Source organism: Congregibacter sp. (assembly GCF_045107095.1).
Classification (GTDB): Bacteria; Pseudomonadota; Gammaproteobacteria; order Pseudomonadales; family Halieaceae; genus Congregibacter.
Genome location: NZ_JBGCFU010000016.1, coordinates 1 through 53,512 on the forward strand (window position 1 = coordinate 1; position 53,512 = coordinate 53,512).

41 protein-coding genes, 3 tRNA genes and 1 pseudogene are annotated in these 53,512 nt (G+C 55.5%); 35 read left to right on the top strand and 10 right to left on the bottom strand.

Annotated elements, in window-relative coordinates; translation table 11 throughout:
- Positions 1 to 3,038 (top strand): translocation/assembly module TamB domain-containing protein (locus AB8B76_RS03535; RefSeq protein ID WP_405270338.1); only part of this gene is annotated, 3,038 nt, incomplete at its 5' end.
- 53 nt (positions 3,039 to 3,091) lie between these two features.
- A complete protein-coding gene (locus AB8B76_RS03540) occupies positions 3,092 to 4,099 on the top strand; it encodes a metal-dependent hydrolase (protein ID WP_405270339.1) in 1,008 nt (335 codons plus the stop codon).
- Between the two features lie 25 nt (positions 4,100 to 4,124).
- Here the strand turns inward: AB8B76_RS03540 and AB8B76_RS03545 are convergent, their stop codons facing one another.
- Positions 4,125 to 5,270: a pyridoxal-phosphate-dependent aminotransferase family protein gene (locus tag AB8B76_RS03545; protein ID WP_405270409.1), complete on the bottom strand. Its 1,146-nt coding sequence runs from the start codon at positions 5,268 to 5,270 to the stop codon at positions 4,125 to 4,127.
- A gap of 110 nt (positions 5,271 to 5,380) precedes the next feature.
- Here AB8B76_RS03545 and AB8B76_RS03550 point away from each other — a divergent pair, with 110 nt between their 5' ends.
- The 6 genes from AB8B76_RS03550 (at position 5,381) to AB8B76_RS03575 (ending at position 11,663) form a co-directional block, all read left to right on the top strand.
- Positions 5,381 to 6,190, top strand: a complete 810-nt coding sequence (locus AB8B76_RS03550; protein WP_405270340.1) for a hypothetical protein — start codon at positions 5,381 to 5,383, stop codon at positions 6,188 to 6,190.
- Positions 6,190 to 7,314 carry a hypothetical protein gene (locus AB8B76_RS03555; protein WP_405270342.1) on the top strand — a complete coding sequence of 375 codons (1,125 nt, stop codon included), beginning with the start codon at positions 6,190 to 6,192 and terminating at the stop codon, positions 7,312 to 7,314. The genes AB8B76_RS03550 and AB8B76_RS03555 overlap by 1 nt, the downstream gene beginning before the upstream one ends.
- Positions 7,315 to 7,346: 32 nt before the next feature.
- Positions 7,347 to 8,231, top strand: coding sequence for a helix-turn-helix domain-containing protein (locus tag AB8B76_RS03560; RefSeq protein WP_405270344.1), 885 nt, complete (start codon positions 7,347 to 7,349; stop codon positions 8,229 to 8,231).
- Positions 8,221 to 10,419: a bifunctional 23S rRNA (guanine(2069)-N(7))-methyltransferase RlmK/23S rRNA (guanine(2445)-N(2))-methyltransferase RlmL gene (rlmKL, locus tag AB8B76_RS03565; RefSeq protein WP_405270346.1), complete on the top strand. Its 2,199-nt coding sequence runs from the start codon at positions 8,221 to 8,223 to the stop codon at positions 10,417 to 10,419. Before AB8B76_RS03560 ends, rlmKL begins: the two co-directional genes overlap by 11 nt.
- A gap of 318 nt (positions 10,420 to 10,737) precedes the next feature.
- Positions 10,738 to 11,124 (top strand): flavodoxin, encoded by a 387-nt coding sequence (locus AB8B76_RS03570; protein WP_405270348.1) that lies wholly within the window; start codon positions 10,738 to 10,740, stop codon positions 11,122 to 11,124.
- Positions 11,125 to 11,162: 38 nt separating this feature from the next.
- The gene (locus AB8B76_RS03575) at positions 11,163 to 11,663 is read left to right on the top strand and encodes a PaaI family thioesterase (RefSeq protein ID WP_405270350.1); all 501 of its coding nucleotides are present in this window, start codon (positions 11,163 to 11,165) and stop codon (positions 11,661 to 11,663) included.
- Between the two features lie 32 nt (positions 11,664 to 11,695).
- On the opposite strand, the gene AB8B76_RS03580 is transcribed toward AB8B76_RS03575, so the two are convergent.
- On the bottom strand, positions 11,696 to 12,580 hold the full coding sequence (locus AB8B76_RS03580; RefSeq protein WP_405270352.1) for a LysR family transcriptional regulator: 885 nt from the start codon (positions 12,578 to 12,580) through the stop codon (positions 11,696 to 11,698).
- A gap of 100 nt (positions 12,581 to 12,680) precedes the next feature.
- On the opposite strand from AB8B76_RS03580, the gene leuC reads away from it, so the two are divergent.
- The 19 genes and pseudogenes from leuC (at position 12,681) to AB8B76_RS03675 (ending at position 34,509) form a co-directional block, all read left to right on the top strand.
- The gene (gene leuC / locus AB8B76_RS03585; RefSeq protein ID WP_405270353.1) at positions 12,681 to 14,126 is read left to right on the top strand and encodes a 3-isopropylmalate dehydratase large subunit; all 1,446 of its coding nucleotides are present in this window, start codon (positions 12,681 to 12,683) and stop codon (positions 14,124 to 14,126) included.
- Positions 14,123 to 14,776, top strand: coding sequence for a 3-isopropylmalate dehydratase small subunit (gene leuD, locus AB8B76_RS03590; protein WP_405270355.1), 654 nt, complete (start codon positions 14,123 to 14,125; stop codon positions 14,774 to 14,776). The genes leuC and leuD overlap by 4 nt, the downstream gene beginning before the upstream one ends.
- Positions 14,773 to 15,870 (top strand): 3-isopropylmalate dehydrogenase, encoded by a 1,098-nt coding sequence (gene leuB, locus AB8B76_RS03595; protein ID WP_405270357.1) that lies wholly within the window; start codon positions 14,773 to 14,775, stop codon positions 15,868 to 15,870. Before leuD ends, leuB begins: the two co-directional genes overlap by 4 nt.
- A 7-nt stretch (positions 15,871 to 15,877) precedes the next feature.
- Positions 15,878 to 16,906 carry an aspartate-semialdehyde dehydrogenase gene (locus AB8B76_RS03600; protein WP_405270359.1) on the top strand — a complete coding sequence of 343 codons (1,029 nt, stop codon included), beginning with the start codon at positions 15,878 to 15,880 and terminating at the stop codon, positions 16,904 to 16,906.
- A 223-nt stretch (positions 16,907 to 17,129) separates the two neighbouring features.
- Positions 17,130 to 19,598, top strand: a complete 2,469-nt coding sequence (locus tag AB8B76_RS03605; protein ID WP_405270361.1) for a FimV/HubP family polar landmark protein — start codon at positions 17,130 to 17,132, stop codon at positions 19,596 to 19,598.
- Positions 19,591 to 20,445, top strand: coding sequence for a tRNA pseudouridine(38-40) synthase TruA (gene truA, locus AB8B76_RS03610; protein WP_405270363.1), 855 nt, complete (start codon positions 19,591 to 19,593; stop codon positions 20,443 to 20,445). Before AB8B76_RS03605 ends, truA begins: the two co-directional genes overlap by 8 nt.
- Positions 20,446 to 20,506: 61 nt before the next feature.
- The gene (locus AB8B76_RS03615; protein ID WP_405270365.1) at positions 20,507 to 21,148 is read left to right on the top strand and encodes a phosphoribosylanthranilate isomerase; all 642 of its coding nucleotides are present in this window, start codon (positions 20,507 to 20,509) and stop codon (positions 21,146 to 21,148) included.
- Positions 21,145 to 22,365, top strand: coding sequence for a tryptophan synthase subunit beta (gene trpB, locus AB8B76_RS03620; RefSeq protein WP_405270367.1), 1,221 nt, complete (start codon positions 21,145 to 21,147; stop codon positions 22,363 to 22,365). Before AB8B76_RS03615 ends, trpB begins: the two co-directional genes overlap by 4 nt.
- A gap of 7 nt (positions 22,366 to 22,372) precedes the next feature.
- Entirely contained in the window at positions 22,373 to 23,191 is an 819-nt protein-coding gene (gene trpA, locus AB8B76_RS03625) for a tryptophan synthase subunit alpha (protein ID WP_405270369.1), read from the top strand.
- Between the two features lie 63 nt (positions 23,192 to 23,254).
- Positions 23,255 to 24,115 (top strand): annotated as a pseudogene (gene accD, locus AB8B76_RS03630) (acetyl-CoA carboxylase, carboxyltransferase subunit beta); the annotation flags it as partial.
- A gap of 361 nt (positions 24,116 to 24,476) precedes the next feature.
- A complete protein-coding gene (locus AB8B76_RS03635) occupies positions 24,477 to 25,754 on the top strand; it encodes a bifunctional folylpolyglutamate synthase/dihydrofolate synthase (RefSeq protein ID WP_405270371.1) in 1,278 nt (425 codons plus the stop codon).
- A gap of 13 nt (positions 25,755 to 25,767) precedes the next feature.
- Complete coding sequence (locus AB8B76_RS03640) at positions 25,768 to 26,367, top strand: SPOR domain-containing protein (protein WP_405270373.1); 600 nt, start codon at positions 25,768 to 25,770, stop codon at positions 26,365 to 26,367.
- The gene (locus AB8B76_RS03645) at positions 26,364 to 26,891 is read left to right on the top strand and encodes a CvpA family protein (protein WP_405270375.1); all 528 of its coding nucleotides are present in this window, start codon (positions 26,364 to 26,366) and stop codon (positions 26,889 to 26,891) included. The genes AB8B76_RS03640 and AB8B76_RS03645 overlap by 4 nt, the downstream gene beginning before the upstream one ends.
- 73 nt (positions 26,892 to 26,964) lie before the next feature.
- Positions 26,965 to 28,485: an amidophosphoribosyltransferase gene (purF, locus tag AB8B76_RS03650; protein WP_405270377.1), complete on the top strand. Its 1,521-nt coding sequence runs from the start codon at positions 26,965 to 26,967 to the stop codon at positions 28,483 to 28,485.
- Positions 28,486 to 28,505: 20 nt separating this feature from the next.
- Positions 28,506 to 29,681, top strand: a complete 1,176-nt coding sequence (locus AB8B76_RS03655) for an O-succinylhomoserine sulfhydrylase (RefSeq protein WP_405270410.1) — start codon at positions 28,506 to 28,508, stop codon at positions 29,679 to 29,681.
- A 72-nt stretch (positions 29,682 to 29,753) separates the two neighbouring features.
- Positions 29,754 to 30,680, top strand: a complete 927-nt coding sequence (locus tag AB8B76_RS03660; RefSeq protein ID WP_405270379.1) for an AAA family ATPase — start codon at positions 29,754 to 29,756, stop codon at positions 30,678 to 30,680.
- A complete protein-coding gene (locus AB8B76_RS03665; RefSeq protein ID WP_405270381.1) occupies positions 30,661 to 31,701 on the top strand; it encodes a DUF58 domain-containing protein in 1,041 nt (346 codons plus the stop codon). Before AB8B76_RS03660 ends, AB8B76_RS03665 begins: the two co-directional genes overlap by 20 nt.
- On the top strand, positions 31,698 to 33,701 hold the full coding sequence (locus AB8B76_RS03670; protein ID WP_405270383.1) for a DUF3488 and DUF4129 domain-containing transglutaminase family protein: 2,004 nt from the start codon (positions 31,698 to 31,700) through the stop codon (positions 33,699 to 33,701). The genes AB8B76_RS03665 and AB8B76_RS03670 overlap by 4 nt, the downstream gene beginning before the upstream one ends.
- Entirely contained in the window at positions 33,679 to 34,509 is an 831-nt protein-coding gene (locus AB8B76_RS03675; protein ID WP_405270384.1) for a hypothetical protein, read from the top strand. The genes AB8B76_RS03670 and AB8B76_RS03675 overlap by 23 nt, the downstream gene beginning before the upstream one ends.
- 84 nt (positions 34,510 to 34,593) lie before the next feature.
- On the opposite strand, the gene acnB is transcribed toward AB8B76_RS03675, so the two are convergent.
- Positions 34,594 to 37,206, bottom strand: a complete 2,613-nt coding sequence (gene acnB / locus AB8B76_RS03680; RefSeq protein WP_405270386.1) for a bifunctional aconitate hydratase 2/2-methylisocitrate dehydratase — start codon at positions 37,204 to 37,206, stop codon at positions 34,594 to 34,596.
- A gap of 403 nt (positions 37,207 to 37,609) precedes the next feature.
- On the opposite strand from acnB, the gene AB8B76_RS03685 reads away from it, so the two are divergent.
- Entirely contained in the window at positions 37,610 to 38,086 is a 477-nt protein-coding gene (locus AB8B76_RS03685) for a DUF1289 domain-containing protein (RefSeq protein ID WP_405270388.1), read from the top strand.
- Between the two features lie 5 nt (positions 38,087 to 38,091).
- Entirely contained in the window at positions 38,092 to 38,718 is a 627-nt protein-coding gene (locus AB8B76_RS03690; RefSeq protein ID WP_405270412.1) for a tRNA-(ms[2]io[6]A)-hydroxylase, read from the top strand.
- Between the two features lie 45 nt (positions 38,719 to 38,763).
- Here the strand turns inward: AB8B76_RS03690 and AB8B76_RS03695 are convergent, their stop codons facing one another.
- Both AB8B76_RS03695 and AB8B76_RS03700 read right to left on the bottom strand, forming a co-directional pair.
- On the bottom strand, positions 38,764 to 39,483 hold the full coding sequence (locus tag AB8B76_RS03695) for a UDP-2,3-diacylglucosamine diphosphatase (RefSeq protein WP_405270390.1): 720 nt from the start codon (positions 39,481 to 39,483) through the stop codon (positions 38,764 to 38,766).
- A 21-nt stretch (positions 39,484 to 39,504) separates the two neighbouring features.
- Positions 39,505 to 40,014, bottom strand: coding sequence for a peptidylprolyl isomerase (locus AB8B76_RS03700; RefSeq protein ID WP_405270392.1), 510 nt, complete (start codon positions 40,012 to 40,014; stop codon positions 39,505 to 39,507).
- Between the two features lie 343 nt (positions 40,015 to 40,357).
- On the opposite strand from AB8B76_RS03700, the gene AB8B76_RS03705 reads away from it, so the two are divergent.
- The 5 genes from AB8B76_RS03705 to AB8B76_RS03725 all read left to right on the top strand — a co-directional run bounded on the left by AB8B76_RS03705 (position 40,358) and on the right by AB8B76_RS03725 (position 44,055).
- Entirely contained in the window at positions 40,358 to 42,022 is a 1,665-nt protein-coding gene (locus AB8B76_RS03705; protein ID WP_405270393.1) for a glutamine--tRNA ligase/YqeY domain fusion protein, read from the top strand.
- Positions 42,023 to 42,047: 25 nt separating this feature from the next.
- On the top strand, positions 42,048 to 43,436 hold the full coding sequence (cysS, locus tag AB8B76_RS03710; RefSeq protein ID WP_405270395.1) for a cysteine--tRNA ligase: 1,389 nt from the start codon (positions 42,048 to 42,050) through the stop codon (positions 43,434 to 43,436).
- Positions 43,437 to 43,565: 129 nt separating this feature from the next.
- Positions 43,566 to 43,642, top strand: a tRNA-Pro gene (locus AB8B76_RS03715).
- Between the two features lie 111 nt (positions 43,643 to 43,753).
- A tRNA-His gene (locus tag AB8B76_RS03720) sits at positions 43,754 to 43,829 on the top strand.
- A 149-nt stretch (positions 43,830 to 43,978) separates the two neighbouring features.
- Positions 43,979 to 44,055: transfer RNA gene (locus tag AB8B76_RS03725), tRNA-Arg, on the top strand.
- Between the two features lie 157 nt (positions 44,056 to 44,212).
- On the opposite strand, the gene AB8B76_RS03730 is transcribed toward AB8B76_RS03725, so the two are convergent.
- Together AB8B76_RS03730 and AB8B76_RS03735 are read right to left on the bottom strand one after the other, a co-directional pair.
- Entirely contained in the window at positions 44,213 to 44,866 is a 654-nt protein-coding gene (locus tag AB8B76_RS03730; RefSeq protein ID WP_405270397.1) for a fumarylacetoacetate hydrolase family protein, read from the bottom strand.
- An 86-nt stretch (positions 44,867 to 44,952) separates the two neighbouring features.
- Entirely contained in the window at positions 44,953 to 46,194 is a 1,242-nt protein-coding gene (locus AB8B76_RS03735) for a response regulator (protein ID WP_405270399.1), read from the bottom strand.
- Between the two features lie 194 nt (positions 46,195 to 46,388).
- On the opposite strand from AB8B76_RS03735, the gene AB8B76_RS03740 reads away from it, so the two are divergent.
- A complete protein-coding gene (locus tag AB8B76_RS03740) occupies positions 46,389 to 47,534 on the top strand; it encodes a zinc-ribbon domain-containing protein (RefSeq protein WP_405270401.1) in 1,146 nt (381 codons plus the stop codon).
- 38 nt (positions 47,535 to 47,572) lie between these two features.
- Here the strand turns inward: AB8B76_RS03740 and AB8B76_RS03745 are convergent, their stop codons facing one another.
- The 3 genes from AB8B76_RS03745 to AB8B76_RS03755 all read right to left on the bottom strand — a co-directional run.
- Positions 47,573 to 50,851 carry a two-component regulator propeller domain-containing protein gene (locus AB8B76_RS03745; protein WP_405270403.1) on the bottom strand — a complete coding sequence of 1,093 codons (3,279 nt, stop codon included), beginning with the start codon at positions 50,849 to 50,851 and terminating at the stop codon, positions 47,573 to 47,575.
- 45 nt (positions 50,852 to 50,896) lie between these two features.
- A complete protein-coding gene (locus AB8B76_RS03750) occupies positions 50,897 to 51,526 on the bottom strand; it encodes a TetR/AcrR family transcriptional regulator (RefSeq protein ID WP_405270405.1) in 630 nt (209 codons plus the stop codon).
- Positions 51,523 to 53,512 (bottom strand): efflux RND transporter permease subunit (locus AB8B76_RS03755; protein WP_405270407.1); only part of this gene is annotated, 1,990 nt, incomplete at its 5' end. The genes AB8B76_RS03750 and AB8B76_RS03755, both read right to left, overlap by 4 nt.

Below are 53,512 nucleotides of genomic sequence, written 5' to 3' on the forward strand. Positions count from 1 at the left end.
TGGAAAACGCCGATCTCCGCGTTAACTGGGCGTGCGTGCTTCGCAGTACCTTGTGCATCCGGGAGGCAGAAGTGGAGACGTTGTCTGTTGATCTTGCTAGCCCAGCCGATGACGACTCGCCTCCTTTGGCGGCCCCTTTGCCCTGGCTTCCGGTGTCCTTGGACATTGAGGTTCTTAGTGTCGATGAGTTGCTCCTAAGTGGCGCTGGCGGGCGTAGCGAGAATGGTGGCACTGAAGAGCCAGGCTTTGCTGAGCGTTTCACCGCCCTTGAGCTGTCTGGGGAACTCGATAGTCAGAGGGCTTTGCTCACACAGCTGTCTGGCGTTCACCGCCTGCTGGGGTGGAACGGCGGCGGCTCCCTGAGCATCGACGGTGCCTGGGAGTTAGTGCTGGACCTTGTTGTCGACACTGCGGAGCTGACGTCATGGCCAGCGGATCTCAGCGATAGCTATGCCCTAAACCTAAGCGGCGACCTGAACTCTCTCGACGGTACCGTTCGCGCCTCCGATGACTCCATGGCACTGGCGGTCGATATTGATCGCGTCTCCTCTCAGTCGGTGGCAGTGCTTGGCTCTCTGGATGGCTTGCTGAACCTCGCACCGCAGTTAGCTGCGTATCCTGCGATCACCATGAGCGGGCCTCTCGCTTTCGAATTGCAGGTCACGGATTCGCACAATCTGAATGTACTTCTCAGGCAGCAGGTATCTGGAATTGCTGACGCGCCCCAATGGCTGAGTGTGGATCTTCAGCAAGTCGCAGAAGTATGGGAGCTGCGAGAGGGCGTTTTTGGAAATCCAGTGGAGCCTATGCTTCAAGTTTCTGGGCTCCTTGGGTCTTTGGCGTCCTTGACGCCGGAACTTCAGATCGAGGTGGATCATCTGCCTGTGCCCCTTGAGCCAGGCCAACCTAAAACGGTTGTTACCGGGGCCGTAAATTTCACTTTTGCCGTTGCGGATATTCTCGGTAGCTACACACTCGCCACCGAGGGGCTTGAGCTGGAGCAGGGCGATGTCCAGTGGTCTTTGGGCGGAAATGTTCGGGCGAGCGAAGTCCCTATGCTACCCACGGGGAAGGTAGCGGGTTCTCGGGATGCTTTAGCTTTTTCTTATCGGCGTTCGGATACTGTGGGAGCACCCGCGATCGTCGATTTACCGGAGGGCCTGCCTGCCGGAGAATTCACGGTATCGGCTCTACAGGCCAGAATAACCCCCGGAGACTCCACGGAGCTTGGGCTGACAGCGGAAGGGGATTTGAGGGGAGACCTGAACCTGGTCGTGGAAAAAACCGCAACCGGAGCCGATTTTAGTCTAGCGCCGTTTGTGGCTTATCTTCGCGACGAAGCCATTCTCTCTAATGAGCTTGTGCAAGGCAGTTGGAACGCTGAAGCTGCTGCGATTGGCGTAGAAAGATTTTGTCTGCAGTGGAGAGTAAATACGGCCTGTGCTGATAGCGTCTCTCTGGGACAAAGCGGCATGCTCGGGCTGGCAGTGCAAATCAATGAAGAACTCCAGGGCGCGGTGTCTCAAAAGCCGTTTTCCCTGCAGGCCAAAGGAGCCGGAACGGTAAACGTTGCTTGGCTGGATGGTGAGCTTGAAGACGCTGCCTTTGATGTGGACTTCGATGTTCTGTCTATCGACCCTTTTCTTTACGATGGAACCGCTACGGCTATTCAGTGGGAGCAAGCTAGAGCCTCTGGTCAAATCAAAGGTGACAACAAGAGTCTGACGCTGGATCTGCGCTCCCAACGCGTTGGCGGGCTCCATCTTGATGTGAACGAATCGGGTAGGGGCCTTGCGGGTACGCTCAAGGCCGATGGATTGGACCTTGCCTCCCTGGACGACCTTCTTCCGGAGTGGACCCTGCGCAGCGGCAATATCGAGGCTGACTTGACCGTCGAAGGCTCGCGGGAAAGTCCCCAGCTGTTTGGCCAAGTTGTTCTTGATGGCGCTGCTGCACGGCACCCAGATATCGATACTGTTCTTTCGGAAGTCCGGCTAGTACTTAATGCTATCGGCGAAGGCTTCACCGTAGACGCTCAAGGTAAGCTCGGCGGAGCGCCGCTGTCGCTAAGCGGTGTTTGCTGCGATGAAGACACTTTAGTCGCGGACCTTGAAGGCGCAAGGAACGAGTTTCGGCTCCCGTCTATGGGGGTTGAGGCAACGGTATCTCCGGATCTCAGTCTTCTACTCACACGAGATAGCGTCACAATCGGCGGGCAGGTCACGGTACACAAAGGGGTCTTTGCACATTCAGGCCCGGCTGATGAAGCTGTTGAGGTGTCCAGCGATTTTCATCGTCTTGATTTGCCTCAGTCACCACCCCGTCGCTTTGAAGTAGCCCTTGATCTTAGAGCGCTCATTGAGCCGGGTTTTACTCTGCGCTCTAAAGAGATCGAAGCGACCTTATCCGGCGATATGAGCGTTAATCTGCAGTCGGACACGCCGCCATCGCTGTACGGTGACTTGCAAGTGCTCGGTGGCGAGCTACGCGCCTACGGACAGGTGCTGCGGTTGACTGAGGGCAGTGTGGGTTTTGTGGGAGACCCGGTAAACCCCGCGTTAAACCTTAGCGCCGAGAGACGCATACGCGCAGAGGACTTGCGGGTGGGGTTTCACGTCCGTGGTAGTTTGGAGGAGCCGGTTTTTGAGATCTTCTCTGACCCCGTTCGTTCAGAACGAGATACCCTGTCGTATCTTTTGAGAGGTCGGGGACCCGATGCGGGAGCGCCTGTGGACGGCACGGCAATGGCGCTATCTTTGGGCGCCTCAGCCATTAACCAATCGGGTGCATTGGAATCGCTAAACTCTATCCCGGGCTTGTCGGGCGTAGCGCTGGGCGCTGAGGGGAGTGATGATGATATGGCAGCGACTATCAGCGCCTATGTGGGCGAGCGTCTTTATCTGAGCTACGGTGTGGGTATTTACGAGCCGGTGAACGCGCTGACCGCCCGTTTATACCTCCGCTCAAGATTGTGGTTGGAAGTGGTGAGCCGGTTGGAAAGCTCTTTCGATCTTTATTATCGATTTGATGTTGAATAAGGAATACCAGTGATCATCGAGTCCCTGTTTAGAGCAGCGTTCGCGAGTGTTTCGTGGATCCCGTAACGCAGGGCACTTTGGGGGCGGCTTTGCCGCAATCGCTGGCCCGCAGTGAGCGTATGGGGCTGGCGATGCTCTGCGGTATTGCCGGAGGTATGGCGCCGGATCTCGATGTGCTGATTCGCTCGGCGGACGACCCATTACTCTTCCTGGAGTACCACCGTCAGTTTACCCACTCTCTAATTTTTATCCCCGTGGGAGCCGCCATCGTTGCCTTGGCTCTGTGGGGCGCTCTGGGACGGCGCCTTGGATGGTCCCTGCGCGACATCTACGTGTTCTCTGGTCTGGGCTATGCCACTCATGCGCTTCTTGATGCCTGTACCAGCTACGGCACCTTGCTGTTTTGGCCTTTTTCCGATCAGCGCTTCGCCTGGAACAACGTGTCTATTATTGATCCCTTGTTGACTCTACCGCTGATCATTCTTGTTGTAGCTTCCCGTGTACGACGTCGGCGCTGGCCAGCGGTGCTGGGTATGTTTTGGGTTGTTGCTTACCTCTCAATGGGTGTGATCGCCAGAGATGCCGCAGAGGACCAGGGGCGACGTCTTGCTGATAGTCGAGGACATGCTCCTGCAGTAGTGGAGGCGAAACCGAGTTTTGCGAATCTATTATTGTGGAAAACGATTTATCAGGAGGCGGGCAGTTACTATGTCGATGCCGTTCGACTGGGCGCTGAGCCGGTGGTGTATACCGGTTCCACTGTTCCTGTTCTTGATCTTACTCGAGACTTTCCCTGGCTTGAGCAGGGCTCGCTACAGGCGCGTGATGTAGACCGTTTCCGCTGGTTTAGCATGGGCTATCTTGCCGCGGACCCGCGTTTTCCCGATCGCATTATGGATGTTCGCTACTCATTACTCCCCAATGAAATTCGATCCCTATGGAGTATTCAGCTGAACCCGGAAGCACAGGACAGTAAGCATGTCGACTACGTGGTGAGTCGTGAGCGCGGCCCCGGTACCTTCCCACGGCTGTGGACGATGATCCGGGGACGCCCGCTTTAGGACGCGCTCTCGAAATTCGGTTGGTTTACATCGACTGGTAAAAGTCTGTCGCTGCCTGCACTGCGGCGCCGCTCTCAAGAGTAAATTTCTCAGCTTTGAGCGCGGTTTCCAAAGCATTGAGACAAAGGATAACGTTTCGCTCACGGCTCGCATGGCCCATAAGACCGATTCTCCAGGTCTTGCCTGCCAGAGCGCCGAGCCCCGCGCCAATCTCCAGGTCGAAGTCGCGCAGCAGCCGACTGCGGACCTGTGCATCGTTAACACCCTCGGGAATGCAAACAGAGTTTAGCTGCGGCAGGCGCCAGGCTTCATCCACAGCCATTTTGAGCCCCATGGCCTCCAACCCGGCCACAAGTGCCCGGTGGTTTTTGCTATGACGGCTGATGGCGTTCGCGAGGCCTTCTTCTTTCAGAATAACCAGGGTCTCGTGGAGGGCATATAAGGCGTTGACCGGCGCAGTGTGGTGGTAAGCGCGTTTGCTGTCTCCACCCCAATAGCCCATGACAAGTTGCATATCCAGGAACCAGCTTTGCACTTTATGGCTCCGAGCTTGAATGCGTTCCACAGCTCGAGGGCTGAATGTCACGGGTGAAATGCCCGGCACGCAGGAAAGACACTTTTGCGAACCGGAGTAGACAGCGTCTGCGCCCCAGTCATCCACTTTGAGCTCGATGCCTCCAAGCGAGGTAACGGTGTCCATTATGACGAGGGTGTCATGCGCGTGACCGAGCTTACACAGAGTGGCGCCATCACTGCGGGTTCCCGTGGAGGTTTCCGCGTGCACAAAAGCCAGCACGGAGGCTTCAGGATGCTTCTTGAGGGCCGCTTCGACTTTTTGAGGGTCTACCGGCTTCCCCCAATCGTCCTCAACCATGATCGCTGTAGCACCGCAGCGCTCAACGTTTTCACGCATGCGACCGCCAAAAACGCCGTTCTGACAAACGATAGCGGTGTCGCCGGGGGATAGAAGGTTCACGAAGCATGCTTCCATGCCAGCCGAACCCGGCGCAGATATGGGGAGTGTGAGTTCGTTACTTGTCTGAAAGGCATACTGAAGCAGCTCTTTGATTTCATCCATCAGCGCAACGAACAGAGGATCCAGATGTCCAATGGTTGGGCGGGCAAGGGACGCGAGCACGCGAGGGGCTACATCTGAGGGGCCAGGGCCCATAAGTGTGCGTTGTGGTGGAAAAAAACTTTGTGTCACTCTGTAACTCCCGATGCTCAAAATGGCGTGCTATTGCTGCGTCTGGGTATTTCCAGCGCGGCGGGAGTATACCTTTGTCAAAGACAGCTGGCACCGTTGCCCTTGTTGATAACGAGTCCCTGTGTCAGCATCCGTTATCTCGCATTGAGCGCGAGTCACTAGCCTTAATACTCCGGATATTCATGTTTCGTCTTACGATGTTTCGCGCCTGCCGCATTATTCTTCTGCAATTTCTGGCGCTGCTCCTTGGCGCAGCTGTCGTCGGCTGTGCGGATCAGCCCGTTGTGCAGGAGGTTGCGTCAGATCCCGTAGATATGTCCGGGAACTGGGAGCTTGACTACGCGCGGAGCGATAATCTTCAGGCACAGTTTAATTCGACCATGCGCGGTCTCCGTGCTCAGGCGGCTCGAAACACCAATGAGCGCGGCCGTAACACTGTGGGCACGCCACCAACATCCTCTCAGGAGAGAGTAGTGGGAATGGCGCGAATGGCCGAAATGATCACCGAATCTCAGTTGCTGGATATCGAACAGAGTCGTGTGGCAATCCGAGTTGAGCGGGAAGGCAATTTTTCCCTGAGTTGCGACTATGGACCAGATGCGCCAGTGCAAGTCGACTACGGTTTGGGTAGCGAACGCTGCTTCTGGGATGGGCAACAACTCGTGTTTCAGATACGTCTTCCTGATGGCCTTGATATCGTGCATCGCTTGTCCGTAGCCGAGTCCGGGCAAACGCTAGCCATTGTCACTAGCCTGTTTTCTCGCGGGGTCTCCGAACCTTTCTCTATCCGTCGGGTCTACCGGCGATTCGTTCCCGGTAGCAACGGTTATCGCTGTACCGAGACCTTAACCCGAGGCCGTGTATGCACCACGGAATCCCAGTAATGATTCGCTCGTGGGTCATTGCGCTTTTGATGCTGCTTTTTTTGCAGGGCTGCAGCAACAATCGAGGTGTGCCAGAAGCGCCGCCGGAGCCTGAGCCCCTGGCGCCGCCAGTGGGAACTGTGCGTTTACAGACGGCGAGTTCGGCCGCCCTACCTCTGGACGTGGGTATCGCGGTGTTCGATCAGGGGCTCGACAATCGCCAGCAAAGTGGACGTGTGTTTCCCACCGTACGCAAAGCGGAATCGCTTTTGATACCGGTAACACTGTCGACCTTTTTGGAGGATAGCGGTGCCTGGGGCGCAGTGCGCGTAGTTCACTCCAGCGACGTGTTCATGCCCATGCTAATCGAAGGTGAAATCCTGAGGGCCGATGGCGAGGTGCTCGAGTTACAGCTTCGGGCGCGTGGGGCCGATGGCAGTTTGCTCCTGGATAAAATTTATCGTGACGAGGCCGTTGACGGCGACTACCCCGTGGCAGCGGGAAGAGAGCCTTTCGGTGACATCTATCGGGCGATAAGCAACGATCTATTGGCAATAGCTGGCACCCTCAACGAAGAGCGAAGGCTGACCCTGCAGCGATTGGCACTTATGCGTTTCGCCGCGGGTTTGTCACCAGCGACTTTCGATCGCTTTGTGGGACGTACAGATGAGGGTAACTACTCCCTGATCAGTTTTCCTGCAGACGGCGATCCCATGCTCCTGAGGCTATCTCGAGTGCGGCGTCAGGATGATTTGTTTATCGACGCTGTGGATGAACAGTACACCGATTTACGGGGCGACGTAGAAGATAGTTATGCCCTATGGAGAGAATACAACTATCAGCTGCAGCGTTTTGGTGACGACTATCGAAGCACCGCGTCGGAGCGGAAATCCAGCGCCCGTCGGGGGTCTTACGCGGCCATGCAGCAGGTATACGCGAGCTATCGAAAAGTGAAGATTCAGGAAGAGGATTTGCGTGAGATCGTGAAGGGTTTTTCTGGCGAGTCACTGGAAACGGTACTCGAGGTCGACGATGGCGTGTTCCGTTTAAGCGGCAGCGTTCAGGATCGATATTCGCAGTGGCGGCAAATACTCACACGCATTAATGCTCTTGAGACTGGAGGCCAGCTTCCACCCGGTCGCTAGGGCCTGCCCGGCACCTGCGTTATGCTCTCACCGTGAAAAACAATCCTAGAGACAAATATTTTCGTGCCGGTGGCGATGATCCTGCCGCGGGAACTGATAGCAGTCGCTCATCCCTTGTCGATACGCTTCTTAAACGAGCTGGAAAGGTAGCCGGCGGCACGCTGGACCTCGCTGTCGACGTAGCGACCATGAGCGCCATGTTTGGAGACTCATGGGTGCGTGACCTGCTTCTCAATGGCGCGTCCCCAGAGCGTTTGGAGGCGATGGCGGAAGCAGGGCGCTTCCTGCGTGATGCTCGTGAAATGGCCGGCCTGACCATTTCCGAACTCTCGGATCGTCTGGATCTGGGTGATGAAGCCGTGCTCGAAGGCGTCGAGCGAGGCGAGTCCATACTGCCTTTGGAGCTGATGCTGCGGACCGCTTCGCTCCTCGCGCGTCATGACCCCGTTCCTTTTCTGATCAAATTTTTGCGCAGTTACAACCCGCAGTTGGAGGCGACCCTTGAGCAGTGGGGAGTCATGGCATTGCCGCGAAACTTCGAGCGGGAGCGTCGCTTTGTTAACCTCTATCGCCAACACGATTTTCTTAGAGATCTAAGCGACGAGGGCTATCAGCGCTTCATCGAGTACATGGATTCTTCTACGCAGTTGGTAGTGGACGTCATGGAGCGGGAAGCAACAGCGAACGCCAGCGAAAGTATGGGGAGTGCAAAAGCTAATAAGACCAAGGCTGCGGCCCCCAAGCAAAAAGCAAAACCTCGCCCTCGAGCTAAAGCTCAAAAAAAGGCGCCCGTCGCGGCTTCGAGCGCCACCCCAGCCAACAAGCCCGTTGGAACGAGATCCAGGGCAAAAACAAAAACTCCGTCCGCAGCAAAACCCGTGGTGCGCAAAGTGAAGCCTCGTAACAGTGATCGCTGATACCCCCCAAGCATGGCTGGCTACTTGCCCCCGTGCGTTGCCGCCGATTTTGGCAAAAGAGCTTGAATCGCTAGGGGCTACGGATCTTCGAGAACAGCAGGCCGGCGTTAGTTTTGTCGGTACGCGGGCCGTTATGTACCGGGCTTGTTTGTGGTCTCGCACGGCTACACGCGTACTGATGCCTGTTGGTGATGGAGCTGCCGGCAATGCGGATGCTCTGTATGAAACGTTGTGTGGTTTGCCTTGGCCTGAGTTATTGAAAGAGGAGCGAAGCGTAGCGGTTACTTTTCATGGCACCAACAGCGAAATTCGAAACACACGTTTTGGCGCGCAGCGAAGCAAGGATGCCATCGTAGATGTGTATCGTGCCGCTAGCCTAACGCCTCCGAAGATCAGCCTGGAAGCCCCTGATCTACAGATCGTCGTTCGCTTACATCGTGACCGGATAGATGTGGCTCTGGATATGGTGGGCGAGAGCCTCCATCGTCGTGGTTACCGCCGTGCGGCCGGGGATGCGCCGCTAAAAGAAAATCTGGCGGCAGCTCTGTTGTTGAGAGCTGACTGGCCGCGTCTTGCGAAAGAAGGTGCGGCTCTTGTGGACCCTATGTGTGGCTCGGCCACACTGCTTCTGGAGGGCGCACAGATAGCCGCGGATCAGGCGCCGGCTCTAGGCAGGTCAAGCTTTGGGTTCATGGCGTGGTCGGGACACGACGATGAGCAATGGCTGGCGATTCAGAGTGAGGCAAGGGGTAGGGCAGAGCGTGGTCTCGCTCAGGGATTGCCGGAGATTCGCGGTTACGATGCCGATCCCAAGGTGATCAGGCGTGCCGAAGAAAACATAAGCGCCGCGGGTCTTGCAAAGTGGGTCCGGGTGAGTGTCAAAGCCCTTGGAGAAGTGCGCAAACCAACGCATATAGCACTCCCTAAGGGTTTGCTTATCACCAATCCACCGTATGGTGAACGGATTGGGCGCAAAGATAGCCTGCCCCAGCTCTATCGGCATCTCGGCGAGCTGCTTAATCGCGAGTTTAAGGGTTGGCAGGCCGCTATCCTCGCAGGTGACCGGGAACATGGGCGCTCATTGGGGCTGCGCAGCCATCGTCAGTACCAGCTGTTCAATGGCCGCCTGCCGGTGACGCTACTGCTTATCGACCTCGAGGGAAACAGACTCACTGATGGGCATGCTGGCACCGCGGATCAGGAAGCTCCAGTGGTAACAGAAGAGAACGCAGATCTGGTCCTTAGTCCTGGCGCAGAAATGTTTGCCAATCGTGTGCGCAAGAATCAGCGCAAATTAGCATCCTGGCTTAAGCGCAGTGGCAACGAATGCTATCGCCTCTATGACGCGGATATTCCGGAATATGCCGTCGCCATTGATCGCTACGGGGAGCATCTGCATGTCGCCGAGTACAAGGCGCCGGTACAAATTAGTGAAGAAGCCGCGGCGCAGCGTCTCGCAGATATCCGCCAGAGCTTGCCGGAGGCTACCGGTACAGCGGCGAACAAGATCGTCTATAAGCAGCGCGAGCGCCAGCGAGGTAAGTCCCAGTATCAGGTACGCGGTGACGCGGGTGAGATGCTCTCGGTGCGTGAGGGGAATGCAAAACTCCTCGTCAATCTCCATGACTATTTGGATACGGGTTTGTTTCTCGATCATCGCCCGCTGCGTTTGCGTATCGCGGCAGAGGCAAAAGGGCTGCGGTTTCTTAACCTTTACTGCTACACGGGCTCGGCGACGATTCATGCCGCGCTTGCGGGCGCGCGCGAAACCGTGAGCGTCGATTTATCAAATAGTTATCTGAGCTGGCTGGGGCAAAATCTGGCGCATAACGGGCTCGCTGAGACCCGAAATCACCTAGAACGCGCTGATGTCATGCAATGGTTGCGCGAGGGTGATGATCTTTTTGACTTAATTTTGCTAGATCCTCCGTCGTTTTCGAACTCTCGAAAGGTGCCCGGTAGTTTTGACGTGCAGCGGGATCACGGTGGCCTTTTGGGTCTTGCGATGAAGCGCCTGGCTCCCACTGGAGTTCTGTATTTTTCCAATAACCGCCGCAAGTTTCGCCTGGATGCAGATGTGAGTGAGCGCTTCGCTGTGAAGGACATAACCAAGCGTACTTTGGATCCCGATTTCCAGCGACATCCGGTGCCACATCAGTGCTGGGAATTCCGTCATGAGACGCCTTGAGAGGCGTTACCCGGCGAGAAAAAATAAAGTTATCCACAGCGCTTGCAAAAAAATCTGACAATGTGATAGCGCCGCATAAATCAATAATTGATGTTATTAGTGTTTTATAAACCATTGAAAAATATAGAAATATAAGAATGCTTTGTTTTAGAAGAAGAAAATCAATATTTGCTTGTGAATAACTCGGATGCTCTTGCATTTTTTTTGCGCACTGCTTTATCCACATCTCGGTGGGGTTTTGAGGAATAAAAATTAGTTGACATGTTGGTGGTTTATCACAGTCAAAGTGGCGCCTCTGCGAAATTGGCTGCGGCGAGTATGGAAGGGGCGTTAGAACACTGCCCCGAGGCACGTTTTTCTCGCTCCGTAGACGTAGGCGCACCGGAAATAGTCGCGAGCACTGGCGTTTTGCTGGTGTGTGCAGAAAATTCGGGTCGCCTTGCTGGTGGCATGAAGGACTTACTCGACAGAACGTTTTATCCCCTGATTGAGCACCGTTGTAGTTTGCCTTACGCGTTGTTGGTTTCCGCGGGTAACGATGGGCGAGGGGCAGTTGCCGAAGCTCAGCGAATCCTCCGTGGCGTTCCTTTTACAGAGGCCCTGGAGCCGCTGATAATCCGTGGCCTGCCGGACCGGGTGGCGCTTCACAAAGCGAGAGAGTTTGGCGCCGGATTTGCAGCGGGCCTGGATATGGGGATTTTTTAATCCGCAGATATTTTTTATGAATACGGGATGGTAGTTGCATGACGATGGATGATCAGGAGAGTACTTCTGCATTAGTACCTGAAGGCTTTGTTCTGGTGCCGGATGGTATGGGCTTTGCCGACAGCCTTCGGCCTTTTTACCGGAGAATTGTCGATAAGGAAGTGAGCTTTGGCATGCTGGTCGAAGAAAAACACCTTAATCCGATGGGCATCGTCCACGGGGGCGCGCTTATGACCCTCGCGGACATAGCAGCAGCGAACAGCATCCGTGTACTGCGAGAGAAGCCGGCGGCGTCACCTACTATCAATCTAAGCTTTGACTTCATGGCACCGGGGCGTTTGGGGCACTGGCTTGAAACTCGCTCAGATCACGTTCAGGCCAAACGTCGATTTGGCTTCTGCAGCGGTGCTATTTTCGATGGTGACAAAGCCATTCTCAGGTACAGCGGAACCTTTTACTGCCCTGATCACGGCGGGCTGGTCGTGACAAACGATAATACTGAGCAAGCTAAGTTTCTCCTGGGAGACGACGCGCCTTAAACGTCGCTAATTTTCCGGCGCTAGACCTGCAGCTACTGCGGGCTTTTCTCTCCGGACTCACGGAGGAGCGTTAGGAATGCGGAGGCGCTACGGGACAGGCTTCTTTCCTGATGACGAACGAGACCCAGAGTTCGGTGAAGCCGCGTGTCGTCTACGCGGAGTGTCCGCAGATCTGGCCCGGCCATGCTCTTGGGAAGTACCGTCCAGCCCAAACCGACTACGGCCATCATCCGCAGTGTTTCCAGGTAGTTGGTGGCCATCCGCAGTTGAAGAGGGGCGCCTGCAGCATCAAAGTGCCCGTGTACGATTTGTCCGGTAAACGTATCTAAACCGGGAAGGACCGCTGGGTATTCCACCAATTCCGCTATGACAACCCGCCGACGGTTAGCGAGCTCGTGCTCTCTCGCAACCATGACCGATAGCTCGTCAGTCCATACCACTTCGCTTTGCAGCTGTGACACGTCGCCGGGCGCGAGGGTGACTACAGCGAGTTCGATGTCTCCCACCCTGAGGCGCTCATAGGCCTGCTCTGAGTCCAGAAACTCTATTGCCAACTGGACAGAGGGGTAAAGGCGCTGAAAAGCGGATAGCACTGGTGGTAAGCGGTGTAAGCCGATGTGATGACTGGTGGCAATGCGCAGAGGACCGGAAACTTCTCCATTGATATCCCGCACAGCCTGCTCCGCCTGGCGCAGGCTTTGCTCCACCTCGGGAATATGGCGCAGCAGCGCTCGACCCGCTTCCGTGAGCTCGATGCGTCGCCCCAGCCGATCGAACAGAGGCGCGTTCAGCTCCGCTTCTAACACCGCAATGCGCTTGCTGACGGCTGGCTGTGTGAGGTGCAACTGTTCTGCAGCGGCAGAGAATGATTCGCCGTGAGCAACGGCGGCGAAGGCGCGGAGATTTGCGATATCCATAAATAACCAAAAGTTATTGACTGTATAAAAATAATAGATTTGAGTTATTTCTAATGCAAGCCTAGGATGGCGGCGTTTTTTCGCAATCGAGCACGCTGCTATGCCGGGTAAAACCTTGTACGACAAACTGTGGGATCTTCATTTGGTGGAAGAGCGCGAGGACGGCTCTGCGCTAATCTACATTGATCGGCATCTCATTCATGAAGTGACTTCGCCTCAGGCTTTTGAGGGTCTACGTCTTGCCGGGCGGCAGCCTTGGCGTCTCGATGCCAACCTGGCGGTGCCTGACCACAACGTGCCGACAGATTCGGCAGAGCGGGCAGGGGGCGTGGCCGGTATTCTCGATTCTACGTCTCGCCTACAGGTGCAAACCCTTGACGACAACTGCGAACATTTCGGCATTGAAGAAATCCCTATTAATGATCGTCGGCAGGGCATCGTTCATGTCGTGGGGCCTGAGATGGGCGCAACCCTCCCGGGTATGACCGTGGTGTGTGGCGACTCCCACACCAGTACGCATGGCGCGCTAGGAGCGCTAGCGCATGGTATCGGCACATCCGAAGTCGAGCACGTTTTAGCTACGCAGTGCCTGATTCAGCAAAAAATGAAGAACCTGCGTATCCGCGTAGACGGAAAGCTTGCCCTGGGTGTGACGGCAAAAGATCTGGCGCTGGCTATCATTGGCGAGATTGGCACGGCGGGAGGTACCGGTTTCGCGATTGAGTTTGCCGGCGAAGCTGTAGAGGCGCTCAGCATGGAAGGGCGCATGACATTGTGCAACATGTCCATCGAGGCCGGTGCGCGAATGGGAATGATCGCGGTGGATGCGGTGACTTTGGATTATGTTCGTGGTCGCCCCATGGCTCCCAATGGCGATGCCTGGGACCTCGCTGTACAAGCCTGGAGCGATCTCCACAGCGATGGGGATGCGATCTTCGATCGGGAGATTCACTTAGATGCGGCGACAGTGGCTCCTCAGGTTACCTGGGGCACGTCTCCGGAGATGGTTGCACCGGTGACTGCCGAAGTACCCGATCCCGCGAACATGGATAGCCCTTCCCAACGAGAGGCAACGGTTCGCGCCTTGAGCTACATGGGTTTGGATGGGGGAGTGCCTATCACCTCAATACCGGCGGACCGTGTGTTCATAGGATCTTGCACCAATTCGCGTATTGAAGATTTGCGTGAAGCAGCTGCTGTTGTTCGAGGAAGACAAAAGGCTGCCTCGGTGAAGCAAGCGATGGTTGTTCCGGGTTCAGGAGAGGTAAAGGCGCAAGCCGAGGCAGAAGGGCTGGATCAGATTTTTCTCGATGCAGGGCTGGAGTGGCGGGAGCCGGGTTGTTCCATGTGCTTGGCAATGAACGCGGACAAGTTAGGTAAAGGCGAGCACTGTGCTTCTACATCCAACAGAAACTTTGAAGGTCGTCAGGGATTTGGGGGCCGCACGCATCTCGTGAGTCCGGGAATGGCTGCCGCGGCGGCAATCGCGGGTCACTTTGTGGATGTTCGTGACTTCACCCAGGGTGAGCAGGGAGCGCAGTTATGAAGGCTTTTACCGTACATGAAGGGCTGGTGGCGCCCATGGATCGGGCCAATGTGGATACCGATCTGATCATCCCTAAGCAGTTTTTGAAGTCGATCAAACGCAGTGGCTTTGGGCCCAACCTGTTCGATGAGTTGCGTTATCTCGACGAAGGAGAGCCCGGGCAGGATTGTAGTCAGCGTCCCTTGAATCCAGACTTTCCGTTGAACTTTCCCCGTTACGCGGGGGCATCGGTACTTTTGGGGCGGGAAAATTTTGGTTGCGGATCCAGTCGCGAACACGCGCCCTGGGCTTTGGAAGACTACGGCTTCCGCTGCGTGATAGCCCCCAGTTTCGCGGATATTTTCTACAACAACTGTTTCAAGAACGGCGTATTACCGGTGGTGCTGCCAGCGGAGCAAGTGGACGAACTGTTTACCGACTTGTACGCCAACGAAGGCTTTAGCGTCACGGTGGATCTTGAAAAGCAGGAGGTACGCCTTAACGGTGATCGTCGGTGGCCTTTCCCGGTCGAGGGTTATCGTCGTCAGTGTTTGCTCGAAGGCCTGGATGACATTGGGGTCACTTTAAAAAGTGAGGATGCTATTCGCAGCTATGAGACGGCTTTACGAGCGCGGTCCCCATGGTTGTTTCGCTCGGGAGTTGGAGCATGAGTCAGAACGTACTACTCCTACCGGGAGATTACATTGGTCAGGAGATCGTACCCGAGGCCGAGAAAGTCCTTGCGAGAATCTGCGAGCTCTACGATCTCGATATCAAGACCGATTCCGCTCTGATCGGTGGCTCTGCTTATGATGCAGAGGGCTATCCTTTGCCAGCGAGCACTCTGGAAAAGGCCAGGGCGGCCGACGCCATTTTGTTGGGCGCCGTTGGTGGCCCAGCTTATGACAACGTAGAGCGGGATCTACGTCCCGAAAAAGGGTTGCTGCGGATTCGCTCCGAACTTGGCTTGTTCGGCAATCTGCGTCCCGCGATCATGTATCCCCAGCTCGTCGATGCATCAAGCCTGAAGCCCGAGTTGGTTGCTGGCCTGGACATTCTCATCGTTCGCGAGCTCACCGGTGGTATTTACTTTGGTCAGCCTCGAGGTATTCGCGAACTTGAAAACGGCGAGCGTGAAGGCTTTAACACCTACGTGTATAGCGAAAGCGAGATTAGACGTATCGCTAAGCTGGCCTTCGAGCTGGCTGGAAAGCGCGGCGGCCGTGTCTGCTCTGTAGATAAGGCTAACGTACTGGAAGCGACGGTATTGTGGCGTGAGGTTGTTACGGAGCTCGCGCAGTCTTACCCGGACATCGAACTGGAACATATGTATGTCGATAACGCTGCTATGCAGTTAGTGCGTGCGCCCAAGCAGTTTGATGTCATTGTGACCGGAAACATGTTTGGCGACATTCTTTCTGACGCCGCAGCAATGCTCACAGGCTCCATCGGTATGCTGCCCTCGGCGTCTCTCAATGAAAGCGGTCAGGGTATCTACGAACCCTGTCATGGTTCCGCGCCGGATATTGCGGGGCAAGGGAAGGCAAATCCGTTAGCGACTATCCTGTCCGTGGCCATGATGCTTCGCTACTCCCTGGGGTGCCCCGCAGCGGCGGACAGTATCGAGGCAGCAGTAGGTCTGGTGCTGGATGAGGGGCTGCGAACGCCGGATATTGCCGGTGCAGGTGAGGAAGTAGTCACAACGAATCAGATGGGAGACGCCGTGGTGGCTGCCCTGTCTAAAGTAACGAAGACGGACGGATAAGAAAGTAATGAGTGAAACCTACGATGTAGCCGTAGTTGGCGCCACCGGTGCGGTGGGAGAAGCCATGATCGAGATACTGGAGCAGCGTGATTTCCCGGTAGGGGAACTGTATCTACTCGCCTCTGAGCGTTCTGCTGGCAAGAGAGTTAACTTTCGCGGGAAGCAGTGCGCTGTAGAGGACCTTGCGAACTTTGATTTCTCGAAAGTCCAAATCGGCTTGTTCTCTGCCGGAGGTAGCATCTCAGAAGAGTATGCCCCCATCGCTGCCGAGGCCGGCTGCGTGGTGATTGATAACACTTCGCACTTCCGTCGAGATGCGGATGTTCCTTTGGTTGTGCCGGAGGTTAACCCGCATGCAGCCGTGGATTTTCATGCCCGCGGTATCATTGCCAATCCTAACTGCTCGACTATTCAAATGTTGGTTGCCCTTAAACCGTTGCACGATGCGGCAGGCATCACGCGTATTAATGTGGCTACCTATCAGGCGGTTTCGGGAACCGGTAAGTCGGCGATTGAGGAGCTTGCAGGCCAGACCGCACGTTTGCTGAACGGTCAGCCCGCAGAAAGTAAGGTGTATCCCCGTCAGATCGCGTTCAACGCATTGCCGCATATTGATACTTTTCAGGAGAACGGCTACACCCGGGAAGAGATGAAGATGGTCTGGGAGACTCAGAAAATCTTTGAAGATGACAGCATTGCGGTAAACCCAACCTGTGTTCGCGTGCCGGTCTTTCACGGGCATTCTGAAGCGGTTCACATCGAAACTCGAGAAAAACTGACTGCCGCGGAAGCGCGAGCACTGCTCGAGTCCGCGCCTGGCGTCACGGTGCTAGATGAGCGAGAGGACGGTGGTTATGCAACGCCTGTCACTGAGGGGGCGGGAAGTGACCCGGTTTTCGTGAGTCGAATTCGCGAGGATATCTCCCACGATCGGGGTTTGAACCTTTGGGTGGTGTCGGACAACCTCCGCAAGGGCGCGGCACTGAACAGCGTTCAAATCGCTGAATTGCTAGTGAGAGAACAACTGCTCAATTGAAGTCCTGGGCCCCTTCGTAGCACTTCTGTGGTGCCTCTTGCACTTGACGCGCCTGCGCGCGCAAGGCTACATTTCTCCAACTTGCAGCATTTTGTAGGTAATTTGACGCAAGCTGTTGTGTAAAAAGCCTTTTCTGTTGTTAAGTAAGTTAAGGTCGAAGAAAGAGCCTGTGACTCGAGCACTTCGGGCATAATGGCAATTCAGGGTGAAAAAAGGCGGGGCGATGGTGACTAAGTCGGTGGTCAGGGCTGCTGTTCGTGCAGCGGTAATCGCGTATGGGGCGGCAGCATCATTGCCGTCTTTGGCGTTGGGTCTTGGTGAAATCGAGATGCAATCCTTCCTCAATGAGCCTCTGCGTGCAGAGGTAGAGCTTCTTGATACACGACAACTCACCATCGATGACATACGTATTCGTCTCGCGGGTGGTGATGATTTTGATCGCCTGGGCGTCGAGCGAAGCTACTTTCTCACCAGTATTAAGTTCGATATTCAGGTTGATGAGCGCAGCGGTCGAGGCGTCATCAAGCTCAGCACAGAAGAAGCGGTTCTAGAGCCATTTATTGACCTCATCATTGAGGCGCGCTGGCCAAACGGGCGACTTCTGCGCGAATACACTGTTCTTGTGGATCCGCCTGCTTTTCGCCAGGACGTGATCACTGTTTCTGCCTCCGAGCGCATCCAGGAAGACACCAATCTGGAAAAGCCCGCGCTGGCACCGGAGTCGCGACCGCGAGCCAGCACGACGGGGTCCAGCACTAGGGGAGACAGCGTGGCCGTTCGGGAGAGCAGCCTCCCAGCGGGAGAAATGCCCCAGCGTGCTTTTTCAGCCGAAACAGCCGATGTGCCGCGCTCGGGCAATCGTTACATGGTTAAGCGTGATGAGACTTTGTGGCAGATCGCGTCTGAGGGTAAGCCGGGTGGAATATCGGTACAGCAGGCCATGTTGGAGATTCAGCGCCTGAATCCTGAAGCATTCATAAATGGCAATATTAATCGCATCAAGGCTGGATACATTATTTATCTGCCCGCTGCGGGTGAAGTAAGCTCTGATGATTTGGCACGTGCATTGGATGAAGTGCGCGACCAAAACCAGGCGTGGAGAGAAGGTCAGGGCGCCCCAGGGGTAACGGCCGCGGCTACACTGCGCGTGTCCGCCGACAGCGCCATTGAGACTAGTCCGCAAAGCGGCGACATGCTTGCTACTGCGGATCCTGGTGGCAGGTCAGCAGGGCAGTCCGCCAGTCAGGAATCTTCGAGTATCGATGCAGTCGCCGACGAAGCCGCAGACATAGCGCCCGCAGGTGAGCCTTCCGGCTCCGCAGAACTGGCTGCACAGTTAGATGCAATGGCATCTCGCCTGGATACCCTCGAGCAGATTGTATCCCTGAAAGACGAACAAATTGCGACCCTTGAGCAGGCGCTTCGCGAAGCCAGGGAGGCTGCAGCCGCAGCTGCCGCAGCACCCACGGCAGCACCAGCGCCTGCTCCTACCGTGACTACTCCGACGCCTGCGCCAGCGACCGCTGCGCCGCAAAATCAGTCGGGCGGTATTCCATGGCTGCCTATTACGGGTGGTCTGTTGGTGCTGGCGGGAGCAGTTGTGTTGTTCCTCCGTCGCCGCGCCAGTGGTGAAAAAGATGAGTCCTCCGGCCTTCGTGCTCAGCCTGAGCAAGTAGAAGAAGGTGATGTCTTTGAAGGTGTTAGTCTCAAGACAGAAACATTCGTTGCTGCCGACTCAGTGGACTCTACTGAAAATGCTGTTGCGACTCCTGAGCTCGACGCGGCGCTGGCTGCCGAGCCAGAGGTCGAGGATGACGACGCTGAAGGTGCGAACTCTCGCGGCGGTAGTCGAGGCTATGGCGAGCGAAAGCATGATGATTACATCGATGAAGGCGCAGCTGGAGACGCGCTTGCGGAAGCTGATATCTACATCGCGTATGGTCGATATCTTCAGGCCATCGAGCTTCTAGAGACAGCGATCAGCAGCGATCCGGGCAACGGTGCCTATCGCGTTAAATTGATCGAGCTCTACGTTGATATGGGCGAAGAAGCGAGTGCTGCTGATCAGTTGGAAGAGCTTCGCAAACATGGAAGCCCTGAAGCGATAGAGAGAGGTGAGGCTCTGGTGGGTGGCGCACCTAGTGCACCGGCTCCCGCTCCAAGTCTTGATCTTGATGCGATGGATGAAGCACCAGCCCTGGATCTTACCGATGGTCTTGAGCTAGAGCCTGAGCTGGAGGCTGACACCACAACAGAGCCCGATCCCCTGGAACTGAGTCTTGAAGACGCGGACTCTGAGAACGCTTTGGCAGCGCCAGCGCCCGAGGAAGAAGCTGATCTGGATTCGATTGAATTTGAACATCTCGAGATTGAAGAAGACGGTCCCGGTGGCGCAGTGGATGATGAGCTCGATCTGGTTGCAGCTGACGAAGAGCTGGATCTTTCCGACGCTCTTGTCTCTATGGATGACGCCAGCGCTGACAGTGCCTCACCGGTCGCCGAAGAGGCCGACACTGAAGAGCTGCTCATTGCTGACGATGCCGACCAGATGGCGACTAAGCTTGATCTTGCGCGAGCCTATCTTGATATGGGCGATAGTGAAGGAGCGCGGGGTATCCTCGAGGAAGTGATCGAGAAGGGCACTGAGGAGCAACAACAGGAATCGCGTGATCTCCTGACGCGCATTGGCTGACCATCAGAGCAGGCCGTTTCCCACCAATACGCTGCCCATAGGGCAGCGTATTGCTTTAAGGGTTGAGTACGACGGCAGTGTGTATAGCGGCTGGCAGTCTCAGCCTCATCTTTCCAACGTCCGAACGGTCCAGGCCGAAGTAGAATCAGCACTCTCGAAGATAGCTGCCGATAATGTGCGAGTATTTTGCGCTGGTCGCACAGATACGGGCGTGCATGCTACGGCGCAATGGTTTCATTTCGATGCGCCTGCTGCTCGGAGCCTCAAGGCCTGGGTTTTTGGTGGAAATGCGCAACTACCGCTGGATATTCGTCTTGCTGGCGCGAAAGCGGTGAGCGAGGATTTTCACGCCCGTCACAGCGCTGTTGCACGCCAATATGATTATCTGATCTCGAATAGCCCCACGCCCTCCGCTTTGTTGGCGAATCGCATTCTCTGGGTGCGCCAGGCTCTCGACGAAGTTTCTATGCAGCGGAGTTTGCAAGCTCTCTTGGGGGAGCAGGATTTCTCAGCTTTCCGTGCGGCATCCTGCCAGTCAACGACGGCCATGCGGTTTATGGAATCGGCTGAAACCTGGCGCCGGGGTGACCTGGTGCAAATACGCGTGGTGGCGAATGCGTTTCTCCATCACATGGTGCGCAACATTGTGGGCTCTACTCTTCTGGTCGGCTTAGGTGAACGAAATGTCGACTGGCTGGGGGACTTGCTAGCGACGAAGGACCGCACCCTGGCGGCAGCCACTGCACCCTCGCATGGCTTGTACCTGACGGGGGTTCGCTATCCCGATACCCTCGAGATACCGGCGACACCTGACCTGCCTTTCTTCCCTTCAGCAACGCAGGAATAAGCCCGCGCTTCTGCTATCATTGCGCGCTTTTCCAAATGCGGTATCAAGGCACAGCAAGGCAATGACTCGGGTCAAGATATGTGGCGTTCGCAGCGCAGTAATGGCGGAGCAGGCCTGTGAGGCGGGGGCGGACGCTATTGGCCTCGTTTTTTACGAAAAGAGCTCGCGCGCGGTTAACGCGTCAGAAGCCCTTGAGGTTGTTAGAGGCGTACAGCCTCTGGTAACTACCGTTGGCCTGTTCGTTGATGCTAGTGCAGATGAAGTCGCTCAGGTGCTGGATCATTGCCCGCTGGATTGCCTGCAGTTTCACGGGAGCGAGTCGGCGGAGTTTTGTCAGCAGTTCGGGCGTCCCTACATCAAGGCAATCAGTATGCATCCCCAGGTCGATATTGAGGCCTTGCTTACTGAACACTCGGAAGCTCGATCAGTTTTGTTTGATGCCTGGCGCCCCGATGCACCGGGTGGCACTGGTGATACCTTCGCCTGGGACCGGCTTCCGAAGCTTCGTAAGCCATGGATACTGGCCGGCGGGCTTACCGCAGACAATGTGAACAAAGCGATCGAGCAGGTGGGACCCCCTGCTGTCGATGTAAGCGGGGGTGTAGAAATTGCCCCAGGTGTTAAAGACCCGGAGCGTATGCGCGCATTTGTAAATGCGGTGCGCGAAGCTGATAAACGCAAGCATGAGGATGCAGCGGTATGACTATTGACCTGAACCCATTGAGTTTTTCGAATCAGCCCGATGCTGATGGGAGATTCGGATCTTACGGCGGAAAGTACGTAGCGGAGACTCTGATGTCTGCGCTTTCTGAGCTGGAGAGCGTATACCGCCAGCTGTCTGAAGATGCTGCCTTTCAAGCGGAGTTTGATCACGATCTTGCCCACTATGTCGGACGTCCATCGCCACTCTATGAAGCTCGCCGCTGGTCCGATGAAATTGGCGGCGCGAGGATCTTTTTTAAGCGCGAAGACCTGAATCACACAGGTGCACACAAGGTGAACAACACCGTGGGCCAGGCATTGCTAGCCAAGCATATGGGTAAGCCCCGCGTGATCGCTGAGACCGGTGCTGGGCAGCACGGCGTGGCGACTGCCACGATAGCGGCGCGCCTTGGTCTTGAGTGCCACGTGTTTATGGGTGCGGAAGACGTTCAGCGGCAGTCACTCAATGTGTACCGCATGAAGCTTCTCGGCGCGACCGTCGTTCCCGTAACCTCTGGTTCAGCCACTCTCAAGGACGCTATGAACGAGGCGATGCGCGATTGGGTGACGAATGTAGACGACACTTTTTACATCATTGGCACGGTAGCCGGTCCCCATCCATATCCCATGCTCGTGCGCGATTTTCAGTGCGTAATCGGTCGAGAGGCACGCGCTCAGTGCCTTGCTCAAAATGGCAAATTGCCTGATGCACTTGTCGCCTGTGTTGGCGGTGGTTCCAATGCTATTGGGTTGTTTCATCCATTCCTGAACGATGAGTCAGTAGCTATGTATGGCGTAGAAGCGGGAGGATTGGGTATCGATAGTGGTCAGCACGCTGCGCCTCTGTCTGCAGGTTCTCCCGGTGTTCTCCATGGTAATCGCACCTATCTGATGCAGGATGAGGACGGACAAATCACTCATACCCACTCGGTATCCGCGGGCCTTGATTACCCGGGTGTGGGACCAGAGCATTCCTGGTTGAAAGATATTGGCCGCGTGAACTACGTGTCTGCTAACGATGAGGAAGCGCTAGCGGCGTTCCACAAGACAACCAAAATCGAAGGCATTATGCCGGCGCTGGAAACCGCGCACGCTCTCGCCTACGCCGAGAGGTTAGCGGCAAGCATGACGCCTGATCAGCATATTGTGGTGAATCTGTCTGGTCGCGGTGACAAAGATATTCTCACCGTGGCTCGTCTTGAAGGCATTGAGGTTTAAGTCAGCTATGAGTCGAATTGCGGCCTGTTTTGCCGATCTAAAGTCCCGTCAACGGAAAGCAGTGATTCCCTACATCGTGGCAGGAGATCCAAGTGTTGAGCTCACCGTCGACTTGATGCTCGCTCTGGTTGAATCTGGAGCGGACATCATCGAGCTTGGGGTGCCGTTTTCGGATCCCATGGCCGAAGGTCCCGTGATTCAGCGGGGTCATGAGAGGGCCCTGGATCGAGGCGTTCGCCTGCGAGGCGTACTTACGATCATGTCTGAGTTTCGCGAGCACAACCAATCCACCCCGGTATTACTCATGGGCTACGCGAATCCTGTGGAGTATATGGGGCATGGGGTATTTGCCGATCGAGCACTTGCCTGTGGCGTCGATGCACTGTTGACGGTGGATATTCCGCCTGAGGAAGTTTCGGGTCTCAACAAGGAGCTCCGTCGCGTGGGTATGGATAATATTTTTCTTATCGCGCCGACAACCCCGAGCGAGCGTATGAACCTAATAGCGGAAGAGGCCAGTGGCTTTATTTATTACGTGTCTCTGAAGGGTGTCACTGGCGCGGGTCATCTAGATCGAGACGCCGTGGCGCAGTCTGTGGCAGAGATACGCACCCATACTGATCTGCCCATTTGTGTCGGATTCGGCATCAAGGATGGCCCGTCAGCGGCCGCGGTCGCGGCGGTATCCGACGGTGTTGTCGTGGGTTCCGCTCTGGTTCAGCGCTTGGCTGACGTGGCGGCAGAGGGGGGCAGCGATGCCGAGGTGCTGGATGCGGCGAGACAAATGGTCGGTGATATCCGCAAACACGTCGATAACGGCTTCTAGAACATAACGTAAGCCCCCGCGGATGCGTATAATGTCTAGGTATCACCTGCTGGAGAGAGCTCCATGAGCTGGATCGACAAAATTCTGCCCTCGGGCATCAGTAAGTCCGATGATACGAAACGGGCGACAGTGCCTGAAGGGGTCTGGACCAAGTGCATCAAGTGTGAGGCGGTGCTCTATCGCCCGGATCTTGAACGCAATGCCAACGTCTGCCCCAAGTGTGAGCATCACATGCGTTTGGGCGCGCGCCAGCGGCTCGATATCTTTCTGGATAAGGAAGGCCGCGAAGAGGTGTTCACGGACATCGAACCCGTCGACCGCCTTCGTTTTCGGGACAAGAAAAAGTATTCCGCGAGATTGTCTGCCGCACAAAAATCTACGGGTGAGCGCGATGCACTAGTGGCGATGCGCGGTACGCTGCACAGCATGCCTGTGGTTGCAGTCGCCTTTGAATTTGGTTTCCACGGTGGATCGATGGGCCAGGCGGTCGGAGAGAAATTCTCTCAAGCTGCTCAGCTCGCATTGAAAGAGCGTATACCTCTCGTTTGTTTTGCCGCCTCCGGTGGCGCGCGAATGCAGGAAGCGTTGATCTCGTTGATGCAGATGGCGAAAACCAGTGCTGTGATTGAGCGTATGCATACGGAGTCTGTTCCTTATGTCTCGGTGCTCACGGATCCAATTTACGGCGGTGTATCGGCTTCTCTGGCCTTATTGGGTGATTTGAATATCGCTGAGCCGGATGCGCGCGCGGGCTTTGCTGGCCCCAATATTATCGAGCAAACGATTCGCCAAAAGTTGCCTAAGGGTTTTCAGCGCAGCGAGTTTTTGCTGGAACACGGTGCCATCGACATGATCGTGCCACGCCTGGAGTTGCGCGACACTGTCGCGCGAATTCTGGCCAAGCTCATGAATGTACCGGCTCTTGAGTCGTTGAAAGTAGCACCGGAGACAGAGGTGGTAGCGGATGCTGCAGAAGCAGACGATGCCGCCAATGAAGATGCAGACAGTGACGTTGCGCAGGACGCTTTAGATTCGCAAGAGCCGGCTGAGGAGTCTCAAGACGATGAGTCTGAGCAGTCTTTAAGTGAAGATATCGCCGAAGATTCAGCTGAACAGCTTGATGTTGCCGATGAATCTGTAGATGAGGCAGCTGATGACGCTGCGCCGGTGATCGACGCTGAAGTTGCCGATGAATCAGAGCGGGCGGCTGATGCCGACGTGGAAACTGACACTGAGGGCGATCCAGAGTCTGGCGCGGATGAGGAGCCTTCCGACAAAAAGTCGGATGCCTGAACGCAGCCTCGGAGAATGGCTGCGCTACCTTGAGCAGCTCCATCCCGTAGATATCGACTTAGGGCTGGCGCGGGTACGCATCGTTGCCCAGCGCCTGCAGTTACTACCCTATGTCCCACAGGTCATCACTGTTGCCGGTACCAATGGTAAGGGCAGCGTGGTCTACAGTACTGAGTGTATTTTGCGCGGCCATAGAAAGCGCACGGGACGATACACCTCTCCACATCTCCTGAGTTTCAATGAACGTATCGCCGTCGATGGCGTGCCCGTCAGTGATGACTACATCGTTCGTGCTTTTAGCGCTATTGATGCGGCTCGGGAGGAAGTAACCCTTACCTATTTTGAGTTTGCTACGCTGGCAGCTTTCTGGATTTTTCGCGAAGAGCTAGTCGATGTTGCAGTCATGGAAGTGGGGTTGGGGGGGCGCCTGGACGCCGTAAACGTCGTCGATTCAAATCTGGCGGTGATTACGGCCATTGATCTTGATCATCAGCACTGGTTAGGAGACAGCGTAGATAAGATTGCACCGGAGAAGGCTGCGGTAGCACGGGCAGGCTGTCCTGTGATTCTTGCAGAGACCAGCTATCCCGAAACACTTTTTCAAACCCTTGCAGAGATAGGCGCAACCCCGCTGCGTTCGGGTAAGGATTGGGAGTGGTTTCAGGCAGATGGTTTGCGGGTCCGTTTGAAAAACGAAGTCGAGCCAAAGATTGTTCCTGTTCCTGACGGATTAAGGCCATCGAATGTTGCGGCCGCATTTCAGGTGAGTGCGGAGTTGCTCGGTGCTGACTTTGACGGTTCCACGGGGGCAGAGACGCTTGCGACTCTTCAGGTGCCCGCTCGACGGCAGACCCTGCTTGTTGCAGATCGTGAAGTGATTCTAGACGTGGCCCACAATCCCGCGGCTATGAATGCGCTTGTGGAGTACCTCCAAGATCACAAGGTGAGTGGCAAGACCTTCGCTGCACTAGGTCTGATGAAAGACAAAGATCTTACGTCTATGGCCAATGCTCTGGCGATCGCAGTGGATGGAGTTTGCGCACTGGCTATTCCAGCAATAGATCGAGCCGCGGACCCTGAAGAGGTTTGGCAAGCCCTCGATGGAGCGGGTATAGCGATACCTCAGGCAGAGTTCACCGCCGAGTCTGTATGGGAGCAATTGTTGTCCGGGAGCGAGGTTGGTGATCGCTTGGTGATCTGCGGCTCTTTTCATAGCGTTGCGGGTATAATGAGCGTTTTAGACATCGAACTTTCAAGCCCCTCGTCATGAGCACCTAAAACCGGTGGATAATCTAGTAAAACAGCGTCTTGTGGGCGCGCTCATTCTGGTCGCCCTGGCGGTGGTTTTCTGGCCGATTATTTTTGTGCCGGGTGCCCAGCAGAGTTCAGACTTGCGTGTGGTGGTTCCCAGCGCCCCACCGGTTGATCTCACGCCGCTACCAGAGCCTGATAGCCTCGGCATGCGTTCGGGGAAGAGGGCGGCTGCGCAGGACATCGATACGCCAGACGTTGTGCTTCCCGCCAGCGACGAGTTAGACGCGGAGCCGGCCGGTCTGCCCTCGCGAGAGGAAACTATGCCTGTCGCTAATTTGGACGACGCGCGTAGCGCATTGGAATCGCCGGCAATGGATGAGGACGGGTTGCCCGTCGCCTACTCTCTGCAAGTGGCAACCATGGGGGATAAGGCTCGCGCCGAGTCTCTTCGCGATGAATTGGTGGCTGCGGGTTATAAAGGCTACGTGAAGCGCATGCGCCGTGATGATCGTGTGCTCTACCGTGTACTCGTAGGACCCCGTTACAGCAAAGATGAGCTCCTGCCGGTAAAAGATGCTGTAGACAAAAGCTGGCGTGTTGAGTCTCTGATTATTCGGTACTTACCATGACTGATTGGCCGCAATTGGGTCTGTTTAATGGCTTTGACTGGGTGGTCGTCGTGATTATCGCGTTGTCCGCCTTGTTAAGTCTGTGGAGAGGTTTTGTCCGCGAGGCCATTTCTTTGGCGGGATGGGTTGTTGCCTTTATCGTCGCCAACCTCCTTGCGGTTACCGTGGCGGATCAGATCGGCGACCTAATCGCCAATCGCACTGGCCGGTACATCGTGGCGTGGTCTTTGTTGTTTGTACTTACCCTTGTAGCAAGTTCGCTGTCTGCAAAACTGTTCGCAAGCCTTGTTAAAGCCACAGGCTTAGGGGTACTAGACCGCATTCTGGGTTCAGTTTTTGGGGTCTTACGCGGCGCTCTTATTGTGATGGCACTGGTCTTTGTGGTGCGGGAGATCGTCCCCAAAAGCGAGCAAAGCCTGCTGGCAGAGTCTCAGTTGATGCCGCATATCGATGTGATGTTGGCCTGGAGTATGCGATTGTTCGATGAGTTTCGCGACGTAGAGATAAAGGGGCTGAACGCGTGATGTTAGTGCTTGTTCAGAACGTGGTTAAGAGCGTGATTCAAAGCGCAGCAACTGACCTTGGGGATGCTTCGCCGTGTGTGGCTTAACGGGTATTGTCGGTAAGGGCAGGGTAGCTCCCGAGATCTATGATGCGCTGACCGTGTTACAGCATCGTGGTCAGGACGCCGCGGGGATTATGACCTGCAGCGATGACCGTTTTCATCAGCGAAAGAGCGTCGGACTCGTAAGAGATGTGTTTCGTCAGAACCACATGCAGCGCCTGGACGGCAGCATTGGCATTGGTCACGTTCGCTATCCCACTGCAGGGAGCGCGGGTGCAGCCAATGCCCAGCCGTTTTATGTGAACTCTCCCTACGGTATTGCGCTCGCCCACAACGGCAATCTCACTAATTCCCGGGAGTTGCGTCAGGAACTCTTCGAAAGTGAAATGCGGCACCTGAACACGGATTCGGACTCGGAGGTATTGCTGAACGTATTCGCCTATGAGCTTCAAGCTAGGGGCAAGTTGCATCCTGAACCGGATGACATTTTTGCCGCTGTGTCTGAGGTTCACCGGCGCTGCAGAGGCGGCTACGCTGCCGTGGCCATGATAGTGAACTACGGCGTTATCGCGTTTCGCGACCCCTTCGGTATTCGTCCTCTGGTAGTCGGTTATCGAGGTGAAGGGAGCGAGCGAGAGTACATGGTGGCTTCGGAGAGTGTTGCCCTTGACGTATTGGGCTTTCGTTTGCTGAGTGATGTAGCGCCGGGTGAGGCGGTTTATATCGACGCTAACCGTCAGCTGCATATGCGTCAGTGTGCCGAAGCACCGCTGCTTCGTCCCTGCATCTTTGAGCACGTGTATTTTGCCCGGCCCGATAGCCTCATCGATGAAATCTCGGTGTACAAGACGCGCGCACGTCAGGGCGAAGCGCTTGCTCGCAAGATTCTTCGAGAGCGGCCCGATCACGACATCGATGTGGTGATACCCATACCCGATAGTAGTCGTACGGCGGGGCTATCCTTGGCGGGGTCTCTGGGCATCAAGTATCGCGAAGCCTTTATAAAGAATCGCTATATTGGTCGCACATTTATCATGCCCGGCCAGCAGCAGCGGCGTAAGTCTGTGCGCCAAAAGTTGAATCCCATTCGCCTGGAGTTCGAAGGCAAAAACGTTATGCTGGTAGACGACTCCATCGTGCGGGGGACAACCTCCCGAGAAATCATTCAGATGGCGCGGGACGCCGGCGCAGCACGCGTATATCTAGCATCGGCGGCGCCGCCGGTGCGCTTCCCTAACGTATACGGCATTGATATGCCTTCTCCCAGTGAGCTCATCGCCCACGATCGCACTGTCGAGGAGATCAGCGCGCTCATTAATGCCGATTGGCTGGTGTATCAGGATCTTGATGAACTGATTGGCTGCTCTCGCGATGGTAATTCCACGATAGAGGCCTTTGACTGCTCAGTGTTTGATGGCAAGTACGTGACGGGCGATGTGGATGCGGCCTACCTCGCAGCATTAGATGCGGAACGTAACGATGAGGCGCAGAGCCAGAGTCGCCAAACAAGTGACGGTGACGGTGTGGGGATTTATAACGAGAGTGCATTGTGAGTAAGCGAGACGACCCGGTAATGGACGAGCTGCACTGGCAGAGCCTGGCAGTACGAAGTGGTATTTCGCGCTCTCCCGAAGGCGAGCACAGCGAAGCCTTGTTCATGACCTCCAGCTATGTTTTTGATAGCGCAGAGCACGCCGCGGCGCGCTTCGCCGGCGATGATCCCGGTAACGTGTATTCCCGCTACACTAATCCCACAGTGCGTGGTTTTGAGGATCGACTTGCTGCTCTAGAGGGCGCGGAAGCTTGCGTGGCGACTGCATCAGGTATGTCCGCGATCTTGAGTACCTGCATGGCTTTGTTGAAAGCGGGCGATCACGTGGTGTGTTCACGCGATGTCTTTGGAACCACACGCACACTGTTTGCAAAATACATGGCTAACTTTGGCGTGGAAGTCAGCTTCGTACCGCTTCTCCCGGTGGATGGTTGGCGGGCGGCAATGCAGGACAACACCAAACTTCTGTATCTCGAAACCCCATCGAACCCTCTTTGCGAAGTCGCTGACATGCAGAGCATGGCGACACTGGCGCAGTCAGCGGGGGCCTTACTAGTGGTTGATAACTGCTTTTGTTCTCCGGCGCTGCAGCAGCCCCTGGCTTTTGGCGCAGACATCGTTATTCATTCTGCCACCAAGTATCTTGATGGCCAGGGCCGCTGTGTCGGTGGAGCGGTTCTGGGTAGCCAGCACCTGATGGAACAGGTTCTGGGGTTTTTACGCAGCTGTGGACCCACCATGAGCGCCTTTAACGCCTGGGTGTTTCTCAAGGGACTGGAGACACTGTCGCTGCGTATGGAAGCGCACAGCGCCTCGGCTATGCAGTTGGCAACGTGGTTGCAAGCACATCCCCAGGTAGAGGCTGTTTTCTATGCTGGCCTGGAAAGCCATCCCGGGCATGCGCTTGCGAAAAAACAGCAGTCAGCCTTCGGCGGCGTACTGTCCTTCAGAGTGCGGGGTGCGCAAGCCGAAGCTTGGCAGGTTATAGACGCCACGCGTTTGATGTCACTGACCGCGAATCTCGGGGATGCTAAAACAACCATTGTCCACCCGGCGACAACGACGCACAGCCGCATTTCTGCAGAAGAGCGCCTGGAGGCGGGTATCACCGACAACTTGATCCGCGTTGCAGTGGGACTAGAAAACATCGAAGACTTAAAGGCTGATCTCGCCCGTGGCCTGGATAGTCTTGGATAAGTCGATAATGCGGATAAACACTGGTTCATACTTGCCCCACCGGGATACGGCGCTCACGCAAAGGCGGACGTTATGACAACCGGTAATAAGGCACTTGTCGACGCCGCCGTTGCGGAGATCGCCAAGGTCCTTCTGGGAAAGGAGCCTCAGCTTCGTCAAGCCATATGTTGCCTGCTGGCCAGTGGTCACCTGCTTATAGAGGACCTGCCGGGAATGGGGAAGACGACTTTGTCCCATGCCCTGGCGCAGGTACTGGGTCTTTCCTATAAACGCGTGCAATTCACCTCGGATTTACTCCCTGCCGATATCCTGGGTCTGTCGATTTATCACAGTGCCGACCAGAGCTTTGAGTTTCACCCGGGACCAATTTTCACCCAGGTGCTCCTGGCTGATGAGATAAATCGCAGCACCCCGCGTACTCAGAGTGCTTTGCTTGAGGCCATGGCCGAGGGGCAGGTGACGCTGGAAGGGGATACCCGTGCGCTTCCGACACCCTTTTTTGTGATTGCCACACAAAATCCGCTGGAGCAGTCCGGTACCTATCCTCTGCCCGAGTCGCAACTTGATCGATTTCTGATGCGTATAGAGCTTGGCTATCCCGACGCAAAGGCAGAGAGACTCATGCTTCGGGCCACGCATGAGGCCACTCAGAAACCCACACTTAAGCAGTGCATTGACGAATCGGCCCTTGCCGGTATTCGTGCTGCGGTAGACGATGTTCACGCGTCGGACTCCCTGCTGGATTATGTTCAACGCATCGCTTCCCGTAGCCGCCAAGGCGGTGAGTTCGCGGTAGGTTTATCGCCTAGAGGCGTATTGGCTCTGCTACGGTCGGCCAAGACCTGGGCGCTCATGGATGATCGGGACCATGTTCTTCCCGATGATGTGCAGGCGGTGTTGCCGGGAGTAGTAGCGCACCGCTTGCAACCCGGCGGTGGGTTTTCTGGTGATGGGATGGCGCTAGTGGCGCTACTGCGGCGTGACGTCGACGTGGTCTGAGTTTCTAAGCCAGCGCTGGTCGCGCTGGCTCGATAGACGGATACCCCGTTCGCGATCCGTCACACTCAGTCAGCGGCAGATATTTATTTTTCCTTCTCGCACCGGCTTCTTTTTTGCCCTGTGCTTGCTCGTGATGCTCATTGCAGCCATCAACTACCAAAACAATATGAGCTATGCGCTCACTTTTTTGCTCGCTAACTTGTTTGTCGTTGCAGTGTTGCACACCTACGCAAATCTATCGGGACTGACGATTACCGCCGTATCTGCGGATGACGCCTTCGCGGGACAGCGAAGCGGCTTCCATTTACGCTTTTCCTCGACGAACAAGCGTGGACACAATGCGTTGGTCGTAGGATGGCCTGAAGCCAAAGAGGCTCGCAGACGCCGACGATTGTTTTCCGGACTGTTGTCCAGTCCGGCGATGGTTGCCGCAGAAGAGATCGATATAGCGCCAACGCAGACGCAGGATCTCGTTTTACATATCCCTGTGGGGACCCGGGGCTGGTACCGGCCGGACCGTCTGCGTATTGAGAGTACTTATCCCCTGGGTTTGCTCCGCTGCTGGACCTGGATAGATCTGGATTTTCGCGCTTTGGTGTATCCCGCACCTTCGGTTTCTGCAGAGCCTGAGGGCGCGGCCGGCGACGCCCTCGATGGTCGATGGCTATCTGGAGCGGGGGACGATGAGTTTTACGGTATCAGGGACTACCGAGCAGGGGATAATCTTCGAAGGGTTTACTGGAAGGGTCTGGCCCGAGGGCAGAGTCTGCAGACCAAGGATTACGCCAGTGCGATCGCTGATGCCCGGTGGCTTGAATGGGAGCAATTCTCGGGTCTCGATAATGAGCGGCGTTTGTCGGCGCTTTGCCATTGGGTACTTGATTACCACCGGCGGGAGTTTGAGTTCGGTTTGCGAATACCGGGAATTGAACTTGCGCCCGCGTCGGGTGATCGGCAGCGTGATGCGGCTTTACGAGCACTCGCGCTGTTTGGGGTCACTGAAGGCTCGGTGACCTCGTGAAGCAATCTGAGCAGCTTCCCCGTCCGGCTTTGCTTTGGATCATCGTCGCGCAGGCTTTACTGCTACTTCCCCATCTTCCGAGGCTGCCGATTTGGGTGGCGGTAGTCTACCTGCTGGCTTTTGCCTGGAGAGTACAGGCGTTTCGGGGACGGGTAGAGTTGCCGGGACGATGGCTTAAGGTCGTTCTTTCCGTTGCGGCCGCGGGCGGTATTGTTCTGAGCTTTGGCTCTTTGTTGGGTATGGAGCCCATGGTGGCGTTTCTGCTTACCGCCTTCGCTTTAAAGCTCACCGAAATGCGCTCACGAAAAGATGCTTATGTGGTTATCTTTCTTGGGTATTTCGTCTGTCTTACGGAGTTTCTGTTTACCCAGGACCTGCTTATCGTCGCCTACTCAATGGTCCTCGTTTGGATTTTGACCACGGCGTTAGTCAGTGTTCATCGTCCAGCGGGGCTTCTTCGTGACTTACAGCCTTTGCAGTCTTCGGGGCTGATGCTGGTACAGGCGGTGCCGCTGATGCTGGTGTTGTTCTTTTTGTTTCCGCGTATCGGGCCGCTGTGGTCTGTTCCCCTGAAGAGCCACACGGCGCAGACAGGGATGAGTGATCGACTACGACCGGGGGATGTGTCTAACCTGAGCCAATCCGCAGACGTGGCATTCCGTGCCGAGTTCGAAGGGGACATACCACCGGCGTCGGAGCTCTACTGGCGTGGTGTGGTAATGAGCGCCCTGGACGAGGGCACCTGGCGCAGCCTCCGGTATTTTGAGATTCCCGCCAAGGACCGGCGGGCGCCCAGCGTGGTTACCGAGGGCGATCCCCTGCGTTACAGCATCATTATGGAGCCGACGCAGCAGAACTGGCTGTTTGCCCTGCGTTATGCCCGCACGGCTAAGCCCGGGGTAATGGAGCTAAATGATTACCGCTTGTACTCGCCAGTAATTATTGAAAACGAATATCAGTATGCCGTACAGAGCTGGCCGGATGCCTCCATGGATCAGGGTATTAGCGATTGGCGTAGAGGTGTCGAGACAGCGCTTTCTCCTACGGAGAACCCCCAGACCCGTTCACTGGCTCAGACTCTATACGAGCAGGCTGAGTCTTCCGAAGCGTTCGTCGATTCGGTGCTGGACTATTTTGGAAACGAGGCATTTTTTTACACGCTGCAGCCGCCTTTATTGGGCGATGACGATGCGATGGATGAGTTTTTGTTCACTAGCCGTCGAGGCTTTTGTGAGCATTACGCTTATGCTTTTGCGGTGATGATGCGCTCAGTGGGAATTCCAACGCGCATTGTTGGGGGCTACCTCGGAGGGGAGGTAAACCCGGTTAATCGTACGGTCATTGTCCATCAGTTTGATGCTCATGCCTGGAATGAAGTGTGGCTGGAAGGGCGCGGTTGGGTTCGTGTTGATCCTACCGCAGCGGTGTCGCCGGAACGTATTCTCTACGGCCTCGAGAGGGCGGTGGCTGCGGAAGGCAGCTTCTTATTGGATTCCCCGCTGTCTCCCTTGCGCTATCGCGGCGTTAACTGGGTGAACTCCTTGCGGTTGCGCTACGACGCTTTGACCTACCGCTGGCAAAGCTGGGTGACGGGCTTTGACGGACAGGCGCAGTTTGACTTACTGCGCGGCGTGCTCGGAGAGATTTCGGTCAGCCGTTCTCTGGGTATGCTTCTTGGCTGTGGCGTCCTGACTATGGCGGTTGTTTCTCTGTTTCTGTTCAGTGGTAACCGACCCGCACCGCGACCCATGTTCGAAGCTGAGTTACTGCGTTTTCAGCGTGCGCTCTGGCGCCGTGGGCTCAAGCAAGTGCCGGGAGAAACCCCGGCGCAGCTGACCGAGCGTGCCGTAGAGCGATGGCCTCGTCAGGCTGAGGCTTTGCGATCCCTGTATCGAGCGCTCGCTTTGTCGGTTTACTCGCGGGGCGTTGATTCACAGGACAGTAATCGACTGCGCCGGGAATTGCGTAAACGTATACGTGGAATCCAGTTTTCTCTCTAAGTTCAAAATCACCTGCGCGCGGCTTTTTGCGCTAGTTACGCTAGCGTCGCTGTCACTCAGTGTGCCCGTACAGGGCGCGATCGTTTGGCACTGGGTGGGAGACTTCACAGAGCTCGAACAGAAGGCGCTCGTACCTTGGCTGACCGATACGCATAGGGCCTTGGAGAGCTTTGTGGCGCCCTTACCCTTTGACGTGCACGTGTACATGCATCGCCGCGACGGGGCGGATCAGCCCGTGCCCTGGGCAAACACCCGGCGGAACAACGAACAGGCGCTGTATTTTTATGTTAATCCCGAGTTTGATCGGGCATCGTTCATGGATGACTGGACAGCTGCCCATGAGTTCTCGCATTTGCTGCTGCCCTATCTTGGCTCTGCAAACGCCTGGTTTGCTGAGGGCTTTGCCAGCTATATGCAGTACTCAGTGATGGTCGAGTCGGGTGCAATCACCGAGGCGGAGGCATTTCGGCGACGGGACCTTAAGATGAAAAAGGCGGTGGCCGCGCTGGCGGGCACAGCCGTAAGCCTCCCGGAGAACATGCCCGACCTGAAAAAAAAGCGGTCGTATCCGACCTTTTACTGGGGTGGTGCAGTGTACTTTGAGCGAATCGACGCTGCGCTAAAAAAGCAGGGCAGCAGCCTGTCTCGGGTTTTAAGCGCGTACCTCCAATGTTGCCGTATGCGCCGGCCAGATCTGGATACCTTGGTGAGCACTCTAGACAGAGTTAGTGATACGAGCCTGTTCAGTCGAGAGCTTGAGCTTATGCGAACTACGCCCGGTGTACCTGCGCGGCCCTTGGGCCGGTAGCAAGATTTTCTCGTAGCTAGTCTCCACGAGAGTGTGACAACAAAAAGGGGGCCTAAGCCCCCTTTGTTTTGGAGTATGGGTTCGCTAAGCGACCTCACTAATCTCCAACGCAGCAATACGCTTGCCGTCCTCCGCCAGCTTCTGGAACTCCACAATCTGGTCAAAGTTCATATAGCGGTAGATCTCGCTGCTCATGGCGTCCAGGTTCTTGGCGTACTCCATGTACTCAGCAGGCGAGGGCAGTTTGCCCAGGATTGATCCCACGGCGGCCAGCTCTGCCGACACCAGATACACATTGGCCCCGTCGCCTAAGCGGTTCGGGAAGTTCCGCGTACTCGTACTCAGCACTGTGGAATTCGCGGCAACCCGCGCCTGATTACCCATGCACAGACTACAGCCGGGCATCTCGGTGCGCGCACCGGCTGCGCCAAAAATGTTGTAGTAGCCTTCTTCCATGAGCAGGTGCTCGTCCATGCGCGTGGGCGGTACGATCCAAAGGCGAGTGTTGATGGTGCCTTTGAATTGATCCAGCAATTTGCCGGCTGCTCTAAAGTGACCGATGTTGGTCATGCACGAACCAATGAATACTTCTTCTACCGAGTCGCCAGCTACCTCTGACAGCAGCCGCGCATCGTCCGGGTCGTTCGGCGCACACACGATGGGCTCTTTCACATCCGCAAGATCGATCTCGATCACGGCGGTGTATTCGGCGTCCTTGTCGGCGCGCATGAGTGAGGGCGACTCCAGCCACTCTTCCATCTTCTTAGCGCGGCGCTCCAGGGTGCGGGCATCGCCGTACCCTTCGGACACCATGGCGCGCAGTAGCGTGATGTTGGAGCGAAGGTATTCCGCGACGGTCTCTTCTGACAGGTCCACGGTGCAGCCGGCGCAGGAACGCTCGGCGGATGCGTCAGACAGCTCAAAGGCCTGTTCCAGGGTCAAATCGCTCAGGCCTTCGATTTCCAAAATGCGGCCCGAGAAGATGTTCTTCTTGCCTTTTTTGTCGACGGTGAGAAGACCTTCCTGAATCGCGTAGTAGGGGATCGCATGGACCAGGTCACGCAATGTGATACCCGGCTGCATCTCGCCCTTAAAGCGCACCAGCACGGACTCGGGCATATCCAATGGCATAACACCGGTCGCTGCCGCAAAAGCCACCAGACCAGAGCCCGCCGGGAACGAGATTCCCATGGGGAATCGCGTATGCGAGTCACCGCCGGTACCGACAGTGTCCGGCAGGAGCATGCGGTTAAGCCAGCTGTGGATGATGCCGTCACCCGGGCGCAGGCTGACGCCACCGCGAGTCATAATAAAGTCTGGCAAGGAGTGCTGGGTGTCGATGTCCACAGGCTTGGGGTACGCCGCCGTGTGGCAAAAGCTCTGCATGGTCAGGTCTGCCGAGAACCCGAGGCACGCCAGGTCCTTGAGCTCGTCGCGAGTCATGGGGCCGGTTGTGTCCTGAGATCCCACCGTCGTCATGAGTGGCTCGCAGTAGGTGCCGGGTCGTACGCCCTCCATACCGCAGGCCTTGCCCACCATTTTTTGGGCTAGGGTGTAGCCCTTACCGGTATCGGCGGGTTGCTCGGGTGTGCGGAACAGATCCGATGTGGGTAAATCCATTGCTTCCCGTGCACGTGCTGTCAGGCCACGACCGATGATGAGATTAATCCGGCCTCCGGCGCGCACTTCGTCCAGCAATACATCAGACTTGAGTTCGAACTCTGAGAGCGTCTCGCCGGACTCGCTGAGGATCTTGCCGTCGTAAGGACGGATTTCGATCACGTCGCCCATGCCCAGTTTTTCTACCGGTGCTTCAAACACCAGTGCGCCGGCATCTTCCATGGTGTTGTAAAAGATCGGTGCGACCTTGCCGCCGATACAGATGCCGCCGCCTTTTTTGTTGGGTACGCCAGAGACGTCATCTCCAAAGAACCACAACACCGAGTTGGTTGCCGATTTACGCGATGAGCCGGTACCGACCACGTCGCCCACAAACGCGACGGGCAAGCCCTTGGATTGAATCTCTTGTACCTTGTCGATGGGGCCTTTAACACCATGCTCTTCGGGCGTCAGTCCATCGCGGGTCATTTTGTACATGGCTAGTGCATGGAGCGGGATGTCTGGGCGGCTCCAGGCGTCCGGGGCTGGGGACAGGTCATCAGTGTTGGTTTCGCCGGTGACTTTAAACACGGCTACCTTGATGGACTCGGGCACGTCATCGCGATTGGTGAACCATTCGCCGTCGGCCCAGCTCTGCATGACGCCCTGCGCATGGGTGTTGCCATTTTTGCCGAGCTCCGCCACATCATGGAAAGCCTCAAACATTAAGAGCGTGTGCTTAAGCTCTTCTGCCGCCTGCGCGGCCAGTGCGTCATCACTCAGCAGCGCAACGAGCGTTTCAATGTTGTAGCCGCCATGCATGTTGCCCAGCAGCTTTACCGCATCGACCCGGCTGATAAGTGCGCAGTCGGTCTCGCCCTTGGCAATGGCCGACAAGAAGCCAGCCTTTACGTAGGCGGCTTCGTCGACGCCCGGGGGAACGCGATCTGACAGGAGAGACAACAGGAATGCTTCTTCACCGGCTGGGGGTGCTTTGATCAACTCGATGAGTCCGGCGACCTGCTCCGCAGATAGGGGTTTGGCAGGGATGCCTTGGGCAGCGCGTTCGGCTTCATGTTGGCGATAGGCTTCGAGCATTGATAACTCCTTGATAAATAACGATTGTGAGGGGGCTGCGGACTCTGTTCTCAGCGCTCAGCACCCTAAAATTGCAGCGCGGATTATAGACTAGCGGGGCAAATCACACCAGAAATCAGAGGTTTATGGGTGATATTCATCGGACGAATGTTAATACGGGCTTTATGTCTGCGCAGAATAGAGGAGGGTGCAATCTAGAAAATGGCATTAGAGAGCGGAGTTAGAGAGCGGAGTTAGAGAGTACTGCAAAGGTGGTATGCCATTCACTCCCACTGATCGTTTTGGCTATGGTTGCCGTAACTGATGAATCATCGGTGCATCTAGCGTCCAGAGCCATTATCCTTGCGCCACTTACATTCGTACCTAGTCGCCCGGCAGCTAACAAAGGAAACCCGTAGTCATCATGCAAGTCCTTCCCCGTGTCAAAACGCCCTGTATCGGCGTCTGCTCTACAGGCATTGGAGACAGCGTGTGCCGGGGGTGCAAGCGCTTTGCTCACGAAGTGATCAACTGGAACGGCTACACCGAGGATCAAAAACGCATTGTGGATGCCCGGCTTGCGCAGTTTCTAGCCCAATGCGTACAAAACCGTATGCGGGTCGTGGACGCAACGCTGTTGGCCTGGCAGCTACAGACTCAGCAGGTTCGTCACAATCCCGATCACGATCCCCATTGCTGGCTGTTTGCCTTGTTGAAGGCGGGGGCAGGGCAGATCGATGATCCCGCAGCCTTTGGTTTTGAGGTCGATGTACGATTCCGTCATGAGCCCTTACTGGCGCTGCGTGAACAGATCGATCAGGAGTACTTCGCCTTGTCGAGTGCTCATTACGACCGCTACCACTTGGTACCGGATCTATTCACAGAGGAGCAGATTTCGTGACAGCGATGATGGTGTCGGGTGTGGATATGTCGCCCATTCGTGACTTTCTGCTGTGTGATACACCCGAAGAGTGGGTGGCGGCGGCGGGCGCGCCGCAAAATCTCCATACTCTGCTCGTGGATCATGCCAACTGTGAAAAAAAGGCGGCGTCCACCGCGCTTAACCTGATGTACCGCTATGTAGAGCATCCTGCGCTCCTTCATAAGCTGTCGCGCCTCGCCCGAGAGGAGCTTCGACACTTTGAGCAGGTCCTGGCGATCATAGAAAAGCGTGGATTCGAGTATCCGCAGCTCACAGCCTCTGGTTATGCCGCGGGCTTACGCGCGCACGTCGACAAGAACGAGCCTTATCGTCTGCTGGATACCTTGTTAGTCGGTGCAATCATCGAAGCGCGCTCCTGTGAGCGTTTTGCCGCGGTGATACCCGTCGTGGACGAAGAGCTGGGTCAGTTTTATGCCAGTTTGCTGCGCTCGGAATCGCGCCACTTCACAGACTATCTAACGCTTGCCAAGGATTTGTTGCCGACTTTGGATCTAGAGAGCAGGCTGACTGCGCTTCTGGAGGCAGAGCGTGATTTGATTCAGGCGGTGGACGGAGAGTTTCGGTTTCACTCGGGAATGCCCACGATTTAGGCTGCAGATAAAACCTTTTATTTTACGTTAGCTTTTTGCGTTAAATTATTGATTTATATCGAATTCATTGAGATTTAGGTCGCCACCTTTAAGTTCGATATACCAGCCGGTTTTGTCCCAATCTCCCAGTACCCAACGGGTGCCCGCTGCCTCGTCATGCTTGGCTGGGCGATGGGTATGACCATGTATCAAGGTCGTGCACTGGGCCTCGTCCATCGTGCGAACCACTTCAGCCTCGGTGACGTCCATGATGTCATCGGCTTTGCGACTACCTGCATCCTTACTGGTCTTGCGGAGGTTCTCCGCCAGTTCTCGTCGTACCTCCAGGTTTTGAGTCAGAACGCTCGCCTGCCAGTTGGGGTCTCGGGCAAGAGCACGAAAAGCCTGATACTCCTCGTCGGCGGTGCAGAGACTGTCGCCATGCATGAGCAACAGACGCTGCCCGTCAATCTCCACAACGCTGGGGTCGGGCAGCAGCTGTCCGCCTACAGCAGACGCGAACTGTTCGCCCAAGAGAAAGTCACGATTGCCGTGCATGATGTATACGGCAGGACCCGATTGCTGATAATCAGCGAGAACACGAATAACCTCCTTGGCTATGGGGGTATCGTCGTCGTCGCCGATCCAGAATTCAAACAGATCGCCAAGGATGTAAAGCGCTGCCGCGTCTCGTCGTTGATCGAGAAACTCTGCAAGGGCCTGGGTCACATCGGGCCGAGACTCATCTAGGTGCAAGTCTGAAATAAAGAAGCAACGTTTACTCATGCCCGGGGCGGTGATTGTCGCTTAGCTTGCAGTTGCGTCTTCGTCGATCTCTACAGATTCGATAATCACGGTCTCTGCAGGAACATCCTGATGGCCGCCGCGAGAAGTCGTAGGAACCGCTCGGATTTTGTCCAGTACGTCGGCGCCATCAACCACCTTTCCAAACACTGCGTAGCCCCAGCCCTGCATGGTTTTGCCGCTGTGATTCAGGAAGTCGTTGTCTTTAACATTAATAAAGAATTGCGCGGTCGCTGAGTGGGGATCCATGGTGCGAGCCATGGCAACGGTGCCGAAATCGTTCTTAAGACCGTTATCCGCTTCGTTCTCGATGGGCTCTTTCGTTTCTTTTTGCTGCATATCAGCGTCAAAACCGCCGCCCTGGATCATGAAGTTATCAATGACGCGGTGAAAAATAGTCCCGTCGTAGAGTCCCTCGCGAGCGTACATCAGAAAGTTCGCTACCGAGGCCGGTGCTTTTTCGGCGTTAAGTTCGAGTTTGATCGGACCGTAAGTGGTGTTGAGGGTGACCATAGAAAATCCTTGTTCTGTATGGGTCGGCGATGTGCTTACCGAATGTGTTTTTCGCGGGTACGTTCTCGGCTTCGCTCTCGGATACGTTAGTCGCGTTCATTGTCATGCTTCGGGAGCCAGTGCAGCGCAGTGCCGCAGGCGTCTACCGCAGGGGCGCGATGGTACTTGTTTTGAAGCACAGTGAGAACCACTTGACTACTTTTATGATGCCGTTTGTTTACTGAATAGCGGTACTTATTCTGTACAAGGTAGCAGGGGGCGGGATTTGGCAATTCTCCGTGCTGACGCCCTGCAGTCGCTGCCGGTATACTACGCCGCTTTTTGACGGGCGGAGGCCCTTATTGTGGAATCTGGTACGGCCAGTAACAACTTTTTGCGCTCGCTCATTGCGGAAGATCTTCGATCAGGGAAGGTCCCAAAGATCGTCACGCGTTTCCCCCCGGAGCCTAATGGATATCTGCATATTGGTCATGCGAAGTCCATTAGTGTGAACTTTGGATTGGCGGAAGAATTCAACGGCATTTGCCGTCTGCGGTTTGACGATACCAATCCCGAGAAGGAAAGCCAGGAGTTCATCGAGTCGATTCAGGCTGACGTGGCCTGGCTAGGATACACGTGGGAAGGTCCCGTGCGTTTCGCTTCGAGCTATTTTGAGACGCTCTACAGTTGGGCAGAGTACCTCGTAGAGCAAGGTAAGGCCTATGTCGATGATTTGAGTCCTGATGAAGCGCGCGAATACCGCGGTACGCTTACAGAACCCGGCCGTAATAGCCCCTTTCGAGATCGCTCTGCGGAAGAGAATCTGGATCTGTTGCGGCGAATGCGCGCCGGTGAGTTCGCCGATGGAGAGCGGGTGCTTAGAGCCAAGATCGACATGGCCAGCCCCAATATGAATCTTCGCGACCCGATTCTGTATCGAATTCGCAAGGCTCACCACCATCAAACCGGTGATGCCTGGCCGATATATCCCACCTACGATTTTGCCCATGGGCAGGAAGATGCCATCGAGGGTGTCACACATTCCATTTGTACCTTGGAGTTTGAGGACCACAGGCCGCTTTACGAGTGGTTTATCAGCAATCTGCCGGTGGAAAGCCAGCCAAGACAGTTTGAGTTTGGTCGCTTAAACACCAGCTATACCATCACGAGTAAGCGCAAGCTAAAGCAGCTGGTAGATGAGGCTATTGTAGATTCCTGGGACGATCCAAGAATGCCAACGGTAGCCGGTATGCGTCGTCGCGGATACACGCCGGCAGCGATTCGTCACTTCTGCGAAATGGTGGGTACATCGCGCTCCGATGGAGTTGTGGATGTGGCCATGCTTGAGCACGCGATCCGTGATGACCTGAATCAGAACGCGCCCCGCGCGATGTGCGTACTCAATCCGCTCAAACTGACCCTGCGCAATGTGCCCGAAGGCCACGCGCCAATCGCTGCCGCCGCGCATCCGTCCAGAGATGAGTTGGGCGAGCGGAGCCTGCCTTTTTCTGCAAACCTGTTTATCGATGCTGAGGACTTCAGGGAAGAGGCGAACAAGAAGTTTAAGCGCTTGGTGCTCGGCAAGCGGGTGCGTCTCCGGAATGCCTACGTCATAGAAGCTGTAGATGTAGAGAAGAACGCTGACGGAGAGATCGTAGGAGTCATCGCAGATCTTATTGAAGGCACTTTGGGTAACGATCCCGCGGATGGAGTAAAGCCCAAGGGCGTCATTCATTGGGTTGAGGCAGCATCAGCGGTCCCCGCAACGATTCGTCTCTACGACCGTTTATTCACCGATCCGGCTCCCGATCGCGGTGGAGCGGATTTTATGGAATTTTTGAATCCCGACTCCCTGCGGGTTGCAGAAGGCGCGCTGCTAGAACCCGGTGCCGCGACTGCCAGTCCTGAGTCGCGATTCCAGTTTGAGCGAGAGGGCTACTTTGTCGCTGACCGCTATGACCATAGCGCTGAGGCGCCGGTGTTCAATCAAACCATAGGCTTGCGAGACGTTTGGGCGAGCAAGACCTGATGTTAGTTTTAAGGAATTAGCCAAAGTGGATCTTCAGCTCTACAACACGCGAGCCAGAGGCAAAGAAGTCTTTAGCCCCATCGACCCTGATCGCGTCACCATGTATGTATGCGGGCCAACGGTTTACAACCTGGCCCACATCGGGAATGCCCGTCCCGTGGTGGTCTTTGATACCTTGTTTCGTGTGCTGCAAACCCGTTACGACGAGGTGGTTTACGCGCGCAACATTACCGATATCGACGACAAGATCATGCAGGCGGCGCGGGAGCAGGGCGTCGCCATCGATGTGATCTCGCAGGAGTTCACAAAGAAGTATCGAGAAGATACGGCGGAGCTAAATGCACTGCCGCCTACGCTGGAGCCGCACGCGACAGACAACATTGGGCCGATGATTGCGCTCACAGAGACCCTGATTGAACGAGAGCATGCCTATGCCTCAGAAGGTCACGTGCTCTTCGATGTGACGTCTATGGAAGATTACGGGCAGTTGTCCGGCCGTTCCCTTGACGACATGCTGGCGGGTGCTCGAGTGGAAGTGGCGAGTTATAAGCGCCATCCCGGCGATTTTGTTCTGTGGAAGCCTTCCAGCGACGACGAGCCTGGTTGGGATAGCCCTTGGGGCCGCGTGAGACCTGGGTGGCATCTCGAATGTTCAGCGATGATACGAGAGCATCTGGGGCCGACTATTGATATTCACGGTGGCGGTCGAGATCTTATCTTCCCGCACCATGAAAACGAGCTCGCGCAAAGCTGCTGCGCGTTTGGCGATGAGTTTGTACGCGTGTGGATGCACAACGCTTTTCTGGATATGGACGGCGAGAAGATGTCCAAGTCTTTGGGGAATGTTGCGACCATACGCGAGCTGCTCACACGGTATCGTGGCGAAGTGCTTCGCTTTGCCTTGCTGTCTGCTCACTATCGTTCGCCCCTTAATTTTTCCGAGGCTTTGTTGGAGCAGGCGGAACAAACGCTCACGAACTTCTACAACACCTTACGTGGAATACAACATATCGAGCTGGATACGGATGTGGCTCTTGAAGGCGAGGCGTTTTATTCGGCGCTCTGTGACGACTTGAACACGCCTCTGGCTATCAGTGAGCTTCATGTTATTGCCCGGGATATCAACAAGGCCCAGGAGGCTGACAAGCCTGTGCTAAAGGCTCGATTTCTTGCGGCAGGAAATCTCATGGGAATACTCCAGCAAGATCCTCTGGAGTGGCTGCAGGGTGAAAGCGCTGCGGGCGCGGGTGCCTTGGATGGCGCAACGGTAGATGCGCTTATCGCGGAGCGCACGGCGGCCAAGGCAGATGGAAATTACGCGCGGGCAGACGAAATTCGCGAGGAACTCACCGCGGCCGGCATCGTGCTGGAAGACTCAGCCCAAGGAACCTTGTGGCGACGGGTAAACAGTTAGGTTTTTGATTGACGAGGGTGGGGCGGATGAGTAACATTCGCGCTCCCTAAATCGGGCTTGCTCACAGATCACGAGAAAGGTAGTGTGAACTGTGTGTAGGGGTAAGGTTTTAAAGGTACAAAGTTACATCGGGGTATAGCGCAGTCTGGTAGCGCGCCTGCTTTGGGAGCAGGATGTCGGGAGTTCGAATCTCTCTACCCCGACCACCTTTGTTTAAAGCCGAATCTGCACACCCCTCCGAAAGAGCGCTACTAACTTGGCATAGAGCGAGCTTTGCTCAGACCGGTATGCCATAGGTGCTTGGAAACCGTTTAGTGGTGGCCGTAGCTCACCAGGTAGAGCACCGGATTGTGACTCCGGAGGTAGCGGGTTCAAGACCCGTCGGCCACCCCATTTTTTTCAAAAATTTGAAACCCCCAAGCGTCGGGCACTTTTGGTCAATCCTTCAATGGTTTCCCGTTGCTTTGCGCCTGAAAGGCCGTTTAATGGTTTCATCACAGGCGCGCAGCACCTACAATTGCGCAGCAGCTTTCTTGATCTACGCGCTCATAGCTCAGCTGGATAGAGCATCGGCCTTCTAAGCCGGCGGTCGGGGGTTCGAATCCTCCTGGGCGCGCCAATCACAAAGGGTACGTACCGGAGACATCCTTTGCACTTTATACCGGGATACCGGGCACATAGTTCCGGACACATGGTTCCGCACTGATAGTTTACGGCTCCAGTGTAGAAAGATTCACTACGGGGTTCTATCCGGAGGACCTCCCCGACGACGAATATTAGTCTCTAGAAGCTATGCCGTGTCTCAATGTCGGTAGTCCGTCGATACAGGCTTCAATCACGTCCCCAGGCTTAAGCGCCCCAACACCAGCGGGCGTACCCGTAAAAATGAGGTCGCCGGGCTGTAAGGTAAACAGCGTCGACAGTGTGCTGATGATTTCGGCAGTACTCCAAATCATGTCGCTGATATCACCCGTCTGACGACACTCTCCATTGACGCTGAGCGAGATTTTTCCGTTGCTGATATGCCCACAGCGATCCACCGGGCTGATGGCCGCAATCGGTGCTGACTGGTCAAAGCCTTTTGCCGTATCCCAGGGCCGTCCGGTTTTCTTAGCCGTTGCCTGAAGGTCTCTGCGCGTCAGATCATTTCCCACCGCGTAACCAAAGACGTGGTCGAGTGCGGCAGAGGGGGCAATGTTTTGTCCGCGCACTGCAATCGCTATCACCAGTTCTACTTCATGGTGCAGATTGCTAGTGGCGCTGGGGTAGGGCACATCACTGCCGTCGGCGGCTACGGCATCAGCAGGCTTTGTAAAAAAAAACGGCGGTTCTCGCTGAGGGTCCGCGCCCATTTCTTTGGCGTGCTCGGCGTAGTTCCTACCCACACAAAAGATGCGTCGCACAGGAAAAATCGCATCAGTATCGAGCACAGCTACTCCCGCAGGCAGCATCGGTTGAAGCACATATTGATCAGATTTTGCGGCCCTTGCCAAAATAGCTACCTCTCCACGCGCGCCTAGGACGCTCGCAGTTTTTTGGTAGCGCTATGCACGCGCTTTGTCGGATCGCGTTGCGCGTCCTCCAGGGCGCTCAAGGCTTCGTAGAGCATGTCACGAACGGACATGTGGCGTTTGACTCCGGCGACCCCGGCATGCAGCTTTAATCCGGAATGGCGCTTGGCGAGCATGCCTTCCATCTCCATGACGAAGGTAGAGATGAGATTGTGGCCGACGGCTTCTGACGTTGATTCAAGGATCACCGCTAAGGTCTTGGGTTGTAGGATGCTAACCGTGACGCTTGAAGGAAATCGCGCGAGAACACCACTTTGCAGCTCTAGCATGACTGTGCGAGCATCCAGAGATAGGTCGAGGGTGTTCTCATCGAGTGCGGGCGATACGCCGATGAAAATTAGGCAATTACCTTCGGAGAGTTCCCAGTTTTCGGGATCCCTCGTTGTTTGGCCGAGATCTCTTAGCAGCAACAGCTTGCAGGGGCGTCGCAAATGCTCGCTCGACGTTGCCAGTACTGATCCCAAAAACAGTCCGTCGTTTGGCAAGTTTATGGCGATGGACGGAAGATAGACCTGCTCATCGGAATCAATAGCCTTCTGAAGTGGATGAGAGCCCTCAGGTGGTGGGGGTGATATAGATATCACATCTCCCCAATGCAGACTTCGAAGCTCATCGGCGGGGCGCTCGAGGATTTCGCAAGCTTCATTGTCAAAGTCGTAGATCAATCCATCATCGTCGATGTATAGCTTGGCTCTACCGACAAGCTCGCCAATGTCTGCAAGCTGCCGCGCGGTCTCTCTTTCTCTGCGGATGCCCTCGAGTCGGCGAACTGCAAGCGTGATGTGATCTCTAGTTTGCAGATCAATGTGATCGCCATTTTTCTGGATGAATCCCACAGGCTCGCAAGCAGCGGCAATGTTAAATACCGCAGGGTCAAAATCCGCAAATGCTGTTAAAAATATTGACGGGATGTTGTAAGTGTCTTTGGCATAGGCAGCCAGTTCCAGACCGTCACGATCCCCGACGGTAAATCGAGGGCTGTCTGTAAGGTTGATGTCTGTGACGAGAAGGTCAATGCCGCCTCGATCCAGAAGGGCTTTCGCATCACCGAAGCTCGACGCTTCGGCCACAACGCTGATGCCTACATCCAATGCCTCTATGAAATAAATGAGCTCAGACCTGAAGTCGAGCTCATTCTCTACGACAAGTGCTTGATACTCAGGCTGAAATGGTGAGATCGATGGCATTCGAGGCGGCCTTGGTTCACACTTTTCGTTTAAGAAACATTATAAAGTTTCACATAAGATGGACATGCGTGAAACTCAGCGAATAATAAATCATTACGTTGCTATCATGCGCTGTTGATGTCCGAAAAGGTACCTTCTTTATCGGTTGACAGCACCGTATGATGCGTTGCGAATAAGCGAGGAAATTGAGCCGAATGAGCGAATCACAGAAAGCGAATAGTCTTCCCGAGGGCGTCGTACTGCCACCGCGGTTTCAGGAGTTCACCGGCGCTGAGCTGATGAGTCGTTTTGTTTCCAGTGACGATGGGAGTGCGTTTTCATCGCTCGCGGAAGATTCGAGGGTCATGTGCACATGGCGCTGCCCCGGTGGCCACGAATATCGAGAAACCCGCTCCTCTCATCGTCGAAGTCGCGGTTGTGGTATCTGTGCGGGATCTGTAGCGACTCGTATGCCAGGGTTGCTGGCGTTTTGGGATGATGATCTCAATGAATGCTCACCTACCAATATCTCGGCCTACGATCGCGAAAGGCGTTTTTGGCGTTGCGAGAATGGCCACTCATTCGCTCGTGCGCCATATCGCGTGCTGTCCACCGGGCACCGCTGTCAGGAGTGCCGCCGGGAAGGAAAAACCGAGTGGAAGATTTCCGGAAAGAAAGACCCCTCCCTTAGCCTGGTTGATACTCACCCCGGTCTGGTAGAGCAGTGGGACTACCAGCGCAATGCGCGGGGACCAGAAGAGTTTGCTCCGGGAAGCCAGCGTGAAGCATTTTGGATATGCGACAACGGGCATTCGTGGAGCTCTCCCATTTGCCATCGAACAAGCACGGCGCGCCATCAAGCTACCTGTCAGTCTTGTAAGGCCATAGCGTTTAGTGCGCCGGAACTTGCGAAGGAGCTGCATCCCACACTCAATCCGCCGGACACGGCGGTTACCCAGCGCAAGAGTTCCAACGAGTCACTCCACTGGCTTTGCGACAAGGGGCATGTGTTCAGCGCTTCTGTGGTCGCGCGGTTGCGAGCCAACTATCCGGCGTCGTGTAACAAGTGTCGGGCGATCGCTGTGAAGGCGCCTAATTTGATTGGCGCCTGCTGGGCTGCAGAGCTTAATGGCGGGCTTGATCCAGAGGCGCTGGGGACGTCAAGTCCCGAGGTGGCCTATTGGGTGAAGTTGCAGTACTTAAGTGTCGCGGTAGATCAACGCGAATCGAAGCACTATGAAAGAACCCGGATAGGGTACCGCTATCGTAGGTATCTTCGGAATCGTGTCCGCGAGGACTCGCTGATAGTGGCAGCGCGAGATTCACAGGAGAAGTTGCTCTATGGGTCGGCCGGAGCTTAGTTCCTAAGGCTCACATTGAAGCGATATAAGACTCGGGCTCAGGTATGTTCGACCGCTGAGTTAGTTGCACGATGAGCCGATGTCGGTGAAGCCGCGGATGGCTCAGGCGCCGACCCGATGGCTTTCGATTTCAGGACGAGCTCGAAGTGCATGCCGTTATCGTTGTAGAGACGTGGCTCTCCGCCGAGTTCTCTGGCTAATCCCACAATCTGGCCAAAGCCCTTTAGCTCGGAGTAACGTTTGCGTACGTAGGCGGCTGTAATTTCGTCAGGATCCAGGCCTTCACCGTTGTCACGGTAGTGAAATCGCACCTCGTTCTTGAGGTCACACTTTTTCAAAGACATAGATGCTAGGTAGGGAGTCTCGGTCTGGATGGTGTGTTTGTAGGTATTCGTGAGCAACTCATTCACGATCAGCCCGAGATATTGCGCTTTCGAGTAGGTGACGTAAATGTCATCAAGATCAAACTCGATGGGCCTCCCATCAACATCGTGGAACAAGTCACGGACGCCGTGACTCACGCGTTGGATCATTGTCGCGACGTTAACGTCCGTTCGATCTGAGCGCTGTAACAACTGGTGCACGGCTTTCTGAACTTTGAGTCGCGCGTTTAGGTTGGCCAAAGACTCCTTGGTTTCTGTTTGCTTTGCCGATCGTTGCATGGAGCTTACGTTCGCCGAGAAGTTGGTCAGGAGGTTACCCACTCGGTGGTGTAGCTCTCGCAGTAGGATCTCTTTTTCGCTCAAGCGGCCACGCATCTCCGCTTCAAATACCTCTCGTTTACGACCCGCCTCCTCGAGTACCCTGGCTTGATTGTCGCGACTACGCCGTTGCATAGCCAGCAGCAGGGCTGCCATAAACAGGGTTCCTGGTATCACATATCGAAGATCAAAGAACCATAAAATGTAGATCGGAGGTTTAATATCTACGGTGACCGATAGCGGTTCCGAAGCGATGTCTCCGTTGGTATCGATCATCGCGATCTCGATGGGAATCTCCCCCCAGGACTGTTGCCTCGTGAGTTGGATAGTCGGGCCACTTTGGGGGAGCCACTCGTCGGTTCCTGCGAAGCGCATCGCGTGGTTCAGTTCGATGGCTTGTACATGATTGTCATAGCCATAGTTTATTTCGAGCAGCCCGTTGGATGCCGCTGAATAGTCCACCGGCAAAGTAGCCCCGCTTCCATTGGCACTGAAAACGGCGGGACCAAAGGGCTCTCCGTTGAGGGTACTGTCTGTCCAAAACAGTCGCAGCTTGTCTCCCGAGGACCTAATGGGCTCTTTAAATACCACGGGGACTTTTGCCGAAATAAATAGACGATCGCCGTTCGGTGCCCGCAGGTTCGCGTGAGGGCTGTAATCAAACTCGTTGGACGGAAGGCCATCGGAATAGGTTAGGTGGGCAAGCATTTCCTGCTTGCTTAGATCAAAGGTATAGATCCCTTGATTGGTTGCAACCCAGAGGGAATTCTCTTCATCGAGCATGAGATGCCAGATAGTGCTCCGTTCCAGGTACTGTTCGATCACAGGTACTTTTTGAGGCGCGTAGCGCTGGCTTTGAATCATCCCCTGGCTCAAATGCCGGACGCCTACGTTTTCAATTCCCAGGAACACGCCGCCGTTGCCGTCGGGTTCCACAGCGAACACGATGCCATCGGGTAAATCTTCGATGAGGTGTTTCGTGTATTGACCGTCTGTGCCGCGCTCAAGGAAAAACGCTGCGTTTTGATCAACAGCAATGTACTGGGCATTACTCAACCGATAGACGCCGATTAAGGTTTCTTCATCAGAGATTTGAGTCATGTCTATTTGCGGTGGGGCGTCGGGTGTATTGAGGATGCGAATTTCAAAAAGGCCCAGGAAGTAAAATGACCCCAACCATGCGTCGGGGCCTACCTCAGCGAGACCGCTAAGTCCCGCGCCCTGCATACTACGACCATCCGCAGTTTCCGTGAGGTTCGCTACCTGGCCGTTGCTGCGATCGACAACATCCATGCCACCGACGAGGTAACCTGCGAGCAAATTTTTATCGCTTACAGCCATAGCGGTGATTGGGCTTTGCCCTACCGTTTCGGGGTTTATGCGTAACTTTTGACGAGATTCACGTGGCAGCGTGTCGCGAAATTCTGTAAAGCGTTGGGCGTCTAAATCTCCGACCCATAAGTTTTGTCCACCCAGGAACAGCTCATCGTCGGAGGCTGCAAGACTCATAATGACCCCCGCATCGTAGGCGCTCGCTGTCTGTAAAACGGTGAAGCTAGTGTCCAGGGCGTAGTACAGGCCGTAGTAAGTCCCTATCCATATATTCCCCACCGTATCCACGGATATGAATCGAACCTCATTGCCTCTGCCGGGAAGCCTGACAATGTCTGTAACACCGTCTTTGAGTCGCACAATACTGGGGCCCGCTGCGAACCATGCGCTTGTAGGTGTCTCGGCTGCCATCGCGCGGTAATACCCCTGAGTGTCTCCACTTAGGGGGTTGATGTTTGAGGAAACTGTAGTGGCTTTAGTCGAGTCGTCCTCCAAAGGGGAGTACACGAGACCTTCTTCTCTGTCTAACCAGATCAGCGAGTTGCCGTCGGTTTCAAGTTGTATCACCGGACTTGCAGATTGCCGAGTGGCGACGAGTTCGAATGTGTCGCCGGTAAATTTCAGTCTATAGATCCGTCCTGACATTCCACCGACAAAGACATCGCCGTCAAAGACCGTTGCCGATAGCAAGCTTTCATCGGCCAAAAAGCCGATGTCGCTGAAAGTCTCGACATCGCCGTCGTTGATTAAAACGAGAGTTCCGCTGTTGCATACAGCCAACAAAGAGCCACTGAGGTCGATGATCTCGAGAACGTCCAGAGGAGTAGCAAAGCTCTCATCTGACTGAACGACAATACTAAAATCATCGGCATCTTTTCCCAGCTTAGAGATGCCTCTTGTAGTCCCGACCCAGATGGTGCCCTGAGGATCTTCGTGGATTGTGTTAATGACACCTGAGGGTAAGCCACTTCTGCCATCCCGTGTCTGCCGCCAGGTTGTTTGCTGGCCAGACTTGTATTGGACGAGTCCTTCCCGCGTTCCCGCCCAAAGGTAGCCGCCCCGGCTCACGTGCACTGTGCGAACCGATGCCTGGGGCAACTCAATGTCGTCAAAAGGGCGTACCACAAACGCTTCTCGCACAACGGAACTTACGGAGCCGCTAGAGTAGGTTGCCTGTTCCGGGCTTAAGTCAGGGGGAGGGCTGAGTACGCGTGCCTCTGCAGCGATCTGAGGAAAAAACGCAGTAACAATGATGCAAAGAACAGTGAGAGAGACGACGCGCATGGGGCAGGGCTGTGAAATCGCGAGGGGATGAGTTTCGCAGTGTATCTAAGGTGGAGGCATTTCACAGGAGTTTTGTAGCCCGGCCATGAAAATCCGTGTGCTGCTATCCAGCATCGCGGGAATGTCTGCGTTGGGGTAAAAGTAGGGCAGCTTTCCACTCATAGAAATGGCACTCATGCCGTGAACCATCGACCAAAGCTTCACGGAAAGGTCCAGTTCATCAATACCCTGAAGACCCTGCTCCGTGACGAAGGCCCTAACGGCGTCTACGAGCATGTAAAACCCCGATGATTTTTTATCAAAGCTGTCTACATCCATCGCGCGAGCACCAATATCGCCCCACATGAGGTCATAAAAGGCAGCTTTTTCGATAACGTACTCGAGGTAAGCGTGACCAATGGCAATGATGCTTTCTATGCTGCCTTGTTGCGTGCGGTCGACAGCTTTCTGAACGCGCTCCCCGAGTCCATAGTAGGCAAGCTGGCTGACCGCTTCTAACAGCGCATCGCGATCCCGGAAGTGTCGATAGGGAGCCGCGTTGCTGACGCCCGCCTGACGGGCGGCGTCTGCCATAGCAAAGTTCAAAGAGCCGCTGGCTTCAATGAGTTCGGACGCAGCCAGAATCAAGGTATTGCGCAAATTGCCATGGTGATAGGTCTTGGCCGCGAGGCTCATGCCACATTACTCATAGTTTGCTTGCGCCTGCTCTCGAACAGCGTCGGATGCTGCTCGGCTTGAAGGCGGCGGTGTTTGCGTCTGTAGCAAAGCATAAACATGGGGGGAATATAAAAGAATGAGACGACGGTGGATAGTAAAACCCCGCCCGCGATAGCCATAGCAAAGGGCGGCCAAAACTGGCTGCCCTCTAATATGAGGGGTAGAAATCCGCCAAAGGTCGTGATGGTGGTAGAGACAATATGGCGGCTCGAATCCATCACCACGTCTCGAACAGCGTCTGGCTCACCTCGAGCGGCACGTGTATCTAACTGCAGAGCCGTGAGGATGATGATTGCGGCGTTGATGGACACGCCGATAGATCCAATGACACCGATGAGGGCTTGCACGCCAAAGGGATAGCGAAAAATAGCGAGAGATAGCAGACTCAATCCCATGGATAAAACGAATACGGAGAATGCTACCGCTGATAGCCTCCAGGAGTTGAAGGTGAGTACGATGGTTGCAAGCAATGCAGAGACTATCAGTCCCATAGGCGCAATGATGTTCTGTACTACGCTCGCCCTAGCGTCGGAGTTGCCGCCAAATTGATAACGATACCCAAAAGGCAATACGACGGGATCTTCGTCAAGAATTGCCTGTAGATCCTTAAGCGCACCCTCGGCGAGTACACCGCGGGTAACAAAGCCTTGTACCGTGTTGATGCGTTCTCCATCTCTCCGTGTAATGGGGCTGTTGGCAGGCTCAAGACTGAATCGTCCAAGAGTACTCAGGCTGATGCTTTGAAGGGTTCGGCTATCACCATCGGAAGAAGGTAAGGGGAGTCGGATGCTGGCAATTTGCTCAGGGTCTGCCCAGTCAGTTTCGTTGAGTCGGGCGCGCACAGGTAGGCGCTGCGTGCCTTCCAAAATCTCTCCACCAACGCGTCCTCGAAGCGCGGCGTCCAAGGTTTCTGCGACGGTCGCTAGGTCGAGTCCGGCCATGCGGACCCGCTGCTCATCCAGTTTAAATACAAGCTTGGGGGCTCCCGCAACCAAACCGGTACTGCTGTGAGTGATATCGTGTACCCGTTCCATGCGCAGACGAAACTCCTCCCCAAGCTGCCGGAGGGTTTCGAGGTCGGGACCCAGTACATCAATCTCCAAGGGGGCGGCAACCGGCGGTCCCTGTTCTATCCCGAGAACCACAATGCGCGCTTGAGGATATTCTGCATCAAGTTCTGTTTGCAGCCTTCGGATCAGATCATCGGTTTGGTTTTCGTCTCGCGTCAGAACCATGGCCTGGGCATAGCTTGGTATACCTTCTTTATTGCGTACGAGGTTGTAGTAAAACTGGGGTGAGCTTTCGCCTACGGTCCAATCCACCCGTCGAATGAGCGGCTCGCCACGCAAACGCTCGTCCAATTCCTGCACAAGCTCATAGGTATCCATGATCGAACGGCCCGGGGGCAGGGTAACTTTGAGCGACAGTTGGTCGCGATCTGTTCCCGGGAAAAACTGAGCCGTGAGTGTGGGAAAGGCGAGGAAGCCCGCCAAGGGGAGGGCCAGTGCCAGAGCGACTGAGCCGCCAGGGTGGCGAATAGACCAGTCCAGAGCGCGAGATAGAGCGCGTCCCATGGCGCCGCTTGATAGACCCGTTTCCCACCAGTGGGAGCCTTTATTGAGACCGCCGGGGAGTAAGCGTGCCGCCAATACCGGGGTGATCACCAAAGCTAACACTAGTGAAGATCCCAGCATAATGACTACCGCTTTTGCGATAGAGCCTAAAAAGTCTCCTGCGGGGCCCGGTAAAATAACCATGGGTACAAATGCGAGAATATTCGTGGCGGTAGAAGAGAGAAGGGGCATGCGCATGCGGTGCACGGACTCACCGATAGCGTCCAAAGGCGGTTCCGCTGCTAATAGACGCTTGCGTACCTCATCGGTCATTACGATAGAGCCGTCGACCAATAGACCTAGTGCCACCACCAGACCCGTCACTGACATT

Bases quoted from the DNA above. Each gene is read 5' to 3' on its own strand.
- AB8B76_RS03615 (WP_405270365.1), top strand. From the start codon at position 20,507: ATGACTCGGGTCAAGATATGTGGCGTTCGCAGCGCAGTAATGGCGGAG.
- leuC (WP_405270353.1), top strand. From the start codon at position 12,681: ATGCCGGGTAAAACCTTGTACGACAAACTGTGGGATCTTCATTTGGTG.
- AB8B76_RS03660 (WP_405270379.1), top strand. From the start codon at position 29,754: ATGACAACCGGTAATAAGGCACTTGTCGACGCCGCCGTTGCGGAGATC.
- trpB (WP_405270367.1), top strand. From the start codon at position 21,145: ATGACTATTGACCTGAACCCATTGAGTTTTTCGAATCAGCCCGATGCT.
- leuD (WP_405270355.1), top strand. From the start codon at position 14,123: ATGAAGGCTTTTACCGTACATGAAGGGCTGGTGGCGCCCATGGATCGG.
- AB8B76_RS03735 (WP_405270399.1), bottom strand. From the start codon at position 46,194: ATGCCATCGATCTCACCATTTCAGCCTGAGTATCAAGCACTTGTCGTA.
- AB8B76_RS03600 (WP_405270359.1), top strand. From the start codon at position 15,878: ATGAGTGAAACCTACGATGTAGCCGTAGTTGGCGCCACCGGTGCGGTG.
- AB8B76_RS03745 (WP_405270403.1), bottom strand. From the start codon at position 50,851: ATGCGCGTCGTCTCTCTCACTGTTCTTTGCATCATTGTTACTGCGTTT.
- AB8B76_RS03655 (WP_405270410.1), top strand. From the start codon at position 28,506: ATGGACGAGCTGCACTGGCAGAGCCTGGCAGTACGAAGTGGTATTTCG.
- AB8B76_RS03605 (WP_405270361.1), top strand. From the start codon at position 17,130: ATGGTGACTAAGTCGGTGGTCAGGGCTGCTGTTCGTGCAGCGGTAATC.
- AB8B76_RS03570 (WP_405270348.1), top strand. From the start codon at position 10,738: ATGGAAGGGGCGTTAGAACACTGCCCCGAGGCACGTTTTTCTCGCTCC.
- AB8B76_RS03580 (WP_405270352.1), bottom strand. From the start codon at position 12,580: ATGGATATCGCAAATCTCCGCGCCTTCGCCGCCGTTGCTCACGGCGAA.
- AB8B76_RS03750 (WP_405270405.1), bottom strand. From the start codon at position 51,526: ATGAGCCTCGCGGCCAAGACCTATCACCATGGCAATTTGCGCAATACC.
- AB8B76_RS03555 (WP_405270342.1), top strand. From the start codon at position 6,190: ATGATTCGCTCGTGGGTCATTGCGCTTTTGATGCTGCTTTTTTTGCAG.
- AB8B76_RS03740 (WP_405270401.1), top strand. From the start codon at position 46,389: ATGAGCGAATCACAGAAAGCGAATAGTCTTCCCGAGGGCGTCGTACTG.
- leuB (WP_405270357.1), top strand. From the start codon at position 14,773: ATGAGTCAGAACGTACTACTCCTACCGGGAGATTACATTGGTCAGGAG.
- AB8B76_RS03685 (WP_405270388.1), top strand. From the start codon at position 37,610: ATGCAAGTCCTTCCCCGTGTCAAAACGCCCTGTATCGGCGTCTGCTCT.
- acnB (WP_405270386.1), bottom strand. From the start codon at position 37,206: ATGCTCGAAGCCTATCGCCAACATGAAGCCGAACGCGCTGCCCAAGGC.
- AB8B76_RS03645 (WP_405270375.1), top strand. From the start codon at position 26,364: ATGACTGATTGGCCGCAATTGGGTCTGTTTAATGGCTTTGACTGGGTG.
- AB8B76_RS03575 (WP_405270350.1), top strand. From the start codon at position 11,163: ATGACGATGGATGATCAGGAGAGTACTTCTGCATTAGTACCTGAAGGC.
- trpA (WP_405270369.1), top strand. From the start codon at position 22,373: ATGAGTCGAATTGCGGCCTGTTTTGCCGATCTAAAGTCCCGTCAACGG.
- AB8B76_RS03545 (WP_405270409.1), bottom strand. From the start codon at position 5,270: ATGGGCCCTGGCCCCTCAGATGTAGCCCCTCGCGTGCTCGCGTCCCTT.
- AB8B76_RS03700 (WP_405270392.1), bottom strand. From the start codon at position 40,014: ATGGTCACCCTCAACACCACTTACGGTCCGATCAAACTCGAACTTAAC.
- AB8B76_RS03635 (WP_405270371.1), top strand. From the start codon at position 24,477: ATGCCTGAACGCAGCCTCGGAGAATGGCTGCGCTACCTTGAGCAGCTC.
- AB8B76_RS03695 (WP_405270390.1), bottom strand. From the start codon at position 39,483: ATGAGTAAACGTTGCTTCTTTATTTCAGACTTGCACCTAGATGAGTCT.
- AB8B76_RS03690 (WP_405270412.1), top strand. From the start codon at position 38,092: ATGATGGTGTCGGGTGTGGATATGTCGCCCATTCGTGACTTTCTGCTG.